At 68.3% G+C, this 56197-nt stretch carries 60 protein-coding genes and 3 pseudogenes; 23 read left to right on the forward strand and 40 right to left on the reverse strand.

The genetic code is table 11. The annotated features are described in order from the left end of the window. Positions 1–56: 56 nt before the first annotated feature. From L2X99_RS10790 to L2X99_RS10800, 3 genes and pseudogenes are all read right to left on the reverse strand, one after another. On the reverse strand, positions 57–692 hold the full coding sequence (locus tag L2X99_RS10790; RefSeq protein ID WP_236126736.1) for a response regulator: 636 nt from the start codon (positions 690–692) through the stop codon (positions 57–59). A gap of 25 nt (positions 693–717) precedes the next feature. After that, positions 718–1923: a sensor histidine kinase gene (locus L2X99_RS10795; protein WP_236135095.1), complete on the reverse strand. Its 1206-nt coding sequence runs from the start codon at positions 1921–1923 to the stop codon at positions 718–720. A gap of 73 nt (positions 1924–1996) precedes the next feature. Beyond that, positions 1997–2808: pseudogene (locus L2X99_RS10800) on the reverse strand (class I SAM-dependent methyltransferase). Between the two features lie 192 nt (positions 2809–3000). Between L2X99_RS10800 and L2X99_RS10805 the strand changes: the two are divergent. Further along, positions 3001–3852 carry a dienelactone hydrolase family protein gene (locus tag L2X99_RS10805; RefSeq protein ID WP_236135096.1) on the forward strand — a complete coding sequence of 284 codons (852 nt, stop codon included), beginning with the start codon at positions 3001–3003 and terminating at the stop codon, positions 3850–3852. A 62-nt stretch (positions 3853–3914) separates the two neighbouring features. On the opposite strand, the gene L2X99_RS10810 is transcribed toward L2X99_RS10805, so the two are convergent. The 3 genes from L2X99_RS10810 to L2X99_RS10815 are packed head-to-tail and all read right to left on the reverse strand — an operon-like array spanning position 3915 to position 5984. After that, entirely contained in the window at positions 3915–4706 is a 792-nt protein-coding gene (locus L2X99_RS10810) for an AMP-binding enzyme (protein ID WP_329607983.1), read from the reverse strand. Then, positions 4706–5035, reverse strand: a complete 330-nt coding sequence (locus tag L2X99_RS18335) for a hypothetical protein (RefSeq protein WP_329607984.1) — start codon at positions 5033–5035, stop codon at positions 4706–4708. Before L2X99_RS18335 ends, L2X99_RS10810 begins: the two co-directional genes overlap by 1 nt. Before the next feature lie 4 nt (positions 5036–5039). Next, positions 5040–5984: a 1,4-dihydroxy-2-naphthoyl-CoA synthase gene (locus tag L2X99_RS10815; RefSeq protein ID WP_236135097.1), complete on the reverse strand. Its 945-nt coding sequence runs from the start codon at positions 5982–5984 to the stop codon at positions 5040–5042. Positions 5985–6146: 162 nt separating this feature from the next. On the opposite strand from L2X99_RS10815, the gene L2X99_RS10820 reads away from it, so the two are divergent. Next, complete coding sequence (locus L2X99_RS10820; protein ID WP_236126733.1) at positions 6147–6839, forward strand: peptidylprolyl isomerase; 693 nt, start codon at positions 6147–6149, stop codon at positions 6837–6839. A 71-nt stretch (positions 6840–6910) separates the two neighbouring features. On the opposite strand, the gene L2X99_RS10825 is transcribed toward L2X99_RS10820, so the two are convergent. Together L2X99_RS10825 and L2X99_RS10830 are read right to left on the reverse strand one after the other, a co-directional pair. Beyond that, on the reverse strand, positions 6911–7873 hold the full coding sequence (locus L2X99_RS10825) for a permease prefix domain 1-containing protein (RefSeq protein WP_236135098.1): 963 nt from the start codon (positions 7871–7873) through the stop codon (positions 6911–6913). Positions 7874–7875: 2 nt separating this feature from the next. Next, entirely contained in the window at positions 7876–8211 is a 336-nt protein-coding gene (locus L2X99_RS10830) for a PadR family transcriptional regulator (RefSeq protein ID WP_236126731.1), read from the reverse strand. 78 nt (positions 8212–8289) lie between these two features. Here L2X99_RS10830 and L2X99_RS10835 point away from each other — a divergent pair, with 78 nt between their 5' ends. After that, positions 8290–9312: a GNAT family N-acetyltransferase gene (locus L2X99_RS10835; RefSeq protein ID WP_236135099.1), complete on the forward strand. Its 1023-nt coding sequence runs from the start codon at positions 8290–8292 to the stop codon at positions 9310–9312. 130 nt (positions 9313–9442) lie between these two features. Then, entirely contained in the window at positions 9443–10429 is a 987-nt protein-coding gene (locus L2X99_RS10840; RefSeq protein WP_236135100.1) for an o-succinylbenzoate synthase, read from the forward strand. On the opposite strand, the gene L2X99_RS10845 is transcribed toward L2X99_RS10840, so the two are convergent. From L2X99_RS10845 to L2X99_RS10870, 6 genes are all read right to left on the reverse strand, one after another. Next, positions 10407–11258 carry an HAD family hydrolase gene (locus L2X99_RS10845; RefSeq protein ID WP_329607985.1) on the reverse strand — a complete coding sequence of 284 codons (852 nt, stop codon included), beginning with the start codon at positions 11256–11258 and terminating at the stop codon, positions 10407–10409. The two genes, L2X99_RS10840 and L2X99_RS10845, sit on opposite strands and share 23 nt — an antisense overlap. Further along, complete coding sequence (locus tag L2X99_RS10850; RefSeq protein ID WP_236126727.1) at positions 11144–11932, reverse strand: carbohydrate ABC transporter permease; 789 nt, start codon at positions 11930–11932, stop codon at positions 11144–11146. The genes L2X99_RS10845 and L2X99_RS10850 overlap by 115 nt, the downstream gene beginning before the upstream one ends. A gap of 58 nt (positions 11933–11990) precedes the next feature. Beyond that, on the reverse strand, positions 11991–12791 hold the full coding sequence (locus L2X99_RS10855) for a carbohydrate ABC transporter permease (RefSeq protein WP_236135101.1): 801 nt from the start codon (positions 12789–12791) through the stop codon (positions 11991–11993). Between the two features lie 158 nt (positions 12792–12949). Beyond that, positions 12950–14245, reverse strand: coding sequence for an ABC transporter substrate-binding protein (locus tag L2X99_RS10860; RefSeq protein WP_236135102.1), 1296 nt, complete (start codon positions 14243–14245; stop codon positions 12950–12952). 84 nt (positions 14246–14329) lie between these two features. Next, entirely contained in the window at positions 14330–14962 is a 633-nt protein-coding gene (locus L2X99_RS10865; RefSeq protein ID WP_236126723.1) for a hypothetical protein, read from the reverse strand. A gap of 190 nt (positions 14963–15152) precedes the next feature. Continuing rightward, the gene (locus L2X99_RS10870) at positions 15153–16034 is read right to left on the reverse strand and encodes a hypothetical protein (protein WP_236135103.1); all 882 of its coding nucleotides are present in this window, start codon (positions 16032–16034) and stop codon (positions 15153–15155) included. Between the two features lie 183 nt (positions 16035–16217). On the opposite strand from L2X99_RS10870, the gene L2X99_RS10875 reads away from it, so the two are divergent. After that, entirely contained in the window at positions 16218–17228 is a 1011-nt protein-coding gene (locus L2X99_RS10875) for a LacI family DNA-binding transcriptional regulator (RefSeq protein ID WP_236135104.1), read from the forward strand. Between the two features lie 8 nt (positions 17229–17236). On the opposite strand, the gene L2X99_RS10880 is transcribed toward L2X99_RS10875, so the two are convergent. Both L2X99_RS10880 and L2X99_RS10885 read right to left on the reverse strand, forming a co-directional pair. Continuing rightward, the gene (locus L2X99_RS10880; protein ID WP_236126720.1) at positions 17237–17929 is read right to left on the reverse strand and encodes an MgtC/SapB family protein; all 693 of its coding nucleotides are present in this window, start codon (positions 17927–17929) and stop codon (positions 17237–17239) included. 14 nt (positions 17930–17943) lie between these two features. Beyond that, positions 17944–18990 carry a hypothetical protein gene (locus L2X99_RS10885; RefSeq protein ID WP_236135105.1) on the reverse strand — a complete coding sequence of 349 codons (1047 nt, stop codon included), beginning with the start codon at positions 18988–18990 and terminating at the stop codon, positions 17944–17946. Between the two features lie 218 nt (positions 18991–19208). Between L2X99_RS10885 and L2X99_RS10890 the strand changes: the two genes are divergently transcribed. The 5 genes and pseudogenes from L2X99_RS10890 (at position 19209) to L2X99_RS18345 (ending at position 22437) form a co-directional block, all read left to right on the forward strand. Beyond that, a complete protein-coding gene (locus L2X99_RS10890; RefSeq protein WP_236135106.1) occupies positions 19209–20606 on the forward strand; it encodes an FAD-dependent oxidoreductase in 1398 nt (465 codons plus the stop codon). Then, positions 20603–21460 (forward strand): annotated as a pseudogene (locus tag L2X99_RS18600) (mannitol dehydrogenase family protein); the annotation flags it as partial. The gene L2X99_RS10890 and the pseudogene L2X99_RS18600, both read left to right, overlap by 4 nt. A gap of 22 nt (positions 21461–21482) precedes the next feature. Beyond that, positions 21483–22115 (forward strand): hypothetical protein, encoded by a 633-nt coding sequence (locus L2X99_RS10895; RefSeq protein WP_442923435.1) that lies wholly within the window; start codon positions 21483–21485, stop codon positions 22113–22115. Between the two features lie 9 nt (positions 22116–22124). Beyond that, positions 22125–22307, forward strand: a complete 183-nt coding sequence (locus L2X99_RS18340; protein WP_329607986.1) for a DUF2277 family protein — start codon at positions 22125–22127, stop codon at positions 22305–22307. Then, positions 22297–22437 carry a hypothetical protein gene (locus L2X99_RS18345; protein WP_329607987.1) on the forward strand — a complete coding sequence of 47 codons (141 nt, stop codon included), beginning with the start codon at positions 22297–22299 and terminating at the stop codon, positions 22435–22437. The genes L2X99_RS18340 and L2X99_RS18345 overlap by 11 nt, the downstream gene beginning before the upstream one ends. Positions 22438–22461: 24 nt before the next feature. Here L2X99_RS18345 and L2X99_RS10905 read toward each other — a convergent pair whose 3' ends face one another. Beyond that, positions 22462–23085 (reverse strand): TetR/AcrR family transcriptional regulator, encoded by a 624-nt coding sequence (locus tag L2X99_RS10905; RefSeq protein WP_236135107.1) that lies wholly within the window; start codon positions 23083–23085, stop codon positions 22462–22464. Positions 23086–23230: 145 nt separating this feature from the next. On the opposite strand from L2X99_RS10905, the gene L2X99_RS10910 reads away from it, so the two are divergent. Both L2X99_RS10910 and L2X99_RS10915 read left to right on the forward strand, forming a co-directional pair. Beyond that, entirely contained in the window at positions 23231–26029 is a 2799-nt protein-coding gene (locus tag L2X99_RS10910; RefSeq protein WP_236126715.1) for an MMPL family transporter, read from the forward strand. Next, positions 26026–28071 (forward strand): YhgE/Pip domain-containing protein, encoded by a 2046-nt coding sequence (locus tag L2X99_RS10915; RefSeq protein ID WP_236126714.1) that lies wholly within the window; start codon positions 26026–26028, stop codon positions 28069–28071. The genes L2X99_RS10910 and L2X99_RS10915 overlap by 4 nt, the downstream gene beginning before the upstream one ends. 86 nt (positions 28072–28157) lie before the next feature. On the opposite strand, the gene L2X99_RS10920 is transcribed toward L2X99_RS10915, so the two are convergent. Together L2X99_RS10920 and L2X99_RS10925 are read right to left on the reverse strand one after the other, a co-directional pair. Continuing rightward, positions 28158–29672, reverse strand: a complete 1515-nt coding sequence (locus tag L2X99_RS10920) for a leucyl aminopeptidase family protein (protein WP_236135108.1) — start codon at positions 29670–29672, stop codon at positions 28158–28160. 32 nt (positions 29673–29704) lie between these two features. Further along, positions 29705–31360: an AbgT family transporter gene (locus L2X99_RS10925; protein WP_236135109.1), complete on the reverse strand. Its 1656-nt coding sequence runs from the start codon at positions 31358–31360 to the stop codon at positions 29705–29707. A gap of 143 nt (positions 31361–31503) precedes the next feature. On the opposite strand from L2X99_RS10925, the gene L2X99_RS10930 reads away from it, so the two are divergent. Then, a complete protein-coding gene (locus tag L2X99_RS10930; RefSeq protein ID WP_236126712.1) occupies positions 31504–33072 on the forward strand; it encodes an SLC13 family permease in 1569 nt (522 codons plus the stop codon). A gap of 15 nt (positions 33073–33087) precedes the next feature. Here the strand turns inward: L2X99_RS10930 and L2X99_RS10935 are convergent, their stop codons facing one another. From L2X99_RS10935 to L2X99_RS10965, 7 genes are all read right to left on the reverse strand, one after another. Then, positions 33088–33477 (reverse strand): phage holin family protein, encoded by a 390-nt coding sequence (locus tag L2X99_RS10935; protein ID WP_236126711.1) that lies wholly within the window; start codon positions 33475–33477, stop codon positions 33088–33090. A 40-nt stretch (positions 33478–33517) separates the two neighbouring features. Next, complete coding sequence (gene ccsB, locus L2X99_RS10940) at positions 33518–34519, reverse strand: c-type cytochrome biogenesis protein CcsB (protein WP_236126850.1); 1002 nt, start codon at positions 34517–34519, stop codon at positions 33518–33520. Between the two features lies 1 nt (position 34520). Beyond that, positions 34521–36299: a cytochrome c biogenesis protein ResB gene (resB, locus tag L2X99_RS10945; RefSeq protein ID WP_236135110.1), complete on the reverse strand. Its 1779-nt coding sequence runs from the start codon at positions 36297–36299 to the stop codon at positions 34521–34523. Then, positions 36280–37053 (reverse strand): cytochrome c biogenesis CcdA family protein, encoded by a 774-nt coding sequence (locus L2X99_RS10950; protein WP_236126710.1) that lies wholly within the window; start codon positions 37051–37053, stop codon positions 36280–36282. Before L2X99_RS10950 ends, resB begins: the two co-directional genes overlap by 20 nt. Beyond that, complete coding sequence (locus tag L2X99_RS10955; RefSeq protein ID WP_236135111.1) at positions 37050–37652, reverse strand: TlpA family protein disulfide reductase; 603 nt, start codon at positions 37650–37652, stop codon at positions 37050–37052. Before L2X99_RS10955 ends, L2X99_RS10950 begins: the two co-directional genes overlap by 4 nt. A gap of 124 nt (positions 37653–37776) precedes the next feature. Continuing rightward, positions 37777–38400, reverse strand: a complete 624-nt coding sequence (locus L2X99_RS10960; protein WP_236135112.1) for a histidine phosphatase family protein — start codon at positions 38398–38400, stop codon at positions 37777–37779. A gap of 3 nt (positions 38401–38403) precedes the next feature. Beyond that, positions 38404–38793, reverse strand: a complete 390-nt coding sequence (locus L2X99_RS10965) for a DUF5684 domain-containing protein (RefSeq protein WP_236126707.1) — start codon at positions 38791–38793, stop codon at positions 38404–38406. Positions 38794–38864: 71 nt separating this feature from the next. Here L2X99_RS10965 and aspS point away from each other — a divergent pair, with 71 nt between their 5' ends. From aspS to L2X99_RS10980, 3 genes are all read left to right on the forward strand, one after another. Beyond that, a complete protein-coding gene (gene aspS / locus L2X99_RS10970) occupies positions 38865–40649 on the forward strand; it encodes an aspartate--tRNA ligase (protein WP_236126706.1) in 1785 nt (594 codons plus the stop codon). A 485-nt stretch (positions 40650–41134) separates the two neighbouring features. Beyond that, positions 41135–41647 (forward strand): GNAT family N-acetyltransferase, encoded by a 513-nt coding sequence (locus tag L2X99_RS10975; RefSeq protein WP_236126705.1) that lies wholly within the window; start codon positions 41135–41137, stop codon positions 41645–41647. Between the two features lie 91 nt (positions 41648–41738). Then, positions 41739–41921, forward strand: a complete 183-nt coding sequence (locus L2X99_RS10980; protein WP_236126704.1) for a YegP family protein — start codon at positions 41739–41741, stop codon at positions 41919–41921. 76 nt (positions 41922–41997) lie between these two features. Here L2X99_RS10980 and L2X99_RS10985 read toward each other — a convergent pair whose 3' ends face one another. From L2X99_RS10985 to L2X99_RS11025, 9 genes are all read right to left on the reverse strand, one after another. Beyond that, on the reverse strand, positions 41998–42753 hold the full coding sequence (locus L2X99_RS10985; protein WP_236126703.1) for an amino acid ABC transporter ATP-binding protein: 756 nt from the start codon (positions 42751–42753) through the stop codon (positions 41998–42000). Further along, positions 42750–43544, reverse strand: coding sequence for an amino acid ABC transporter permease (locus tag L2X99_RS10990; protein ID WP_236126702.1), 795 nt, complete (start codon positions 43542–43544; stop codon positions 42750–42752). The genes L2X99_RS10985 and L2X99_RS10990 overlap by 4 nt, the downstream gene beginning before the upstream one ends. 20 nt (positions 43545–43564) lie before the next feature. After that, the gene (locus tag L2X99_RS10995; RefSeq protein ID WP_236126701.1) at positions 43565–44383 is read right to left on the reverse strand and encodes a basic amino acid ABC transporter substrate-binding protein; all 819 of its coding nucleotides are present in this window, start codon (positions 44381–44383) and stop codon (positions 43565–43567) included. Between the two features lie 112 nt (positions 44384–44495). After that, complete coding sequence (locus L2X99_RS11000; protein ID WP_236126700.1) at positions 44496–44795, reverse strand: Dabb family protein; 300 nt, start codon at positions 44793–44795, stop codon at positions 44496–44498. Positions 44796–44801: 6 nt separating this feature from the next. Then, positions 44802–45086 carry a glutaredoxin family protein gene (locus tag L2X99_RS11005; protein WP_236126699.1) on the reverse strand — a complete coding sequence of 95 codons (285 nt, stop codon included), beginning with the start codon at positions 45084–45086 and terminating at the stop codon, positions 44802–44804. Then, complete coding sequence (locus tag L2X99_RS11010) at positions 45083–45379, reverse strand: rhodanese-like domain-containing protein (RefSeq protein ID WP_236126849.1); 297 nt, start codon at positions 45377–45379, stop codon at positions 45083–45085. The genes L2X99_RS11005 and L2X99_RS11010 overlap by 4 nt, the downstream gene beginning before the upstream one ends. A gap of 83 nt (positions 45380–45462) precedes the next feature. Further along, positions 45463–45561, reverse strand: a complete 99-nt coding sequence (locus tag L2X99_RS11015; RefSeq protein ID WP_003792170.1) for a 30S ribosomal protein bS22 — start codon at positions 45559–45561, stop codon at positions 45463–45465. 113 nt (positions 45562–45674) lie between these two features. Beyond that, entirely contained in the window at positions 45675–45866 is a 192-nt protein-coding gene (locus tag L2X99_RS11020) for a helix-turn-helix domain-containing protein (RefSeq protein WP_236126698.1), read from the reverse strand. A gap of 102 nt (positions 45867–45968) precedes the next feature. Next, the gene (locus L2X99_RS11025) at positions 45969–46898 is read right to left on the reverse strand and encodes a TetR/AcrR family transcriptional regulator (RefSeq protein WP_236126697.1); all 930 of its coding nucleotides are present in this window, start codon (positions 46896–46898) and stop codon (positions 45969–45971) included. 85 nt (positions 46899–46983) lie between these two features. Here L2X99_RS11025 and L2X99_RS11030 point away from each other — a divergent pair, with 85 nt between their 5' ends. Together L2X99_RS11030 and L2X99_RS11035 are read left to right on the forward strand one after the other, a co-directional pair. Next, positions 46984–47871 (forward strand): ABC transporter ATP-binding protein, encoded by an 888-nt coding sequence (locus tag L2X99_RS11030; RefSeq protein ID WP_236126696.1) that lies wholly within the window; start codon positions 46984–46986, stop codon positions 47869–47871. Beyond that, on the forward strand, positions 47868–48671 hold the full coding sequence (locus tag L2X99_RS11035) for an ABC transporter permease (RefSeq protein ID WP_236126695.1): 804 nt from the start codon (positions 47868–47870) through the stop codon (positions 48669–48671). Before L2X99_RS11030 ends, L2X99_RS11035 begins: the two co-directional genes overlap by 4 nt. Positions 48672–48780: 109 nt before the next feature. Here the strand turns inward: L2X99_RS11035 and L2X99_RS11040 are convergent, their stop codons facing one another. Beyond that, positions 48781–49191, reverse strand: coding sequence for an ArsR/SmtB family transcription factor (locus tag L2X99_RS11040; RefSeq protein ID WP_236126694.1), 411 nt, complete (start codon positions 49189–49191; stop codon positions 48781–48783). A 122-nt stretch (positions 49192–49313) separates the two neighbouring features. Here L2X99_RS11040 and L2X99_RS11045 point away from each other — a divergent pair, with 122 nt between their 5' ends. Together L2X99_RS11045 and L2X99_RS11050 are read left to right on the forward strand one after the other, a co-directional pair. Beyond that, positions 49314–50744 (forward strand): TrkH family potassium uptake protein, encoded by a 1431-nt coding sequence (locus L2X99_RS11045; RefSeq protein ID WP_236126693.1) that lies wholly within the window; start codon positions 49314–49316, stop codon positions 50742–50744. Then, positions 50737–51408, forward strand: a complete 672-nt coding sequence (locus tag L2X99_RS11050; RefSeq protein ID WP_236126692.1) for a potassium channel family protein — start codon at positions 50737–50739, stop codon at positions 51406–51408. The genes L2X99_RS11045 and L2X99_RS11050 overlap by 8 nt, the downstream gene beginning before the upstream one ends. A gap of 102 nt (positions 51409–51510) precedes the next feature. Here L2X99_RS11050 and proC read toward each other — a convergent pair. Then, positions 51511–52349, reverse strand: a pseudogene (proC, locus tag L2X99_RS11055) (pyrroline-5-carboxylate reductase). Between the two features lie 129 nt (positions 52350–52478). Here proC and L2X99_RS11060 point away from each other — a divergent pair. Then, the gene (locus L2X99_RS11060) at positions 52479–53450 is read left to right on the forward strand and encodes a cation diffusion facilitator family transporter (RefSeq protein WP_236126690.1); all 972 of its coding nucleotides are present in this window, start codon (positions 52479–52481) and stop codon (positions 53448–53450) included. A gap of 26 nt (positions 53451–53476) precedes the next feature. Here L2X99_RS11060 and tadA read toward each other — a convergent pair whose 3' ends face one another. Next, positions 53477–53932 carry a tRNA adenosine(34) deaminase TadA gene (gene tadA / locus L2X99_RS11065; RefSeq protein ID WP_236126689.1) on the reverse strand — a complete coding sequence of 152 codons (456 nt, stop codon included), beginning with the start codon at positions 53930–53932 and terminating at the stop codon, positions 53477–53479. Between the two features lie 56 nt (positions 53933–53988). Here tadA and upp point away from each other — a divergent pair, with 56 nt between their 5' ends. Both upp and L2X99_RS11075 read left to right on the forward strand, forming a co-directional pair. After that, a complete protein-coding gene (gene upp / locus L2X99_RS11070; RefSeq protein ID WP_236126688.1) occupies positions 53989–54621 on the forward strand; it encodes a uracil phosphoribosyltransferase in 633 nt (210 codons plus the stop codon). Positions 54622–54752: 131 nt separating this feature from the next. After that, the gene (locus tag L2X99_RS11075; RefSeq protein WP_236126687.1) at positions 54753–55274 is read left to right on the forward strand and encodes an NUDIX domain-containing protein; all 522 of its coding nucleotides are present in this window, start codon (positions 54753–54755) and stop codon (positions 55272–55274) included. Positions 55275–55451: 177 nt separating this feature from the next. Here L2X99_RS11075 and L2X99_RS11080 read toward each other — a convergent pair whose 3' ends face one another. Both L2X99_RS11080 and L2X99_RS11085 read right to left on the reverse strand, forming a co-directional pair. Beyond that, on the reverse strand, positions 55452–55598 hold the full coding sequence (locus tag L2X99_RS11080; RefSeq protein WP_236135114.1) for a hypothetical protein: 147 nt from the start codon (positions 55596–55598) through the stop codon (positions 55452–55454). Positions 55599–55689: 91 nt separating this feature from the next. Further along, positions 55690–55875: a hypothetical protein gene (locus tag L2X99_RS11085; RefSeq protein WP_236135115.1), complete on the reverse strand. Its 186-nt coding sequence runs from the start codon at positions 55873–55875 to the stop codon at positions 55690–55692. Positions 55876–56197 lie beyond the last annotated feature (322 nt).

Genomic DNA, 56197 nt, shown 5'->3' on the forward strand with positions numbered 1-56197 from the left:
AGTCGCGGTGCTAACGCCACCGTCTCGGCGCGGGCGTGCAGTTTCGTGAGAGGGGGTCAGGCCAGACCGTGCTCGAACGCGAAGACGACGAGCTGCACTCGGTCGCGCAGCGCGAGCTTGGTGAGGATGCGGCTGATGTGCGTCTTCACGGTCGCCTCGCTGAGGAACTCGCGGGTGGCGATCTCGGAGTTCGACAGTCCGCGTGCGGCGAGCGCGAAGATCTCGCGCTCGCGCTCGGTGAGGTCGGCGTAGGACGCGGGCACCGGTTTGGTCTCCGGCGTGAAGTGCGCGAACAGATCGCGGGTCGCCGACGCGGCGATCACGCTCGACCCCGACTCCACGGTGCGGATCGCGGCGAGCAGGAACTCCGGGTCGGCGTCCTTGAGCAGGAAGCCGCTCGCGCCCTGGCGGATCGCACGGGCGGCGGCCTCGTCGAGGTCGAAGGTCGTGAGCATCACGACGCGCGGCGGCTCCGGCCGGGCGAGGATCTCGGCGGTCGCGGTCAGACCGTCCATCACCGGCATCCGGATGTCCATCAGCACCACGTCGGGGCGGGTGCGCGCGACCACGGCGAGCGCCTCCTGACCGTCGCCCGCCTCACCCACCACGGTCATGTCGGGCTGCGACGACACCAGCATCCGGATGCCGGCGCGGAACAGCGCCTGGTCGTCGACGAGCACGACGTTGATCATGGGTTCTCCTGCGTCTCGCGAAGCGTCATCCCTGGGTCCCTGAGCCCGTCGAAGGGCCGATGGGCAGCCGCGCGCTCACGACGAAGAGCTGGCCGGCACGCTCGGCCTGAAGCGTACCGCCCACGAGCTGCGCGCGCTCCCGCATACCGATCACGCCGTGCCCGCCCGAGGTCGGCGTCTTCCCTGCGTCCACGGTGTTCGAGACGCTGACGTCGACGGCATCCGCCCACCAGCTCAGCCGCACGTCGACCCCGCCGGTCCCATGCCGCAGGGCATTGGTGAGCGCCTCCTGCAGGATGCGGTAGACGGCGAGCTGGATCGCCGCAGGCGGCTCGCCCGGCGGCATGGGGTCGACCGTGACGCGCGGTTCGACGCCGGCCTGCCGCACCTGGGCGAACAGGGTCTCCAGGTCGGCGAGCGTCGGCTGCGGGCCGTCGCCCTGCCGATGACGAAGCTGGGTGAGCAGCATCCGCACGTCCGACAGCGCGCCACGCGCGGTCTGCGCGATCGTGCCCAGCGCCTCCTGCGCGATCTGCGGATCGGCTGCCGCGGCGTAGCGGGCACCGTCGGCCTGCGCGATCACGACGGCGAGCGAGTGCGCGACGACGTCGTGCATGTCGCGCGCGATGCGCACGCGCTCCGCCTCCTCCGCCGCGGTCGCCTCGGCGCGCAGCTGAGCGTCGCGGGTCTCGCGCCCGCGCACGACCTGTCGCCAGAGCAGGCCGGCGCCCCACGACAGCGCGAGCGAGAGCCCGACGACCGAGCCCATCAGCGCTGCGACGAGCAGCACGCGCATGCCCTCGGAGAGCAGGCTTCCCGACATGCCGAACTGCTGCACGCCGATGTACAGCCCCGCCACGACGCCGCCGACGACCGCCGAGATGCCGCCCGCCCAGAGCAGCGACCTCGATCCCCAGGCCGCGGCGGCGAACAGCACCACGAACACGGCGACGTTGCTCGGCATCGGCGGCAGCCCCGTCGCCATCTGCACGATGCAGGCGCCCCACGAGATCATCAGCGCCAGGAACGGCGAGAGCCGGCTGATCGCCGCTGCGCCCCACAGTACGAGGCTGATGACGATGGAGAGCGCGTTCGAGAGCCAGTCCGGCGTCAGCCAGGCGCTCAGCGAGCCCGCGCCCATGATGAACGCGAGCGGCGCGGTGACCAGGAAGCCGAATACGGAGCCGACGATGTCGAGCACCAGCCAGCGACGCGGAACGGATCTGATCACGTCACCACGCTACGCGAGGGGTTCCGTGCCCGGCATCCGTCCGGAGATGTATCCCACCCCCGGCTGGATTCGGTCACACCCGGCAGAGGATCTCGCCGTGCGGAATGAGGTACCAGCCGTCGCCGGATGCCGCCCACGCGCGCCAGGCGTCGCTGATGCGCTGCAGGTCGTCCTCGGTGGCGAAACCGCCCGCGAGCAGCTGCCGCGCGAGCGCGGACTCCAGGATGCGGTCGGCCCACATCCCGCCCCACCATTCGCGCTCCTCGGGCGTCGCGTAGAACCAGAGGGAAGCCGAGGCCGTCACGTCGCTGAACCCCGCGGTGCGGGCCCAGGACAGCAGCCGTCGCCCGGCATCCGGCTCACCGCCGTTCGCCCGCGCGGCGGCCTTGTACAGATGCAGCCACTCGTCGAGCTCGGGCAGCACCGGGAACCAGATGAAGCCGGAGTAGTCGGAATCGCGCGCCGCGACGATGCCGCCCGGCTTCGTCACCCTGCGCATCTCGCGCAGGGCCTGCACCGGATCGGCGACATGCTGCAGCACCTGGTGAGCGTGCACCACGTCGAAGGTGTCGTCGGCGAACGACAGCGCGTGCACGTCCTGCACGGCGAAGTCGATGTTGCGGATGCCGCGCTCCGCGGCGAGCCTCTGCGACAGGGCGAGTTCGTCCGCGCCGATCTCGGTGGCCGTCACGTGCGCGACGCGCTCGGCGAACTCCATCGTGATCGTCCCGGGCCCGCGCCGACGTCGAGGAGCGCGACGTCAGGCGTGAGGTGGTCGGCGAGATACGCCGCGGAGTTCGCGATCGTGCGGTTGCTGTGCGAGCGCAGGACGGATTCGTGATGCCCGTGGGTGTAGGTCGCCATCGTGACAGTCTGGCAGGCCATGGTCGCCCGCGACCCCTCCCAGGGTCGTTGAGCGAGCGACGAAGGTGTTCGTTGAGCGAGCGACGGAGAAGCGAGATCCCCTCATCCGCTCAGCCGGTATGCTTCAACGATGATGACCAGTCAGGCCCACACGGGCCGCTCCCGGGACGGCAACCTGGTCGTAGTCTGATCCGCGCTCCTCCGAGTGTCTGCGTGACCTTGAATTCCCCAACGCAGACAGAACGGAGAACGACCTTGATTTTCAATCATGAAACCGCCCATTCAGCGGATTCGACTGACAGGGCCCACAGCATTGCGACGCGGACGGTCGAGTACGAGTCCGAGGGTGAGCAGATGTACGGTCATCTCGCCGTGCCTTCAGGGGCGGATATTCGGCCCGCCGTCCTTATCGCCCATGAGGGTGCAGGCCTGAACGATTTCCAGCGGCGACGCGCCGACCTGCTTGCAGAGCAGGGCTACATCGCCTTGGCGATGGACTACCACTCGGGTCGGTGGTACTCCGATCCCGCGGCAATGATGGAACGGCTGGGTCCGCTCCTCAGCAGCCCTGAGCGATGCCGCGCGGTTGGGCAGACAGCGATCGACGTCCTTCTGAGTCACCCGCGAGCCGATTCTGGTCGTGTGGCGGCAATTGGTTATGGCGCGGGCGGGACCATTGCGCTGGAGCTCGGTCGCGGGGGAGCAGATCTTCGAGCGATCGCGGCCGTCAACCCGATCCTCGCGGCGATACGCCCTGAAGACTCTCGACAGATCAGGTGCCCGGTTCTTGCTTGCGTCGGCTCCAAGGACCCATTGTCACCACCGGAGGCACGTCAAGCCTTCATCGACGAGATGGACAATGCTCGTGTGGACTGGCAGCTACTCGTCTGCGGTGGCGCAGAGCACGCGTTCCACCTTCCCCCAATGACCTCCGAAGGCGCACTCGCGACATCAGCCGACGAGGCGGTTGCCGTGCCCGGTATCAGCCATAGTCCGGTCCATGCACAGAGGTGCTGGAAAGCCATCCTCACGCACCTTGACGAGAGCATGCGGTCTCGTCGCTGACGCTCCTCGCGGGGCGACCGCTGAGCGAGCGAAACGAGACGAAACCTCGTGACAGAGGAGCGTCAGTCCAGAATCATCCGGCGGAGCAGCTCGCGATCGGGCTTGCCCGATGCCAGCATCGGCAGTTCCGGCGACGTCTCCAGCTGAGCGGGGCGAGCGTGCCTGCCGATCTCCGCGGCGACCCGTTCGCGGGCCTCGTGGAACGCCGCGCTCTCGTCGAAGGCACCCACGGCGGCGAAGATCACGGATGCCTCGCCCCAGCGCTCATCCGGCATCGCGACGACCACCGCTGCTTCGAGCCCCGGAACCGTGCGGACGATCCGCTCCACGCGGTCGAGTGAGACGTTGATGCCTCCGCTGACGATCACATTGTCGATCCGGCCGCGGACTTCGACGACGCCGTCCGTCACGTCTCCGGCGTCCCCCGTGCGATACCAATGCACGCCGTCGGAGTCGGGGCCGAACACGCGTCGGGTGAGGTCGTCGTCGCCCAGGTACCCGCTCGCCAGTGTCGGCCCCGCGATGCGCAGTTCGCCGTCGATCGAGGCGACCCGCATCCCGTCCAGGGGAACGCCGTCGTACACGCATCCGCCGCTGGTCTCGCTGGAGCCGTACGTGCTCACGATCCGCGCGCCGAGTTCCTCGGCATGGTCGCGCCGATGGTGCTCGAGCCATTGCCCGCCGATGAGGATCGCGTCGTAGGCGGCGAGCGCGGTGCGCACGGCGGGCAGGTCTTCTGCGGCATCCAGCAGCGTGCGCAGTTGCGCGGGGACGAGCGAGGTGTAGCGGCGCTCAGCCCGCATCGCAGAGGTGGCGGCGGCGAAGGCATCCGGGGTGAACCGCCCGTCCAGCATCACCGGAGTCTCCCCGCGGCGAGCGACCGCGCGAGCACCTGCAGCCCTGCCACGTAGCCGGCCGGCAGCGCCAGCATCCACTGCCCCTCTCCGATGCGGCCCGCGGTCGCCCGACCGCTCGCCCGCAGCGCGTCGGCGCTCAGCACGACCCGCTTCGGGACGCCGGACGACCCGGACGTCGCGATCACGACCGCGGTGCCGTCGGGCACCTCGTCACCGGCATCCGGTGCGAAGCCGAGCGCCAGCGGCCGCGCGCCGTCGAGCGCCGCGGGCAGCGCCGCCTGGACGGCCCGCGCGTCGGAGCCGTCGATCGGATGCAGCGCGGTCATCGGATCAGTAGTGGTAGGGGAAGGCGGACCAGTCGGGATCGCGCTTCTCGAGGAACGAGTCGCGGCCCTCGACGGCCTCGTCGGTGCCGTACGCGAGGCGGGTGGCCTCGCCGGCGAACACCTGCTGGCCCACCATGCCGTCGTCGACCGCGTTGAACGCGAACTTCAGCATGCGGATCGCGGTGGGCGACTTCGTGAGGATCGTCCGCGCCATCGCGATCGCCTCCTTCTCGAGGTCGGCGTGCGGCACCACACGGTTGACCGCTCCCATCTCGTATGCGCGATCGGCGGAGTACTCCTCCGCCAGGAAGAACACCTCGCGGGCGAACTTCTGTCCGACCTGCCGCGCCATGTAGGCCGATCCGTACCCGGCGTCGAAGCTGCCGACGTCGGCATCGGTCTGCTTGAACCGGCCCTGCTCCCGCGAGGCGATGGTCAGGTCGCACACCACGTGCAGCGAGTGCCCGCCGCCGGCCGCCCAGCCCGGCACGACCGCGATGACGACCTTCGGCATGAAGCGGATCAGTCGCTGCACCTCGAGGATGTGCAGCCGGCCGACCGCCGGGCCTGCGGCGCCAGAGGTCGGGGTCGCTGAGCCTGTCGAATGGGTCGCTGAGCCTGTCGAAGCGTACTTGTACCCGTCGCGTCCGCGGATGCGCTGATCGCCGCCGGAGCAGAACGCCCAGCCGCCGTCCTTCGGACTCGGGCCGTTGCCGGTGAGCAGCACCACGCCGATGTGCGGGTCCTGCCGGGCGCTGTCGAGCGCGCGGTACAGCTCGTCGACGGTGTGGGGGCGGAAGGCGTTGCGCACCTCGGGCCTGTCGAACGCGATCCGCGCGATGCGCCCGTCACGCGACACGTGCGCGGTGATGTCGGTGTACCCCTCGGCGCCGGGGGCGAGAGCCCACTCGGCCGGGTCGAACAGCTCGGAGACGGATGCTTCGGTCACAGCATCCAGCCTATTCCGCGAGACCGCGGACGGATGCAGGTGACGGATGCAGGCGAATTGGACGCTCGCACGCCGTTCCGGCGGCGTGTCCGCCTGCTGGCGTTCGGACTCCCTGCACCCGTCCCGGCGGCCTCCAAAGCCTCGTCACGTACGATCGTCGTCGTGCGTCTGACTCCCTCACTCCTCCGTCGTTCCCTGCTCGCCCTCACCGCCGCCGCCGCGCTCGCGCTGGCCGGATGCGCCTCGAACCCGGCATCCGATCCGGCATCCGCGCCTGCGCCGTCGTCCACGGCCGACACGGCGTCGGGCACCTGTCAGTACCCCGCCGACGGCCAGGCCGCGAAGCAGGCGGACGCGCCGGATGCCGAGCCGACCGCCGCCGGGGAGGTCTCGGCGACCATCAAGACCAGCGCGGGCGACCTCGCCGTCACGCTCGACGCCGACAAGACCCCGTGCACGACCAACAGCTTCCTCTCGCTGGCGAAGCAGACCTACTTCGACGGCACCCAGTGCCACCGCCTCACCACGCAGGGCATCTTCGTGCTGCAGTGCGGCGACCCGAGCGGCACCGGCGCGGGCGGTCCCGGCTACTCGTTCGCCGACGAGCTGAGCGGCGACGAGACCTACGGCGCCGGCACGCTCGCGATGGCGAACGCCGGGCCCGACACCAACGGATCGCAGTTCTTCATCGTCTACGCCGACAGCGAGCTGCCGCCGAACTACACCGTGTTCGGACACCTCGATGACGCGAGCACGAAGATCGTCGCCGGCATCGGCGCCGAGGGCACCAAGGACGGCGGCCCCGATGGAGCCCCGAAGACCCCGGTGACGCTCCTCCAGGTCACCCAGGACTGACAGATCGACGAACGGCGCGGATGCCGGGGCCGCTGCTCCCGGCATCCGCGCCGTTCATCGTCCGGGTCCGCTCAGGACAGCCGGGCTGTCCGGGCCTTCAGGAAGCCGTCGATCATGTCCCAGATGCCGATGCCGGCGATGCCGATGCCGGTGAGGGCGGCGAGCACGCTGAGCGCCGCACCGTCGACCCCGTTCGCGGTGAAGACCTGCGACACGAACTGCGGGTTGTAAAGGATGCCGCGGCCCAGCGCGGTGAGACCGAGGCTCATCACGCTCACCGCGATCGCGAAGTTCACCCAGGCGAGTGCCAGGGTCCACCGCCCCCGCGCGTAGACGGCGATCGCGAGCGCGGCCTCGGCGACCATCAGCACGAACAGCAGGCCGATCCACCAGGGCCACAGATCGGGATTGATGACGGGCAGCGGCTCGGCACCGGGCACGAATCCGCGGAAGTGGTCCCACAGCAGCGCACCGGCGAAGATCCCGAGCATGACCAGGCTTCCGATGAGCTCGGACCGTGCCACGCCATCCGCCGCGGGTTGCGGCAGCTGGTCGGGGTTCCAGTCCAGGATCGTGTCGCCCGTCGAGCCCGTGCGCTCGAGGATGAAGAACACGAGCGTCGTCCAGAAGCACACGTGCACGATCACGCTGAGCAGGATGGCGATGGCCTGGCCGAAGATCTCCCCGATCGACGCCTGGATGACCACCTGCCCGATCACGACCCCGGCGGTCGCCACGGGAGGCACCGTCCACAGCAGCAGGCGCAGCAGTCGCAGCCAGGCGGCGTAGTAGCGCGGCCCGACCAGCCACATCGGCCGGTCGATGAGCGAGGCGGCATAGGCGGTCGGCTCGCCGAGCTCGGCGACGACCGCGCGCTCGGCCTCGTCCCTGTCCTCACCCTGCGCGATGCGCGGCTCGACCTGCTCGGCGATCGACGCCTCGACCTCGGTCAGGATCTCGGGGCGCGCGGCGGCGGGAACGGAGCGCGCGACGGCGCTGAGGTAGCGCTCGGCGTAGGAAGCGGTGGTGGTCATGGTCAGTCCTCCCCTTCGATGAGGGCGGCGGTCGCCGCCGCGATGACGGCGACTTCCTGGGTCAGTGTGTCGGCGAGGCGGATGCCGGATGCCGAGGTGCGGTAGAACTTGCGCGGGCGGGCGTCTTCGGTGTTCCACTCGCTGTCGAGATAGCCCTGCTTCTCGAGACGGCGCAGCAGGGGGTAGAGCGTGTTCGCGTCGGTCGGGAACCCGGCGGCGGCGAGCTGCTCGAGCAGCCCGTAGCCGTACCCGGGCTGCCGCAGCAGCTGCAGGCTGGCGAGCACGATCGTGCCGCGCCGCAGTTCCTGCAGGTGGGTGTCGAACTCGTTGTCGCTCATGTCACTGACTATATTGTGCGTCACACACTAATGTCAAGAGCCCGATATCGTGCGCCTCGCGAAGGGCAGGATGGAGGGATGCCCGAGATCCTGACCGTCGACGCGTTCGACGATGCCGCCGTCGACGCCTGGTGGGATGCCTACGCCGCAGCCCGCCGCGCCGATATGGGCGAGCACGCCCTGGTGTGGACGCGCGAGGAGAGTCGGGCCGAGCTGCAGCAGCCCTCGGCGACCACGAAGCGGACCGCGTACGTCGCGATGGATCGCGGTGCCGTCGTCGGGTCGGGCTCGCTCGCCCTCTCACTCAAGGACAACCTGCACTCCGCCGCCCTCGGCGTGAACGTCCCACCGCAGCATCGCAGGCAGGGCGTGGGCACGGCACTGCTCACGCACATCGAGGCGGAGGCGGTCGCCGCGGGGCGGACCACGATGCGTGTGGACATCCTCTGGCCGGCATCCGCGCCCGCCGACGGCGCCGGGCAGCCGAACCGCGAGTTCGCCCGACGGCACGGCTACGAGATCGCGATCGGCGATCTGCAGAACCGCCTGGAGCTGCCTGTGCCGGACGGCGTGATCGACGACCTGCGGGCCGGGACGCCGGAATCCGACGGATACGAGCTCCACTCGTGGCGCGGCGCGGTCCCCGAGCACTTCGTCGCGGAGTGGGCGGCGCTGGACGCCGTGCTCGACACGGAGGCACCCACCGGAGAGCTCGACATCGAAGCGGCATCCGGCGATGTCGACGACGTGCGCGCCCACGAGGAGCTGCTCGTCCGTCAGAACCGCACCTCGTTCGGCACGGTCGCCGTCGCACCCGACGGCGGCGTCGCCGCCTACACACAGCTCGTGGTCTCGGGCGACGACGGCAACGCCTACCAGTGGGGCACGCTGGTGCGGCGCGAGGACCGCGGGCACCGGCTCGGGATGCGGGTCAAGCTCGCGAACCTGTGGATGCTGCAGCGCGAGTCGCCGCAGACCCCGCGCATCTACACGTTCAACGCCGAGTCGAACGCGCACATGCTCGCCGTGAACACCCGGCTCGGATTCATCCCCACCGCCCGCCTCGCCGAGCTGCAGAAGCGGGTCGCCACCAGCCTCTGATCGAGCGCTGGTCGTTGAGCGAGCGCCAGCGAGACGAAACGCCTCGGCAGACCTGAGAGCGTTTCGTCTTCGCTCCTTCGTCGCTCCGCGGGGCGACCGACGGCGCTGCGATGCGCGGCATGATGGACGCATGCAGCCGTCGCTCGCCGATCTCCTCACCACCGCCCGCGTCGTCGCCCTGCCGATGCACACCCGGTTCCGCGGGGTGGACGTGCGCGAGGCGCTGCTCTTCGAAGGCCCGCAGGGCTGGGCGGAGTTCTCGCCGTTCGTCGAGTACGACGACGCCGAGGCCGCGACCTGGCTCGGGGCCGCCGTCGACTTCGCGTGGCGCGAGCAGCCGGCCCCGCTGCGCGACCGCATCCCGGTGAACGCCACGATCCCGGCGGTCGAAGCGGGCCGTGTGCCTGAGGTGCTCGCCCGCTTCGACGGATGCCGCACCGCCAAGGTAAAGGTCGCCGAGCGCGGCCAGAGTCTCGCCGCCGACGTCGCAAGGGTGCGGGCGGTGCGCGAGTCGATGGGTCCGGAGGGCCGCATCCGCATCGACGCGAACGCCGGCTGGAACGTCGACGAGGCCGAGCACGCGCTGCACGCCCTCGCGGAGTACGACCTGGAATACGCCGAGCAGCCCTGCGCCACCGTCGACGAGCTCGCCGAGCTGCGCCGACGGGTGAAGTACATGGGCATCCCGATCGCCGCCGACGAGAGCGTGCGCAAGGCGACCGACCCTCTCGCCGTCGCGCAGGCGAAGGCGGCGGACCTGATCGTCATCAAGGCGCAACCGCTCGGCGGCATCCGGCGGGCACTGCAGATCGTCGCGGATGCCGGGCTGCCGGCAGTGGTCTCGAGCGCGCTGGACACCGCCGTCGGGCTCGCGCAGGGCGCCGCGCTCGCGGCCGCGCTTCCCGCACTGGACTACGACTGCGGCCTCGGCACGGCGTCGCTGTTCGCCGACGACGTCGCGGATGCCCGTCCTGTGGCGGGATCCGTCAGTGCGGCGCGGGTGGTGCCGGATGCCGCGGCGCTGGACCGCCTCGCCGCCCCGGCCGAGCGCCGCGACTGGTGGGTCGCACGGTTGGAGCGCTGCTATGCGTGGCTCAGAACTCCAACGACTTCCTGACTCCCGGCGACTCGGCGCCGGTTCGCGCCGCCGCAATGGCGTGGACGCGCCGGAGATCCGCCACCGATCTTCCTCTCATGCCCGGCCAGCGCACCAGCGATTCCGACTCCACGATAGTCGGCGGTGCATTCACGGCAATTGTCGTGAGCCCGGCGGCAACTGCGGAGGTGACGCCGACGAACGAATCCTCGATAGCCAGGCACGACTCTGCCGACAGGCCGAGAGCATCGAGACCCCGTAGATACGGCTGCGGAGCAGGCTTCGGCTCCGTCACGTCGCTGCCGGACACGATCACCTCGAACAGCCCCGGATCGAGCGCCCGGAGGATCGCCTCCACCGCCTCTCGACCCGACATCGTGACGAGCCCGCAGCGGATCCCCGCGTCAGCGCAGTCGATCAGCATCTCGCGCACTCCCGGAAGCCAGACAGGTGGCGCCGTGACGGCAAGTTCCGCGGCGGCCCGCTCGATCTGCGACACGACAGCGGCCTCGGTCAGTGCCGCACCCTTCTCGCGAAATCGAGCAGCCACGGCCCACATCCCGTGTCCTCGTGTGACGGCCTGGTCGGCTCCGGTCCACTCGACTCCCAGCTCGTCCGCGGCGGTCAGCATCGCCGCCTCCCATACGGGAGCGCTGTCGGTCGAGGTTCCATCCATATCCCAGAGGACGCCGTGCAACCCCGCACCGGGCACCCGCTCCGCTTGTCCGCCTCCGCTCACGACTTCACCGCTCCCGCGGTGAGACCCGAAATCACGTGCCGCTGCGCGAACAAGAACAGGACCAGGACGGGGAGCACCGACAGCGTGGTCGCCGCCATCTGGATGCCCCACATCGGGCCGGCAAAGGGATCATAGAACTGTGTCAGGGCGAGGGGCACCGTGAACATCTCTGTGTCCCTCAGGTAGATGAGCGGTTCGAGATACTGACTCCAACTGTGCCATCCGGCGAGCACGACGACCGCTGCCAACGACGGACGCACGAGCGGCGTGTAGATGGTCAGGAAAATCCTCAGGTCGCTCGCACCGTCGAGCCGAGCGGACTCACCAAGTTCCTTGGGAAGGCCGAGATAGGCCTGACGCAGGATGAAGGTCGCGATCGGGGCCGAGTGCAGGAACACGGTGATGATCACCAGGGGATAGTACGTGTCGATCCAACCCAGCGAGGTCACCAGCTGGAACAGCGGAACGATGGTCGCCTCCGGCGGGATGAAGGTCGCGCTCAGGAGAACGAGGAAGAGGATCGAACTCCCCAGCGGCTTCACCCGCGCGAACGCGTACCCGGCGCACGCCGAAACGATCACCGTCAACACACACACAAGCGCCATGACGAAGACGCTGTTGAAGAACTGCCGAGCGAAGGGCTGCAGCTCGAACACCTGCGCATAGTTCGACCACTTGAACTCGCTGGGGAAAAAGGTCGGCGGGTAGCTGAGTATCTCAGCGTCCGACTTCACGGATCCGAGCACCATCCACAGGATCGGTCCGAGGAACACGAAGGAGATCACGATGAGCGTCAGGTAGTTGACCCCTCTCCCGATGCGCACACGCGGGGTCGTTCGGCGCTTAGTCATTTTCGGCGTACACCAGCTTCTTTCGGATCGCCCACAGCGCGCTGCTGACGACGATGATCATCAGGAGGAGGATGACGGCAAGCGCACTCGCCTCGCCGAAGTCATGTCGGCGGAATGCTTCGTCGTAGATCATGAACGAGAGCACGTTGGTCTCGTATCCCGGGCCTCCGTTGGTGAGGATCAAGATCACTTCGAAGACCTTGAACGACGCGACTACCGTCAACAGGAACACCATGAACAGCGTCGGCGAGACCTGCGGGATCGTGACGTGGCGGAATCGCGCCCACCGTCCAGCACCGTCGGTCTCGGCTGCTTCCAGCAGTTCCCGGTCGACTGCCTGCAGGCCTGCCAAGCACAGCAGGACGTTGATGCCGACATTCTTCGTGAGCTGGACGAAGACGATGACCGTCAGGGTGAGCCACCTCGACCGCAGCCACGGAATCTCCTCGGCGCCGGTGAAACTCACCAAAAAGTCCAGCAATCCCTCCGGTTGAAGGATGAAGCGGCTGACGAGCGCCCAGGCGACCATGGTGACCAGCGCCGGGATGAAGACGGCGGCCCGGAAGATGTTCACTCCGCGCAGGCGGTTGTTCAGCAGCAGCGCGATCCCCATCGCGACTGCGATGTTGAGGATGCTGAACGCTGCGACGAAGAAGACGGTGTTAGTAAAAACAAGGGGGAAACGATCTCCGGTGACGAGGTTGACGTAGTTCTCCATACCGACGAACTTCGTGGCCCCGGAGAGAGCGTTGATCGAGTTGAGACTGAGCCAGATCGACTGCACCGTCGTCACCAGACCGAAGATCGCGAAGCCGATCAACTGCGGGGCAATGAGCGCGTAGCCGAAGGCGTTCGCACGGAAGAAGCGCTTGCCGGCCGGTACCGGCGGGGTCTTGCCCCACCGGTACCGGTGCCTGCAGCGCGGTTCTGCGCCAGAATTGCCACTGACGATCAGCCGCCCAGAGTCGGCTGGATCGCCGCGCAGACCTGCTGCAAGGCGGCGGGGATGTCCGCATCCTCGCCGTAGACGAACTGGTCGAGCGCAGCGTTCAGCGCCGCCGTGGTCTCAGCGTTGTTCGGCGCGACGGGCGTGAAGGTGCCGTTCTCCAGGACTGCCGTAAGGATCGGCTCCAGCTGCGCCGCATCCAGCACGGGGGCAGACGCCTCCATCGTCTCCGCGTTGAGCAGCGAGGTGCGGCTCGGCGGGTAGTAGGCAGACAACTTGCGCATGCTCTCCGGGTTGGTCAGGTACGCGACCAGACGCGCGGCGGCATCGGTGTGCTTGCCCGCAGAGTAGGCGACCATCGCCGACTGTCCGACGTGCTGACCGGCACCGCCGGGACCCGCGGGAGTGGGGACCACGCCGTACTCGAAGTCGACATCCGCAAGGAGGCCGTTGCTGCCGAGATAGGCGATCGTCGTGGCTGCCCCGCCGCCCCAGAAATCTGCCTGCTGACCGGGCCGGGGAGTGATCTTCTCGTCGTAAACCATCTCGTGAAGCGCGGTGTACGCCGCCTCCATCTCCGGCGAGTCCATCAGGCACTCTTCGCCGCCCTCATCCCAAGGCGTGCCGCCATAGGCGCGGATCAAAGGAAGCATCCGCACCCAGTTCTTGAACTCGAAGGCGTCGAAGATGAGCCCCGTCTTACCACTGTCGGCGGATATCTTCTGCAGGTCTTCCCGCAGCAGATCCCAGTCCCAGGTGCCAGCCTCGACGGCTGCGGAGGGATCCTCGAGCCCGGACTGGGCGAAGAGGTCCTTGTTGTAGTACATGATCAGCGGGCCGTTCGAGAACGGCACGCCGAACTGGGCGTCGCCCTCCCGCCATGGCTCCTGCATCCGATCAGCGAGATCCTCGTAGTCGTAGCCGTCGGCCTCCTTCAACGTCGGATTGAGGTCGACAAGGGCCTCGGCGTTCATGTACTCGATGCTGCTCTCCACCGGCAGCCACGAGGCATCGGGCGGGCTGTTCGAGGCGAGCCAGGTCGGCAGGAGCGTGTTGAGGTCGCTCAGTGTGACGCTCTCGAACGTCACCTTGGACACATCGTCGTTCGCCGCCACGAACTCTTCACCGAGTTCATCGAACAGAGCCAGCTGATCGGGATTGGTCGCCCAGAGCAGGAACCGCAGTTCCACCGGCTCGCCGGACGAGCCGTCACCTCCCGACGATCCCGATGGTCCGGCGCATCCTGCGACCAGTGCGGCGGTCGCGACGAGCGCGGTCGCGCCGATGATTCGTCGTCTCACGTTTCCTCCTTGAATTGAGTTGCAACGATCTGTTTTTCGCTTCCGGGTCCCGAGGACTCCGGGGCTCTAGGTGGTGATGGCGCTTCAGAGCGCCGGCACCAGATGGACGGCGCCCTGGAACACCGTCGCGAGACGCTGTGCTCCGTCGACGGCTACGGCGTCCAGACCCTCTGTCTCACCGACCGCTTCGAGGAGGGACGTTTCCACCGTCCTCTCCTCTCCGAGATCGACGGCGGTGATCCGTGCGTCCTCCGCCGAGACGCCGTCGTTGGTGTTCAGATACAGCCGGGAGCCGATGATCGTGCATCCCTGCGAGTAGGTGTTCTCCGTCAGGCAAGTGAAGCTCTGCACCGGTCGAAGCGTTCTCGAGTCATAGCGGTTGATCAGCAGGCGGTCACGTCGGTCGAGCGCGATGTCTTCGGCCGAAACCGTGACGAGCGAGCCCTCTTCGTCTACGGCGACGGAAGCGAGACGCCATCCCGGATGCTCGATCGGGAACATCTCCATGACCCGCGCCGATGCGGGATCGACGCGCTTGATGACCGGCGTCGGCGTACCGGCATCGCACACGACGATCTCGTCGCCGCGAACCGCGCTGTCGTTGGGATGGACCAGCTCGCCCTCGACCAGCGTCTCGCGGACGAGGCGCTGGTCGACGTACACCTGCATGACGGACCCGTGGTGGAACACCAGCCAGGAGGAACCGTAACGGCACACGCTCTGAACATTGTCCGGTCCGCACTCCGGCGCCACGAGCTCGAAGTGCTTCTCAGGGCCTTCGATCCCCCCGGCGATTCGGTGCGACGATGCATCCATGCGCGTTTCCGTCCGTTCTGAATGGTAGGTATAACGATACACTTATTCTTCCCATATTCCTAGCTCGACCCTCACAAGAGGCGCCACGGGCTCACAGCGGCCCGGCGGCGGGCACCGGCGCCCGCTGCGTGCGACCGCGGTCCTCGTACATCTGCCAGAAGAGCAGCCACGGATCGAGCATGACCTGCTCGCCGCCCTCCTCCACTCGGAACACGAAGTGACTGTGCTCGGCGAACCCTCCCGCGACGTAGACACCGCCGGACTCGGCGTACTGCACGCCGGCTTCGATAGGCTTGCCTTCGGGGACGAGAAGTCGGATCAGGTGGTGCGACTGGAGGATCCACGAGGACCCGTCGTCCCAGCGGTGCACGCCGCGCCAACGGTTGTTCTTGTCGCCCGCGGCGAGCGACTCGAAGTAGCCGTGCTCGTCGATCCGGAAGGGCGTCCACAACGGTGTGCCCGCCGCGTGGTCGATGTCCAGTCCGCCATGCGCATCTGCCCCGTCGTACGGCCCGAGCCACGTGTCCTCCCCGCGGTAGCACTCCTCTACCCGCAATCCCCCTTCGGGCAGTGGACACCAGGGGTGCAGCAACGTGGGGCTGATGCCGACCCTGGCGTCCCAGACGGCGAAGCGCGCATGCCCACGGGGGAAGCACTCGCCGTGCTTCTCGGTGAGCAGGTCCGCAATCCCTGCCACCGCGTCGAGCCAGATCCGCATCCCCATGATCACCGGCGGAGGAGTGAAGTTGGACTGCGACGGGATCCGCCGCACGAGCTCGACCTGATGGCCGTCGATCTCCAGCGTGCACGCTATTGCATACAGAAGAAGTCCATCGCGGTCGGAAAAGGGCAGCCGACCGCGGCGGATCGGCCAGGCGACCGTCTTGACGAGCCGGATTCTGCGGATCTGCCCGTCCAGCATTCGGAAATGCAGTTCATCGCCCTCGTCCAACTCGATCGCCGTCAGGGTCACCTTCGCCTCACGCCGCTCTGTGCGCATGCTTCGTTCCTTCCTCTCCACCCCGGCGCCCCGTCCTCGGGCGCGGGCGGCCGGGAGCGCTCGCTCCCTTCGCAACCCTAGTGTTACGATTGACCTGGCTACAGGGTCTTCCTGATCTGCCGATGACGCGCCGCAGAGCCGGAGGTTTGCCAGCCCATGACGAAGAAAGCGCGCCTCGCGGAGGTGGCGAAGCTCGCGGGCGTCTCGCCCGGGCTCGTCTCTCGACTTCTCAACGAAGACCCAACGCTCAAGGTGCGTGACGACACACGCAGCAGGGTGATGTCGGCCATCGAGATGCTGCAGTACACCCCCGACGCGTCGGCGCGGGCTCTGCGGAGTTCGCAGACCGGGCTCCTGGGGTTCGCTCTGTACCACGTCACCGACCCGATCTACGCTCAGATGGTCGACAGCGCTCAGTCGGCCGCGGCCGATGCCGGATACTCGCTGATGCTGCTCAACGCGGGCGAGCTCGCCGCACATCCGACTGTTTTCCGCCGCCTCGTGCACGGCCGCCGGGTGGATGGGCTGCTGGTTCAGGGGGGTTACTCCGATGACGTCTCCGCGCTGCAGGATGCCCGAGCGGTGCCATCGGTGCTGTTCAACGCGGACGCGCTGCCCGGTTTCCGAACGGTGCGCCTCGACGACGTCGCCGCCGCCCGGCTCGCGACGACGCATCTGATCGAGCTCGGACATGCGAGCGTCGCGTTCGTCGGCGCGGAGGGCAGCTCTTCCGACCGGCGCTACCAGGGGTATGTGACCGCGATGACCGACGCCGGTCTCGCGCCGCACCCACCGATCGTCGGCGGATGGGATGCCTCGCCCGCCCGCGCGGTCACTGAGCGCTATCTTGCCAGCGGGGGCACGGCGAGCGCTTTCGTTGTGGTCTCGACCACAAGTGCGCTCGGCGTGCACGCCGGCGTACTCGCGAGCGGATTGACGATACCGGGCGACATCTCGATCGTCAGCATCCATGACACCTGGTTCGCACCCCACCTGAGCCCGGGGCTCACCGTCGCCGCGACGCCCCTGGGCGATCTCGGCCGGCTCGCTGTCGAAGTGCTCGTCGCGCAGATCGGCTCTCCGCAGGAGGGCGAGGTCGTCCTCCGGGAACCGTCGCCAGAGCTCATCCGACGAGCCTCGAGCTCGCGCCCGCGAAGCGCGCGCTGACGTCACGGTCATTCGTACTCCTCGTCGTGGGCCCACCCGACCGAACGCACGCCGTCGATGGCCCCGACCGCGTCGACCAGCGCCCCCGCATCGCCTCTGCCCTCTGCATTGAGCATGACCCTGACCTCGCCCGATCCGCGCGGATCCTTGTCGGTGCTCAGCTGAGAGACCTGGAAGCGGTGGTCCGTGACCACCTTGATCACCGCGCGGAGCACGCCGAGGCCGTCGGGATACTCTACGTAGAGGACGGCTTCTGACCGTCGGCGCAGTCTGTTCAGCCTCGGGCCGACGGCGATGATGAGGTAGTGGCAGCCGACGACGACCGCTGCGATGATGAAGAGGCGCCCTCCGGCGGCCATGCCGACCGCCGCGACGAGCCAGATCGAGGCCGCCGTGGTGAGCCCGCGCACGGCGTCCGAACGGAAGACGATCAGACCCGCGCCGAGGAAGCCGACCCCAGACACGATCTGGGCCGCCACTCGGGTCGGGTCGACGCTCACAGCGTCGACCCCCAACACGTCGACGAAGCCGTACTTCGACACGAGCATGAACAGGCAGGACCCCACGCCCACGAGGGAGTGGGTCCGAACACCGGCGTTCTTCGAGCGGAGCTGACGCTCGAGTCCGATCGCCATGGAGAGCACCAGCGCCACAGCGATCTCCGGCAGCACCTGCAACTGAAGCAGCCAAATGCTCTCCATGGATGCCGTACCTCCTATTGACCGGTGAGCTTGTGGATGCGGTCGATGTACGTCACGCCATCCGGGTGCACGATGTTGGATGCGACGAACAGCTTGCCGTTGCTGTCGAGTGCGATGCCTTCGAACTCGAAGAGTGTGGCCGCCGATGCGGGTACGGTCAGATCGGCCCATCGCACGGGCGTGTAGACCTTGTTGTTTGTGACCGTGCCCAGCGTGGCGAAGATGATGCGGTTCTTGAGTCCGGTCGCCGTGCCCACTGTGTTCTTGCCGTCCCAGACAGGGATGAGGATCTGATCCTTCGCCGGGTTGTAGGCGATGTCCTGCCCGAGGTTGAACGTCTTGGTGGTCGGGACGAAGAACTTGTTGCCGAGCTCGAAGTAGTCCCCGGCGATCGTCGCGATGTAGTACGGCCGGCGGATGAGGTTCGAGTCATTGGGATCGGGGATGCTCTCATTGGCGGTTCCGACGATCCAGGTGCCGTCACCTCTGTAGGCGATCGATGCGATCTTCTTGTTCGACGTTCCCTTCCGCGCCTTGAAGAGCTTCGTGATCTCGCCCTGATTGTTGATCTGAGCGACCTGGGGCTCTCCGGGTGCTTCGAGCGTGGGCACGTAGAAGGAGCCGACCTCGAGATAGTCCGTGCCCGGGGTGCGGTAGTAGGCCAAGCCGTTGGCGTGGCCGAGCGAGTAGGGCTCCGTGCCTCCCTTCAGCCGCACCATGTAGTCAGCCTTCACCGCGCTGGAGGTGTTGAAATCGTTGATGTGGGAGAAGGTCGCCCATCCGGTCTGATCGGTGCCGGAATGGTCGGACTTGAGCACGTAGGCGTCGCTGTCGCCGACGATGTAGAGTCCGTTGACGCTTCCCACGCGACGTGTGACGCCGTCCGAGGTGATGTAGGTGTCGGGGATGTCGGCGATCACCGTTCTGTTCAGCGTCGTGATCGGCGGATTCGTCGTCGCCGACGCACCCGCTCCCAGCGTCGCGACCATCGCGCCGCTGAGCAGGAGCGCGGGCACCGCCCTCCTCGGGCGCACCCACTCGCGGATCGTCTTCTTCTTCATCGTTCAACGCCTCCTTGCGTCTCGTGTATCACTGATGTGTCGGTCACCGGATGCTCCTTGCACATCCAGCGATGGAATCTTGACAGGTATATCCTTATACTTCAAGTATCGTTCTCAGTTATCCCTACGGATGCTGCAACGGAAACAACCGATTTCACGCACATATCGGACGACGGACTCATCCGTATAACTATTTATCTACGAGGATCAGGTGAAGGATGGACAAGATGCCGCTGCAGGAGGAGAGCTCGGTGCTCGTGACGGAGCGGAGCAGGGAGATACCTGTCGCCGACCGCTATGATGTGATCGTCTGCGGCGGAGGTCCGTCCGGCGTGATCGCGGCCGTCGCTGCGGCACGCACCGGCGCGCGCACCCTCTTGATCGAGCGCTACGGCTTCGTCGGCGGCATGTCCACGAGCGCCCTGGTGACGCCGATCAGCGAGTTCCGCATCAACGGGAAGCAGCACATCGGCGGCATCCCGTTCGAGCTCCTCCGCAACGCTGCAGCGCTCGGTGGCGCCGATATCGAGCGCGACAGCGGAAACTATCCTGTCAACGACGAGGTGCTCAAGCTCGCGGCTCAGCGGCTGCTCCTCGACAGCGGAGTCTCGCTCCTCTACCACTCCTGGTTCTCCGGGTGCATCATGGACGGCGACCGCGTATCGCATGTCGTCGTGCAGAACAAGGCCGGACGCGTGGCCTACGCCGCCGACGCGTTCGTCGACTGCACGGGGGATGCCGACCTGGTGCGCGCTGCGGGTTTCCCGACAGCCAAAGGCACTGTCCTGCAACCGGCGACGCTGTGGTTCCAGCTCGCCGGCGTGGACACCGACATGTTGCAAGAGATCTTCGGGGATGCCGTGGGCGGCATCCTTCCCGTATCCGACACGATCCGGGACCGCCTTCATGAGCTGAACGCCCAAGGGGAGATCCCGATCTTCGGCGGACCATGGATCAGCAGGTTCTTCCACGACGGCATGGTGAGCATCAACGTGCTCCGCGAGCCCACCGACGCCAGCGATCCCGAGTGGTTCACACGCACCGAGTGCAGCCTTCGCGAGAACATGCATCAGATGATCGACGTACTGCGTTCCAACTTCCCCGAGTTCAAAGACAGCTGGCTGATGAAGTCCGGCATCCAGACCGGCGTGCGCGAGACCTACCACATCGTGGGTCTCTACAAACTCACAAAGGACGACGTCATCGTCCCGAAGGCGTTCCCCGACACCGTCGCCAAGGGCGCCCACGTCATCGACATCCATGACTCGGACGGCACCGGGCAGAGCGATTTCACCGTGCCGAAGCAGGAGTACAACATCCCGCTGCGAGCACTCGTGCCCCGTGGCAGCCGCAACCTCGTCACCGCAGGACGATGCATCAGCGCCGATGGCCCCGGGTTCGGCTCCGTCCGGACTATGGCGACATGCATGGCGATGGGCCAGGGAGCGGGGATCGCGGCGGCATTGCACGTGCAACGTGGACATAGCATGTCGCAGATGGACGTCGCCGCGCTGCGCGAAACGTTGATCGCCCAGGGCGCCATCGTCGACTTCGACAACTGCGCGAACGACGACGCTGAGCCGCCCATGCCGGAAGTGGAGATGAGCGAGGCATGACTGATCCGATTCGCCCCGCTGGCGCCGTCGCACGGCTGTGCCGTGCGACGCTGCAAGATCTGCCCGACGAGGTCGCCGTTCCCGACTATCTCGACGATGAACCGCGCGTCGGCGTGGTCCACATCGGCGTCGGGAACTTCCATCGTTCCCACCAGGCGATGTACCTCGACCGTCTCCTCACCGCGCGGAGCGAGGGAGCCGTCGCGATCTGCGGTATCGGCATCCGTCCCGAAGACCGGCCGTTGCTGAGTGCGCTGCAGGCACAATCGGGACTCTACAGCCTGTCCCTTTTCGCCACCGACGGGGCCGTGGAGACGCGCATCATCGGGTCCCTGCGAGAAACGCTGCTGATGCCCGATGATCCGGACGGCGTACTCGCCCGCCTCTGCGACCCGGCCGTCAAGATCGTCAGCCTGACGATCACGGAGAGCGGCTACGTCGAGGACGCGACCACGGGCCGGCGCGCCGCAGACGACCAAGTCGTCCGCGCGGAGACCGCGGACGGTCTGACGACGCCTCGGACGGCGTTCGGTCTGCTCGTCGTCGCCCTGCGGGCCAGACGCGCCGCGGGAACGCCGCCCTTCACAGTCATGTCCTGCGACAACATCCAGGGGAACGGAGCCATCGCGCGGGCGAGCGTCGTGGAGACTGCTCGACTGGTCGATCCCGACCTCGCCGACTGGATCGACCGACACGTCGCCTTCCCGAGCACAATGGTCGATCGGATCACGCCGAGCCCGACGCACGCGCAGCTCGGACTGGTGCGTAGCGTTCTCGGTCTCCACGACGAAGCACCGGTCGTGGCAGAACCCTTCGTCCAGTGGATCCTCGAGGACGACTTCCCGTCGGGACGTCCGCCGCTCAGAGGATGCCGGCGTGATCTTCACGGAGGACATCGGCGCATACGAGTCGATGAAGCTCCGGCTCCTCAACGGCGCACATCAGGTGCTGGCGTACATCGGCCTCCTCCGTGGGCATCGATTCACCCACGGAGCCGTCGCGGATCCCGTGGTCCGGCGATGGCTGGACGCGTACTGGCAGGATCTCGCGCTTCCGACTCTCGATCTTCCGGACGGGATCGACGGCGACGACTACATCCGCACACTCGTCGAGCGATTCGGCAACCCGGCCATCGCCGACACGCTCGAGCGCCTGGCCACGGACTCCGGCGCCAGGATGGCGAAGTTCGTCCTCCCCGTCCTCGTCGACGCCCGCAACCGTCCCGGTTTCGCCGAGTTGACCGCGGTCATCCTCGAAAGCTGGGCCTTTGCCGTCACCTCGAGTTCCTCGGATCTGATCACCTCAGGCGTCCCGTCCGACACACGCGCAACGATCACCGAAGGGAAGTCGCTCCTCTCGGCGGTGGACTGGCTGGGCCCACTGTCGATGGACGACGTCCTATCCCATGCCATGACCGCAGTACGGAAGACGTTCGATCTCCTCGGACCATCGGACGGACTGGAGCACCTTCTGCCGCAGGGGTCTGGCCGCGCGCAGGAGGTCTTCTAGCCTGTCGACGTGTGCCGCGACATCATCGCGCTGACCAGCTTCGAGCCAACCGCCACCGACGAAGAGTGCCACGACGCCGCGCTGCAGATCGTGCGCAAGATCGCCGGAATATCAGACCGTCGCGCGTCGACCAGGAGTCTTCGACCACGCCGTCCAGGAGATCACGCAGGCAACCCGCCGGGTGCTCGATAGGTTCGTCAACTCGGCGCCGCCGAAGAACCCCGTTGAGGAGGCGGCCAAGCAGCAGGCCCGCTCGACCGACCGCTACGAGGCGATCCTCGTCTACCGGCAGGAGGAGCGCGCCACCCGTTCTCTAGGCTGAGTCCTGACGCCACCGCGACGTCGGCTACTCCTCGATGAGCAGCTGGACGAGCCGGCCGAGTTCCTCGCTCCCAGCACGGCGTAGCTGCGCGGCATCCTGACCCTCCATCGCGCCACGCACGGACATCCCTTCCCAGACGATCATGAGCATGCGAGCGGCCACCTCGGCGGGAAGACGCAGTCGCAGCAGACCGGCCGAGGCGATGTCGGCGATGATCTGAGCGATGCTGGCGACCATCTCACCCTCCTGCGCCAGGTAGGCCGCGCCGAATACCTCGTCGCGGAGTGCCCGGATGCGGATCTCGCTCATCAACATCACGCCGAGGCGGTCGTCGCCACCTGAGTCCATGACCTCGCGCACCAGGCCGACCGGATCACACCCCTCGGCGAGCGCTCCGTCGGCGGCCATTTCCTCGACGCGGGTACGCACCGCGTTCACCCTCGCCTCGCCGACGGAGCCGGCCAGGGTCAGGAAGAGCTCGTCCATGGAGGCGAAGTTCGAGTAGAAGGCGCCCCGGGTGAACCCCGCGCGGTCGCACACCGCCTCGACGGTCGCGCCTTCGAGGCCGACCTCCGCGAACACCTGCGCCGCCGCCTCGAGCAGCCGGGCGCGCGTGTTCTCGCGGCTTCGCGTCGCGATCGTCGTCACTGTCGGCACCTCCGGATCTCAGACTCGGCACTTCTCACACCCCGCACACAGACTCTCACGACCCGCTGGGAATACGATGCATTGACGTACTCAATACACGTCTGTATCGAGTTCACGAATGCATCCAACGCCTGGGGAGGCCCCCGTGTCCACTCTGCTGTCCTCGCTCGGACGCTGGTCGTACCGCCACCCGTGGCGAGTGCTGGTCTCCTGGCTTCTCGTGCTCGGCATCGCCGGCGGCGGCGCCGTGGTGCTCGGCGCCGGCACCGACAACACCTTCTCGATCCCCGGCACCGAGTCGCAGTCCGGTCTCGAGCAGCTCTCCCGCACCTTCCCCGAGGTCAGCGGCACGAACGCGCAGTTCATCGTGGTCGCCGCAGAAGGCGACAAGGTCACGGACGACCCGTACAAGAGCGACATCGAGCAGGCGGTCTCAGACCTCGAGGATGTCGACGGCGTGCTCGCCGTCACCTCGCCCTACGACGAGAACATCGACGGCATGGTCAGCGACGACGACAGCGCGGCGATCGTCCGGCTGCAGTTCGAGGGCCAGGCCACCGACGTCACGCCCGAGGCCAAGGCCGAACTCGAGGGCATCGTGCACGATCTGCGCGACGAACTGCCGAACGGGTCCGACACGGCCCTCGGCGGTGATCTGTTCGCGATGTCGATCCCCACCGTCACGCTGACCGAGGCCGTCGGCCTGATCATCGCGCTGCTCGTGCTGATCGTCACGTTCCGCTCGTTCGTCGTCGCGGGACTCCCGCTGGCCACCGCGCTCCTGGGCGTCGGCATCTCGATGGCCGGCATCTTCGCCGCCACCGCGTTCGCCACGGTGTCGTCCACCACGCCGCTGCTGGCGCTCATGCTCGGTCTCGCTGTCGGCATCGACTACGCGCTGTTCATCGTCGCCCGACACCAGGACCAGGTCAGAGCCGGCGTCGAACCGGAGGAGTCCGCGGCGCGCTCGGTCGGCACGGCCGGCTCGGCCGTCGTGTTCGCCGGCGTCACGGTGCTGATCGCCCTGATCGGGCTCGGCTTCGCCGGCATCCCGTTCCTCACCACGATGGGAATCGCGGCATCCGTCGCCGTCGCGATCGCCGTGGCGATCGCCGTGACCCTCACCCCCGCCTTCCTGGGCTTCCTCAAGGGGCGGGTCGCCGGGCGCGCGCCGCGCGTGAAGAAGGTCGCTAAGGCGGATGTCACGGACGCTGAAGACGTTTCGTCTCGCTCCGCTCGCTCAACGACCGGGAAGCGGAGCTTCTCGCAGCGCTGGGTGGGCGGTGTCACGAAGCATCCGGTGATCGTGTCGATCGCCGTCGTGCTGGGTCTGGGCATCGTCGCGGTGCCCGCGCTGAGCCTGAACCTCGCCCTGCCGAACGCCGGCCAGCTGCCACAGGACTCCGAGGCACGGGTGAACTACGACCTCACCGCCGACCACTTCGGCCCCGGCTTCAACGGTCCGCTGATCCTGACCGGCACGATCGTGACCTCGAAGGATCCGCTGAACCTCATGCAGGACCTCGGCGACGAGGTCGCCGGTCTGCCCGGCGTCGCCGAGGTGCCGCTGGCAACCCCGAACGCCACCGCCGACACCGGGATCGTGCAGGTCGTGCCGACCACCGCACCGGATGACCCGGCGACCGCCGACCTGGTGCGCGAGCTGCGCTCGCACCACGACGAATGGCTCGACGAGTACGGCATCGATCTGAAGGTGACCGGTTTCACGGCCGTCGCGATCGACATCTCCGACCAGCTCGGTGCGGCCCTGCTGCCGTTCGGGATCTTCGTGATCGGTCTGTCGCTGATCCTGCTGGCGATCGTGTTCCGCTCGATCTGGGTGCCCGTCACGGCCGCCCTCGGGTACCTGCTCTCGATCGTCGCCGCCTTCGGCGTGGTGGCCGCGGTGTTCGAGTGGGGCTGGTTCGCCGACCTGCTGCACGTCGCGCGCACCGGCCCGATCATCTCGTTCATGCCGATCGTGCTGATGGGCGTCCTGTTCGGCCTGGCGATGGACTACCAGGTGTTCCTCGTCTCCCGTATGCGGGAGGACTACGTGCACGACCCGGCCAGGAAGGATGCGTCGACCCGGCGCGATGCCGCGATCCGCGCCGTCCGCACCGGCTTCACGGGATCGGCGAAGGTCGTGACCGCCGCCGCACTGATCATGTTCGCCGTGTTCGTCGCATTCGTGCCGGAGGGCGATTCGTCGCTGAAACCGATCGCCCTGGGCCTCGCTTCCGGCATCGCGATCGACGCGTTCCTGGTGCGCATGACACTCATCCCCGCCCTGATGGCGATCCTCGGCGACCACGCCTGGCGCATCCCGCGCTGGATGGAGCGCATCCTTCCGCACGTCGACATCGAGGGCGAGGCCGTCGAGCGCGAGCGAGCGCTGGTGTCCTGGCCCGGCGACGACAGCGTCGTCGCGGCGGACGGACTCACCGTGGCCGCGCCCGCCGTCGAGGACGTCACCATGCGACTCGCACCGAACGGTGCGTTCATCGCGACCGGAGCGGATGCCCGCGCGCTGCGCGCCCTCGCGCTGACCGTCGCCGGCCGGGTGAAGCCGGATGCCGGACGCCTCCGGGTGACCGGGCACCTGCTGCCCGGCCGCGCGGCCTGGGTGCGCAGGCACGTCGGATGCGTGATCGTCGACGACGCGGCATCCGCTCCTCATGAGCTCGCCGCGGCGCTGCGCGGCGGCACCGACCTCGTCGTGATCGACGGCGTCGACCGGCTCTCGGGCGCGGACCGCGACCAGGTCGCCGCCGCCCTGCGCGACTCCGACGCGGCCGTGTTCGCCACCGCCGCCGATCCTTACGCCGCGAAGGCACTGCTGTCCGATGCCGGCCGCGCCGAGGCATCCGTCCTCGACCTGCGCGAGCCCGCGACCCGTACGGCATCCGACTCCCCCACCGAGACCACCGAGGTGACCGCATGACCCTCATCGAACGCGCCCGCTCCCGCCGGCCGATCACCTGGCTGACGATCATCGGCGTGCTGCTGCTGCCCGTCGTGATCGGCGGCCTGCTCGTCGCGGCACTGCAGAACCCGACGCAGAGCCTCGATCGCATGACTGCGGCGATCGTCAACCTCGACGAGCCGGTCACGATCGACGGCCAGTACACCCCGCTCGGCCGCGAGCTGTCGTCCGGACTGGTCGAGGGGTCGGACGACATGGACTCCAACCTCACCTGGGTCATCTCGAACGAGGACGACGCGGCGGAGGGACTCGGCGACGGCACCTACCAGGCGGTCGTGACGATCCCGAAGAACTTCTCGAGGAACGCGACCTCGGGCGGCCAGGCGATCGCCGACGGCGGCGGCTCCGCGCAGCAGGCGCAGATCCAGGTGACCACCCCGCAGGACGCCCGCGTCGCCGACGACCTCATCACCAGCCAGATCGCCAACGTCGCGGCCACCTCGATGGGGTCGATGCTCTCCGAGGCGACCCTCGGCAACGTGCTGATCGGCTTCGGCACGATCGGCGACCAGCTGAGCGAGGCCGCGGACGGCGCCGACCAGCTCGCCTCCGGGGCGAAGGACGCCGCGAAGGGTGCCGCCGCGCTGCCGGCCGGTGCGCAGGGACTCGCAGACGGTGCGAACCAGCTGAGCTCGGGAGCCTCCCAGCTCGGCGACGGCGCGGGTGAGCTCGCCGCCGGCGCCAGCCAGCTGGGCAGCGGCCTGGACACGATCGCGGGCAAGACCCGTGAGGTCGGAGCCGGTGCGACGAAGCTCGGTGCCGGGCTGACGAGTGGTGCGGCGGCGCTGGAGAAGAGCGGACTCGTTCCCGACGATCTCACGAAGGCGGCGAACGGCAGCGCTCAGGCCAGTGCGGGCGTGGCTGACGGAGTGACGAAGCTCTCGGCAGGGATGGACGAGCTGCTCGGCTACTGCGCGGGACGCATGGAGACCGACCCGGTGTGCATCGGCCTGACCCAGATGAAAGATGGGATGCCCGAGCTCATCGACGGCGCGAACCTCTCGAGCCAGGCTGCCGCCGGCACCGCTGCGGGCCTCGGCCAGTTCGACGCCCAGGCCACGAAGAAGCTGTCGACCCAGCTGAGCACGGCCGGCAGCGGCGCGACCGCCCTCGCATCCGGCCTCGGCCAGCTCGCCGGCGGCATCGACCAGTCCGCCGACGGCGCACGCGGTCTCTCCACCGGCGCCTCGAAGATCGCCACCGGCAACGACGGCATCGCCACCGGAGCTGCTCAGCTCGGCGACGGCGCGACCCAGCTCGCCGACGGCGCCACCGAGCTCGGCTCCGGCCTGGACAAGCTCGCCGGCGGCACCGGCGACCTCGCCGACGGTCTGCACACCGCCTCGTCGTCGCTGCCGTCGTTCAGCGAGAAGGAGTCGACCTCGCTCGCCTCAGTCGTCACGAACCCGGTGAAGGCGGATGTCGCGAACTCGAGCCTGTTCGGTGCCACCGCCATCCCGCTGCTGGTCGCGATCGTGCTGTGGTTCGGCTCGCTGGCCTCGTACGTCGTGATGCGCGCGATGCCCGAGCGGGTGCTCACGTCACGGCGTTCGTCGATGGCGCTGGCGCTGCGCGGCTTCTGGCCCGCGGCGCTCATCGGAGCGGCGCAGGGTGTGCTGGTCTCGCTGATCGTGCAGATCGTCGCCGACTACGACGCCGCGACCTGGTGGTCGTTCGCCGGCATCGCCGTGCTCGCCGGCATCGCGTTCGCCGCCGTGAACCAGGCGCTGGTCGCGGTGTTCGGAGGCATCGGCCGCTGGGTGGGTGTGCTCGTGGGCGTGCTCGCCGTGGCCACCGGTCTGATCTCCACGGTGCCCGGCTGGCTGGCATCCCTCGGTGCGGCCATGCCCACCGCGCCGGCGCTGAGCGGGCTGATCGACGCGAGCGGAGCCGCCGCGGCCGGCCTCGTCGTCTGGGCCGTGCTGTCGCTGCTCGCGACGACGCTCTCGGTCGCGCTCCGCCGCACGACCTCTGCGAAGGCCGTGCTCGCCACGGCCTGACCTCCCCCAGCTCCGGTCTCACTGGGTGCGGGTGTCTACCCCGAAGCACCCGCATCGGTTGAGACCGGAGCAAAGGAGAGGGCGGATCAGGCCGGCGCGGTGAAGCCCCTCGCCAGGTCGAGCAGCAGGCGGCCGCCGAAGCCCGTCGCGCCCTGCGTGCGCCAGGAATCGTCCTTCTCCACCTGCATCGTGCCGGCGATGTCGAGGTGCGCCCACGGAGTGCCGCCGGTGAAGTGATCGAGGAACAGCGCCGCCGTGATCGCGCCGCCGTAGGGGCCGCCGAGGTTGGAGATGTCGGCGACGTTGCTGTCCAGCTGCGCCCGGTACTTGCGCTCCAGCGGCATGTGCCACGCCTGCTCGTCGGTCGACGACGACGCCTCGCGCAGCAGCCCGACCATCCGGTCGTCGTTGCCGAACAGCGCCGCGACGTGCCCGCCGAGCGAGACCAGCGCCGCACCCGTCAGGGTCGCGATGTCGACGATCGCATCGACCTGCTGCTCGTTGGCGAGCGCGAAGGCGTCGCTCATCGCGAGCCGCCCCTCGGCGTCGGTGTTCTTCACCTCGATGGTCGTCCCGCCGCGAGCGGTGAGCACGTCGCCGAGCTTGTAGGCGGTGCCCGACGGCATGTTGTCGGTGCACATCAGCCAGCCGAACACCTCGGCCGTCGCGCCCGCGTCGCGCAGCGCGGTGAACGCGCCCAGCACCGCCGCCGCGCCGCCCATGTCCATCTTCATCAGCAGGTGCATCGGATCGCTGGGCTTCAGGCTGATTCCGCCCGAGTCGTACATGATGCCCTTGCCGATCAGACCCAGCCTCCCCGTCGCCTCACCCGACGGCTTGTAGTGCAGCACGACCATGCGCGGCTCCTCGACGGAGCCCTGGTTCACGCCGAGCAGTCCGCCGCAGCCGAGCTCGATGAGCGCCTCCTTGTCGTACGACTGCACCTCGAACCCGAATCGCTCCCCCAGCGTCGCCGCGATCTCGGCCATGTCGGTCGCCGTGAGGTGCCCGGGTGGCGTGTTCGCCAGATCGCGCGCCACGATCGCGGCACGCGCCGTGACGGATGCCGCGGCGACGGCGGCAGCATCCGCCGCGGCATCGCCCGCACCGGCATCCAGAGTCAGCGACGCCAGAGGCACGTGCTTGGAGTCGGCGATCAGCACCGTGTAGCGGTAGCGGGCGAGCAGCGCGCCCTCGGCGAGAGCGGTCAGGGCGGATGCCCGATCCGCGTCGCCGAGGTCGACCTGCAGTGCGAGGCGTGCGTGCCGCGACGCCGCCCGCACGAACGCCGCCGCCGCGTCGCGCAGCACCGCCGGCGTCACATCGGCCGCGGCGCCGAGGCCGACCGCCACAAGGTCGGGCGCGTCCGCCCGCGGCAGCACCAGGGTGGCACCGGCCTTCGCATCGAACCCGGCCGCCTCCAGCGCCTCGCGACTGAAGCCGAGTGCGCCCGGTACGTCGCCGTCGGCATGCACGCCGAAGCCGATCGCCTCGACGCCCTCCTCGGCCGTACCCGCCCGCACCTCGGCGGCGTCCAGGGCGTCCAGCCCCGGCACGGTCGCGAAATCGGCGGGAATGAGCTTGTTCGGACTGCGCGTCATGTCTTCTCCTTGCTTCTCGAAACGACGGCTGATCAGCCGATCTGCACCGGCGAGCCGGGGCCCCACGGGATGCCGGTGAGGAACCACACGACGTACAGCGCGGTCCAGGCCAGCAGCATCCACAGCGCGTACGGGATCATCAGTGCGATGATCGTGCCGATCCCGGCATCCTTCTTGTAGCGCTGCGCGACGGTGACCATGAACGGCAGGTACACCATCAGCGGGGTGAGCACGTTGACCGGCGAGTCGCCGACGCGATAGGCGGCGAGCAGCGTCTGCGGCGCGACGTCGAGCGAGGCGAAGATCGGGATGAACACCGGGGCGAAGATGACCCACTTGGGCACGAGGCCGGGGAGGATGAAGTCCAGGATCAGGATCACCACGATGAAGGCGAGCAGCAGCACGATCGCCGGCACGTTGGCGTGCTGCAGCGCCTCGGCGGCGGAGATGGCGGCGACGGTGGGCAGGTTGGTCCAGTTGAACAGGGCGATGAACTGGGCGATCATCAGGAACATCACCAGCAGCCCGCCCAGGCTCGCGAAGGTCTTCGCGATCGCGGCGACCGCCGCCGATCCGCCCTTCAGCGTCTTCGCGCCCGCTCCATAGGCGACGCCGCAGACCAGGAAGGCCAGCGAGATGATGAACACCAGGCTCGCCATGAACGGCGAGGTGCCGGCGATGTCGCCGTCGGACGGCGCGCGCAGCGGCGCCCCCGGCGGCAGCGTCAGCGCGAGGATCACGAGCACGAACCCGAGCAGCGCCCAGCCGGAGAACTTCAGTCCGCGCGCCTCGGCATCGTGGTCGACCCCCTCCGAATCGTCGACGATGGTCAGTTCGGCACGATCGTAGGGACCGAGTCTCTTCTCGGTGACGAACATGGTCACGAAGAGTGCGACGAAGGTGAGCAGGAACGTCGACACGATCCCGAAGTAGAGGTTGTGCGTGACCTGGACCGGTTCCATGCCCGCCGCCGTGAGCACGCCGTTGGTGATCTCGGCGAGCATGCTGTCGCTCGGGGTGATGATGATGTTCGCGCCGAACGCCGCCCCCACCGCGGCGAACGCACCGGCGAGACCGGCCAGCGGATGCCGCCCGACCGTGAGGAACGCCGCCGCGGCCAACGGCACCAGGATCAGGTATCCGGCGTCCGTGGCGACCGAGGACAGCACACCGACGAACAGCAGGATCGCCGCGAGCCAGCGCCGGGGAGCGACCTTCACGACCCGGCGGATCAGTGCGCCCATGAGCCCCGCGTGCTCGGCGACTCCGACACCGGCCATCGCGATGAGCACCGTGGCAACGACAGTGAATCCGGCGAAGTTGTCGACGAACGAGGTGAAGAAGAATCGCAGACCCTCGATCGAGAGCAGGTTCTGCACCGCGAAGGTGCGCTCCTCGACGACGTACTCGGGCACGTCGGCGGGCTCACCGGTCGCGGTGTCCCAGATGATCCAGTGCGAGCCGAACTGATCGTTCAGCTGTCCGACCTGGTCGGCCGCCACCGGGGTCGCCACCTCGTCGGTGACCGACACTCCCACCCAGCTCAGAATCGCGGACAGCACCGCGATGAACCCGATCAGGTACACGAACATGATCGTCGGGTCGGGCACCTTGTTGCCGACCTTCTCGATCCAGTTCAGGAAGCCCTTCTGCTGCGCCTGCGGCGCGAACTCTGAGGCGGCACTCACAGCAGTCTCCTTCGTCCCGGCCCCGCGGCGCTCGATGCCCGTGCGGACTCGGCTCCATCCTGGCGACATTCCGTGCCCCTCGGCAATACATCATGCAGAATTCGGGGTGCCGGCCGGGGTCGGCTGCCCTAGTGTCGAAGCAAATGGACCCGATCATCATCGTCTTCGTCATCCTCGCGGTCGCCGTGGCCGCGTTCGTGTCGAATCGCATCCCGCTCGCGGTGATCGCCGTCGGCGTCTCACTCGCGCTCTTCCTCACCGGAGTGCTGGATCTGCATCAGGCTCTGGCGGGTTTCGGCGATCCGACGGTGCTGTTCATCGCATCGCTGTTCGTGGTGAGCGAGGCGCTCGAATCGTCGGGCGTCATCGCGTGGGCCGGCCAGCAGGTGATCACGCGCACCGGCACCGGCCGCGTGCGGCTGATCGTGGTGCTGTCCCTACTGACCGCGGTCATCACCGCCATGATCAGCGTCAACGGATCGATCGCGGCGATGCTGCCGCTGTTCGTCGTCGTCGCCGCACGGTCCGGTATCCCGCCATCCCATCTGCTGATGCCGCTCACTTTCGCCGCGCACGCCGGATCCATGCTGGCCCTGACCGGCACGCCGGTGAACATCATCGTGTCGGATGCCGCGGCGGATGCCGGCGAACGGCCGTTCGGATTCTTCGAGTTCGCACTCGCCGGCCTGCCCCTGCTGGCCGGGGCGATCCTCATCATCCTGTTCCTCGGCCGGCGCCTGCTGCCGAACCGGACCGCGCCGAACGCCCCGGCCGATCTGCAGCGGCTCGGCGAACTGCTCCGGCGCCAGTACGCCCTGGCTCCGGAGGACATGCAGCCCAGCGCGTCCCGCGGGTTCACCGAGGTGGTCATCCCGCCGCGCTCGACACTCATCGGAATGCATGTGTTCCCCGGCATGATCACGCCGAGCGGCGACCTGGTCGTGCTCGCGGCCCGCCGCGGCGAGGAGCTGCTGGAGGGTGCCGAGACACTGCTGCAGGCCGGCGACGTGCTGCTGCTGGACGGAACCTGGGATGACCTCTCCCGGCACACCTCGGACGGGCGCGAGGTGCTCATCGTCGATCACCCCGACCAGCTGCGTCGCGCGATACCACTCGGTCGCGGCGCGAAGCGAAGCATGGTCATCTCCGGTGTCATGGTGCTGCTGCTGATCACCGCCGTCGTGCCACCGGCCGTCGCGGGGCTGCTGGCGGCCGGCGCCCTCATCCTGTCGAGGGTGCTGCCGATCACGCAGGCGTTCCGCGAGATCAGATGGACGCCCGTGGTTCTCGTGGCCGGCATGATCCCGCTCTCCGTGGCATTCCAGGAGACGGGCGCCGCGCAGCTGATCGCGGACGGCCTGAAGACCCTCGTCGGAGGTGCCGGACCCACCGCCGCGCTGGCGGCGATCGTGGTGCTCACGCTGGTGCTCGGTCAGCTGATCAGCAACACTGCGACCGTGCTGATCGTGCTTCCGGTCTCCGTGGCCCTGGCGCAGGCGATGGAGGTCTCGCCGCTGCCCTTCCTGCTCGCTCTGGCGGTGGCCGGGTCCGCCGCGTTCATGACCCCGGTCGCCACCCCGGCGAACCTGATGGTGATGGAGCCCGGGCAGTACCGGTTCGGCGACTATGCGAGGTTCGGACTGCCGTTCCTCGTGATGTACTTCGTGGTCGCCGTCTTCTGGGTGCCCGTCGTGCTGCCGTTCGGCGGCTGAGCCGGAACTCCGTCGTCAGCGGCCTCGCGCGTCCGTCGCCCTCTTCTTGAAGATCAGGCTCGCCAGCAGCCATCCGCCGAGGGCGGTGACCACCCAGATGATCAGCGTCGCGAGGACCCAGGTGAGGATGCCGCTCAGGTGCACCCCGCTGGGGAACAGCGACGCGATCAGCAGTGCCACGAAGGTCGAGATCAGCCCGATGCCGCCGATCAGGGCCTCCGCGTGCCGCGCCACGATCTTCAGCAGCAGCGGCGCCAGGATCGCCTGCGCGATCGTGAAGACCAGCACGGCGACGAGGAACCCGGCGAAACCGATCGAGAAGCCCGGCAGCGTCCACAGGCAGATGAGCAGGGCCACCGCGACGGTGACCAGCGAGATGGCGGCGCGGAGCAGCAGACGGATCATGGCGTCAGCCTAGTGGCGCCATGTCCCGTCCGGCGGGAGCTCAGCTCAGGCCGGAGTACGAGTGCAGACCCTTGAAGAAGACGTTCACGATGGTGAAGTTGAAGATCACTGCGGCGAAACCGACGATCGACAGCCAGGCCGACCGCGATCCGCGCCAGCCGCGGGTCGCACGGGCGTGGATGTAGCCGGCGTAGAGCACCCAGATGATGAACGTCCAGGTCTCCTTCACATCGAAGCCCCAGAACCGGCCCCAGGCGTCCTGCGCCCAGATCGCCCCGGCCATCAGCGTGAAGGTCCAGGCGATGAAGCCGACGACCGTGAACCGGTACGCCAGGCTCTCCAGGCGGGTCGAGTCGGGGATGGTGCGCAGGAAGCCGGGCCCGGTCTTCGCGGCGCCCTCGGCGACCAGCCGCTCGCGCCGCATCTGCAGCAGCTGCATCACCGACAGGGCGAAGGCCAGCGCGAACAGGGCCGTCGACAGGGACGCGACGAAGACGTGGATGACCAGCCAGGCACTCTTCAGCGGTTCGGCGAGGGGCGTGATCGCGACGTAGAAGTTCGTCGAGGTGAGCCCGAGCAGCACCACGACGAGCCCGAGGATGAACGAGCCGAGGTACCGCACGTCCAGCCGGGTCAGCACCAGCAGGTACACGCCGATGATCAGCAGTGTGCCCACCATCGCGAACTCGTAGAGGTTCGACCAGGGCACGTGCCCGTCGGCGATGCCGCGGGTGACGGCCGCGCCGAGGTGGAAGATCCACGCCAGCACGGTGAGCGACGTGCCGATCCGCGCCATGACGTAGCGCGGCTTCGCAGCGCCTGAACCGGACGACGCCGAGCCGGATGCCGCGGGCGCAGCGTCTCCGGCATCCGTCGCCGCGCCGGCGCCGACCGTCGCGAGCTGCTTCGCCGTCTCGAGCCTGGCATCCGCCGTCTTGGCGGAGCGGCTCGCGAGATCGAACGCGTACGCCAGGAACGCGAGCGCGTAGATCGCGATCGCCGTCCACATCAGGATGACGGAGAGCGATTCCAGGTCGGCCATGTCAGCCCTCCTCAGGAGCGGTGGGGGTCTTGCGGGACTCGGAGTGCCGCGGTGCGGAGCCGTCGAGCAGCCGCTCGTGTCCGCTCGCGAGGTCGTCGACAGCGGAGGCCAGAGTCGGATCCTCGCCACGGGCGAGGCCAGCGTACTCCAGCGTGACGCCGTCGTCACGGGGGGTCGCCTTCACCCACATCCGCCGACGCGGCACGAACAGCGCCAGTGCGAGGCCGACCAGGGCGAGCACGGCGAACACCAGCACCCAGACCGCGGACTCGTCGTGATGGATCTGCAGCGAGACGTAGCGCTTCACCGACTTCGTGAAGTCCTTCGCCCCGGCGGGCGACTCGTCCTCGAAGGTGACGGTGCCCATGCCGTTCGGCAGCTCGGCGGTCTTTCCGGGTTCGAGCTCGATCGACTTCACGTCGGTTCCGCGGCCGGTCAGCTTGTCCATCGGGTTGGTGTCGAGCACGTACACCGACTGCGGGGTCCCGTCGTCGATGCCCAGATCGCCGACGTACACGTCGAGTGTGAGCAGCGGTCCGTACAGGTCGGGATAGGCCGACGTGTACGCACCGGTGGAGAGCTTCCCCGCCGTCGGGTAGAAGAAGCCGGTCAGCGCCATCTGCTCCGGCATCCCGTCCGGCACCTTCAGTACGCCGAGCGAGGTCATGTTGTTGTCCTGCGGCAGGAATGCGACGGGTCCGCTGGTGACCACCTCGCCCTCGGCGTTGCGCACGGTGATGCTCGGCGCGTAGCCGTTGCCGAGCAGGTACACCTTGTCGGCGCCGATGCCCAGCGGGTGGTTCACCCTGACCGCGCCCTTGTGCTCGGAGTCGTCTGCCTCGGTGACCGTGACGTTCGCCGAGAAGTCGCCCGCCTGTCCGGCGCCGGCCGTGCCCGGGGGCTGATAGGCGATGTCGAAGGAGTCCAGCGTCATCCGGTAGGGCTGCAGGGCATCGTCGCCCACGAAGCGCCCGCGGTTGATCGAGTCGTAGTCGGTGAGGATGTTGACGAAGTTCCTGCCTTCGATCACGACCTTCTGCCCGGTGTAGGCGAATCCGCCGCCCACGCCGACGGCGACCAGCACGCCCAGCAGCGAGATGTGGAACACGAGGTTGCCGGTCTCGCGCAGGTAGCCACGCTCGGCGGAGACCGAGCGCACGGTGCCCCGGTCGTAGCGCGCCACCCGGTACCCGAGCGCCTTGAGTTGCTTCTGCGCGACGTCGATCGCGCGGCCCGCGCCGGCGTCGTGGGTCGCTGAGCCCGTCGGAGCGTCCGGCCCGTCGACGGACTCAGGGACCCAGCTGCGCTCGAGATGATCGTCCAGTCTCGACAGCCGTGCCGGTGTGCGCGGCGGCTGCGCGCGCAGCGCCTTCAGATGGTGCTTGATGCGCGGGATGATGCAGCCGATGAGCGACAGGAACAGCAGCAGGTAGATCGCCGAGAACCAGGGCGACGTGTACACGTCGAACAGGCTGAGCCTGTCCAGCACGGGGAACAGATCGGGGTTGTCGGCCTTCCACTTGATCACGCCGTTCGGGTCGGCGGAGCGCTGCGGGAAGATCGAGCCCGGGATCGCGGCGATCGCGAGTACGAGCAGCAGGATGATCGCGACGCGCATCGAGGTCAGCTGACGCCACCCCCAGCGCAGCCAGCCGGTGAAGCCGAGCTTCGGCTGCGCGATGTCGTCGCCGGGCGCCTCGGAGTCGATGTGGTCGGCCGGCCGCAGCGGATCGGTCTCGGCAGACGCGCCGGCGCGCACGTCAGAGCGGGAGGATGACACTGCCCATCACCGCCCCCAGGCGCGAGATGATCTGGGTCCAGACGCCGGTCACCATGAGCACTCCGAGCAGAATCAGCAGCACGCCTCCGATGATGTTGATGACGCGGATGTGCCGGCGCAGGAAGCCGACGGTCCTCGTGGCCCATCCGAACCCGAGCGCGATGAGCAGGAACGGGATGCCGAGGCCCAGCGAGTAGGCGACGCCGAGCAGCGCCGCACGGCCCGGCGTGCCGACGTTGGCCGACAGCGCGGAGATCGCAGCCAGCGTCGGGCCGAGACAGGGCGCCCAGCCGAGGCCGAGCGCGACACCCAGCAGCGGCGCCCCGATCAGGCCCGTGGCCGAGCTCACGTGCATCCGCCACTCGCGCTGCGCGAACCCGAAGAACCCGAGGAAGACCAGTCCCATCGCGATGATCACGACGCCCAGGATGCGGGTGATCAGCGGCATCCACTCGAGGAGGAACATCCCGGCGGTGCCGAACAGCACGGTCATGCAGACGAACACGACCGTGAAGCCGAGGATGAACAGCAGTACTCCGAGCAGGAGCCGGCCGCGCCCTCCTCCGTTCGTTGAGCGAGCGGAGCGAGACGAAACGCCTCCGGCATCCGCCCCCACCGCTCCCCCGATGAACCCCAGGTAGCCGGGCACGAGCGGCAGCACGCACGGGGAGAGGAACGAGATCAGACCGGCCAGCATCGCCAGCGGAAGGGCGAGCCAGAGCGCGCCCGATCCGATGACGTCCGCGGGATTCACGCCTTCTCCGCGAGGATGTCCTGCACCAGGGTGGTCAGCACGGAGGGCCCGTCGATCGGGCCGACGATGCGCGCGGCGACCCGGCCCTGTGCGTCGAGCACCAGGGTGACCGGCGGCGCCTGGATCGGCGTGACCTTGGCGAAGGCGAGCTTGGCCTTGCCGCTGTCCGCATCCATGATGCTCGGATAGGTGACGCCGAACTCCTTGTTGAACGCCTTCGCCGTGTCGGCCTGGTCGTAGATGTTCACGCCGACGAAGGTGACGCCGTCGCCCTTGTTCTTCTGCCAGGCCGACTCGAGATCCTTCGCCTCGACGCGACACGGACCGCAGGTGGCGTACCAGAAGTTGACCACCAGCACGCCGCCGGCAGCGTCGGCACTGTCGAACTGCTCGCCGGCCTCGGTGGTGCCTGCGAACTCGATCGGGGCCCTGCGGTCTGCAGGCTTGATCTCCTGGACACGGATGTCGTTCGAGCTGTAGACGGTGTCGCCCTTGCCGAACTCGTCCGCTGCGGGATCATTGGCCGTGCAGGCACTCAATCCGATGGCGAACACCGCGGCGAGCGCGGCGGCGATCACGGGACGTACACGGCGGGACACGCTGGGAATCGTACGCGTGAAGCCTATGCACGTTCTGTAAGGTGCCCCCCTTCGCGGGCTCAGGGAACCATGGGTCGCTGAGCCCGTCGAAGCGTCGTGGGTCGCTGAGCCTGTCGAAGCGTCGTCAGACCGCGCCCAGGTCGATGCCGGACGCCGCGGGCTCGGCGTAGTCGACCTCGCGCCACACGTCGCCGACGCGCTCGAAGCTCGTGATGCTGCTCAGCGCGCAGCGCCGGGTGCGCGGATCGTGCCGCAGCCTCAGGCCGGCGACGCGGCGATGCGTGATCCAGATCGGCGCCTGATGCGACACGAAGACGACATCGCCAAGGGCCGCGGCATCCCAGGCGTCGTCCATCGCCGCGATCATGCGATCGGCGATCGACTCGTAGGGCTCGCCCCAGCTGGGCAGGCTCGGGTTGCGCAGCTGCCACCAGTTCACCGGGTTGCGCAGCGCCTTCCGCATCCGCCTGCCCTCGAAGACGTTGGCGGGCTCGATGATGCGCTCCTCGAGGACGGGAGTGAGATCGAAGGCCGCGGCGATCGGCGCGGCCGACTCCTGGGTGCGCTCCAGCGGGGAGCAGCGCAGCTCGGTCACCTCGCGTCCGAGCGACACGAGGTGGTCGGCAGCGGCCTGCGCCATCCCGCGTCCCGCCTCGCTGAGGTGGTAGTCGGGGAGCCTGCCGTAGAGCACACGGTCGGGATTGTGCACCTCGCCGTGCCGGACGAGGTGCAGCAGGGATGCCGGCACGGTTCAGGCCCGGCTGTACTTCGCGTCGCCGAAGCCGATGATGAAGTACCCGATGAAGGGGAGCAGCCAGAGCAGGAAGAACGAGAAGGCGCCGCCCTTGCCGAACCTCGCCCCGAGCTTGACCGCCACGATGATCGCGAAGACGATGTTGACGATCGGGATCAGGTACAGCAGCGCCATCCAGCCCGAGTATCCGGCGATCTTCACGAGGAAGATCGTGTTCACGATGGGGATGATCGCGAGGATGCCCGGGTAGCCCGCCTTCGTGAAGACCTTCCACAGCGCGACGACCACGAGCACGTAGACGGCCAGCATGATGAACCCGGTCGAGCCGCCGAACACGGCGCCCCAGAGACTGTCGACGGAATCGGTCACATCGGCTGCGTGGATCATGGGGCGAGTCTCATCCGGACGGCCCACGTAAACTGGGCTGATATCCCGTCCCCTATCAGGAGGAATTCTCCGTGCTTCGCACACACACGGCAGGCTCATTGCGAGCCGAGCACATCGGTCAGACCGTCACCCTCACGGGTTGGGTCGATCGTCGTCGTGATCACGGAGGAGTCGCGTTCATCGATCTGCGGGATGCCTCGGGCATCGCGCAGGTCGTCATCCGCGACGAGGAGATCGCGCATCCGCTGCGCAGCGAGTTCGTGCTGAAGGTCACCGGTGAGGTCTCGCTGCGCCCGGAGGGCAACGCGAACCCGAACCTGCCCTCGGGCGAGATCGAGGTCGTCGCCACCGACGTGGTGGTGCTGAACGAGTCGGCTCCGCTGCCGTTCCAGGTCTCCACCGGGCTCGAGGGCACCGACCCCGTCGGCGAGGAGGTGCGCCTCAAGCACCGCTACCTCGACCTGCGCCGGCCGGAGCCCGCCGCGGCCATGCGCCTGCGTTCGCAGGTCTACAAGGCGATCCGCGATGTGCTGCACGAGCGCGAGTTCATCGAGGTCGAAACCCCGACGCTGACCCGCTCCACGCCGGAGGGCGCCCGCGACTTCCTGGTTCCGGCGCGCCTGCACCCGGGCAGCTGGTACGCCCTGCCGCAGTCGCCGCAGCTGTTCAAGCAGCTGCTCATGGTCGGCGGCATCGAGAAGTACTACCAGATCGCGCGCTGCTACCGCGATGAGGACTTCCGCGCCGACCGTCAGCCCGAGTTCACGCAGCTCGACATCGAGATGAGCTTCGTCGACCAGGAGGACGTCATCGAGATGATGGAGTCCGTCATCCAGGCGATGTGGGCCACCATCGGCGTCGAGGTGCAGACCCCGCTGCCCCGCATGACCTACGCCGACGCGATGGCGAAGTACGGTTCGGACAAGCCCGACCTGCGCTTCGGCCTGCCGATCGTCGAGGCGACCTCGTACTTCGCCGAGACCCCGTTCCGGGTGTTCCAGTCGGAGTACGTCGGCGCGGTGCTCATGCCCGGCGGCGCCTCGCAGCCGCGCAAGCAGCTCGACGCCTGGCAGGACTGGGCGAAGCAGCGCGGAGCCCGCGGTCTCGCCTACGTCCTGTTCAACGAGGACGGCACGCTCGGCGGCCCTGTCGCCAAGAACCTCTCCGAGTCGGAGCAGGAGGGTCTCGCCCAGCTCGTGGGCGCGAAGCCCGGCGACTGCGCCTTTTTCGCCGCCGGCTCGACCAAGGACAGCCGCGCGCTTCTCGGCGCGGCGCGCGTCGAGATCGGCCGACGACTCGGTCTGCTCGACCCCGACGTGTTCGCCTTCACCTGGGTGATGGACGCCCCGATGTTCGAGCCGGCCGCCGATGCTGTGGCATCCGGCGACGTGGCCGTGGGCGCCGGCGCCTGGACCGCCGTGCACCACGCGTTCACCGGCCCGAAGCCGGAGTTCGAGGACACCTTCGACACCGACCCGGGCTCGGCTCTGGCGTACGCGTACGACATCGTGTGCAACGGCTCCGAACTCGGCGGCGGATCGATCCGCATCCACCGCGAGGACATCCAGAAGCGCGTCTTCAAGGTCATGGGCATCAGCGAGGAGCAGGCGCAGGAGAAGTTCGGCTTCCTGCTCGACGCCTTCAAGTTCGGTGCGCCGCCGCACGGCGGCATCGCGCTGGGCATGGACCGCGTGCTGCAGCACCTGACCAAGACAGAGTCGATCCGCGAGGTGATCGCGTTCCCGAAGTCGGGCAACGGCTTCGACCCGCTCACCGAGGCGCCGGGCGCCATCACGCCCGAGCAGCGCGCCGAGGCCGGCGTCGACTTCGTCCCCGAGGACGACGAGCAGGAGTGACCCAGTCCGGTCGCCCCGCGAGCGAGGAACGAGCGAGACGAAACGCGTTGCGCGTTGCGGGGCACGTCACGACGTTTCGTCTCTGCGTTTCGACTCGCTTCGCTCGCTCAACGACCAGATGGTCGTACCTCCCCGGTCGTTGAGCGAGCGAGGAACGAGCGAGACGAAACGCGCCACGCCTTCCGAGGCACGTCACGGCGTTTCGTCTCTGCGTTTCGACTCGCTTCGCTCGCTCAACGACCACCGCTCGCTCAACGACCGGATGGTCGTATCTCCCCGGTCGCCCCGCGAGCGAGGAACGAGCGAGACGAAACGCGCCACGTCTTCCGAGGCACGTCACGACGTTTCGTCTCTGCGTTTCGACTCGCTTCGCTCGCTCAACGACCACCGCTCGCTCAACGACCGGATGGTCGTACCTCCCGGTCGCCCCGCGAGCGAGGAACGAGCGAGACGAAACGCGTTGCGCGTTGCGGGAGACTGGTTCCATGCTCGACGCACTCCCCCTGCCGCATCCGTTCGATTCCCGTGCCGGCGAGGCGGTGCTGCGCCGGGCGACGTCGGCAGACACGGATGCCGTGATCGCCCTGCTCGCGGATGACCCGATCAGCGCGTCGCGCGGCGACCAGGCATCCGACGCCGACCGTCCCGCATACGCCGCCGCCCTCGTCGAGATCCTCGATGACCCGTCGAACGACCTGCTCATCGTCGAACTCGACGGCGCGGTCGTCGGCACGCTGCAGCTCACCCTGATCCCGGGGATGGCGCGGCAGGGCGCGAAGCGCCTGCTCGTCGAGGCGGTGCGGGTCAGCAGCGCGCTGCGCTCCGCCGGCATCGGTTCCGCGACGATGCGCTGGGTGGCGGATGCCGCAGCCCCCGCGCTCGGGGCGGCGATGGTGCAGCTCACCTCCGATGCCGCCCGCACCGACGCGCACCGCTTCTACGAGCGGCTGGGCTACGTCGGCTCGCACGTCGGCTTCAAGTACCGCGTGCCACGCTGACAGAGACTCAGTGCTTCCCTCGGAGCGGCTTCGACGCTACGGTCATGCCTGAGGGAAACATCCCTCGGACCCGAACGAGAGGAGCCGCCCTATGGCAGGCAGGTTCGAGCTCTACACAGGCAAGAGCGGCGATTGGCGTTTCCGACTGAAGGCCGGCAATGGCGAGGTCATCGCCACAGGCCAGGGCTACTCGTCCAAGGCGAGTGCTCTGAACGGCATCGACTCGGTGAGACGCAACGCCGCTGACGCAGAAGTCGTCGAAGTCGACGGCTGAGAGATCAGTACAGAGAGGATGCTGGGACCCTTCGACGAGTTCAGGGACCCAGCATCCTTTTCTGTGCGCTGAACGATCAGAGCACGCGGGACAGGAAGTCCTTCGTGCGCTGATGCTGCGGGTTCGCGAGCACCTCGTGCGGGTCGCCCTGCTCGACGATGTTGCCGTCGGCCATGAAGATCAGGCGCGAGCCCACCTCGCGGGCGAAGCCCATCTCGTGCGTGACCACCAGCATGGTCATGCCCTCGTCGGCCAGCTGACGCATCACCTGCAGCACCTCGCCGACCAGCTCGGGGTCGAGCGCCGAGGTCGGCTCGTCGAAGAGCATCATGTCGGGGTTCATGCACAGTGCGCGCGCGATCGCGACGCGCTGCTGCTGTCCTCCGGAGAGGTGGCTCGGGTAGGCGTCGACCTTGTCGGAGAGCCCCACCCTGTCGAGCATCTCCCTGGCGATCCGCTCGGCCTCGCCCTTCGAGCGCCGCTTCACCTGCCGCTGCGCGATCGTGAGGTTGCCCAGCACGTTCATGTGCGGGAACAGGTTGAAGCTCTGGAACACCATGCCGATGCGCTGACGGACCCGGTCGATGTCGGCGTCCTCGTCGGTGATGTCGATGCCCTCGATGAACACCTTCCCGCCGGTGGGTTCCTCGAGCAGATTCACCGAGCGCAGCAGAGTGGACTTGCCCGACCCGGACGGGCCGATGATGCACACCACCTCGCCGGCCTGCACGGTGAGATCGATGCCCTTGAGCACCTCGTTCTCGCCGAACGTCTTCACCAGTCCCTGCACGTCGATCGCGGGGGCGTGCACATCGATCGCTTCCGTGGTCATCGTTCCCTCGCCAATCTGCGCTCGAGACGTGCGGTCAATCGCGTGAGCGGGATCGTCACGATCAGGTAGAGCAGCGCTGCCATCACCATCGGCGTGGCATTCGCATACATGGACAGGCCGTTGCGGGCGTACGTGGTCAGCTCGTAGGTGAGCGGGGTCGCACCGATCACGAAGAACAGCGAGGTGTCCTTCAGCAGCAGCACGAACTCGTTCGTGAGCGGCGGGATGATGATGCGGAAGCCCTGCGGCAGCACGATGAAGAACATCGTCCGCATCGGCGACATCCCCAGCGACCGGGCCGCCTCGGTCTGCCCCTTCGGCACCGCCTGGATACCGGCGCGGATCGTCTCGGCCATGTACGCCGAGGCCACCACGATCAGGGCGAGCGTCGCAGCCCCGACTGGGCCACCGGGGATCTTCATCCCCTTCATGGCGATCGGCAGCATGAGCCCGAACGCGAAGATCGTCATCAGGGCGGGGATGCCTCGGAAGAACTCGATCCACACCGTCGCGATCCACCGGAACGGCGGGATGCTGCTGAGCTTCATCAGCGCGAGCACGACGGCGAGCACGAGCCCGCCGGAGAACGACGCGATGGTGAACAGGAGCGTGTTCTTCAGGCCGATGGTGATGATGCCGGGCAGCATCTGCATCGCGACCTCGGGGTTCGCGAACTGCTTCCCCACGGTCTGCCAGTCGGTCGCGACAACCACCCAGATCGCCACCGCGACGAGCACGGCATACACCGTGTAGTGGTACAGCCGCGTGCGGGTCCTCTTCTTCAGAGCCATGTCAGCGGGTCACGCCGCCGTCACTTCGCGCTGAAGTACTTGTCGTAGATCTTGTCGTACTCGCCGTCGTCCTTGAGCGCCTTCAGCTGCTCATCGACCGCCTTGCGCAGAGCGTCCTTCTGGCCCTTAGCGAAGGCGAACCCGTACTGCTCGTCGGTGTTGTAGGTCTCGACGACCTTGTACGTCTTGTCGGCCTTCTCGTGCTCGATGTTCACCGGCAGGTCCTGCAGGATCGCGTCGATCTGCCCCGCCTGCAGGGCAGGCCACAGCACGCCGTCATCGGAGAACTGTGTGAGGGTGGCGCCCTTGGCGTTCTCCTTGGCGTAGTTCTCACCGGTGGTGCCCTGCTGCACGCCGACGTTCTTCCCGGAGAGGTCGTCGATGCTCTTGATACCGGAGTCGGTCCTCACGAGCAGGGACTGCAGCGAGTCGTAGTAGGGGGCCGAGAAGTCGATGTTCTTCTTGCGCTCGTCCGTGATCGTCATCGCCGACCCGCCCATGTCGCAGTTTCCGGCGAGCAGCGCTGTGCCCGACTGCAGGGCATCGAAGTTCGTGACGACGAACTCGGCCTTCAGGTCGAGCTTCTCGGCGATCGCGGTGAGGATGTCGACATCGAAGCCGGTGTAGCCCGAACCGCTCTCGTCGGGGTACTCGAAGGGCTTGTACGGAATATCCGAGCACACCGTCAGCGTGCCGGCAGTGACGAGCTCGTAGTCAGCACCGGCTGCGGGCTTGCCACCGTCGGAGCCGGAGTCCGGATTGCTCGCACATCCCGCGAGGGCGAGGGCGGCGACCGCTGCGACAGCGGCACCGAGGAGAAGAGGGCGGCGACGGGTCATTGTCACTCCAAGCACGTTCGGGTTTCCCCGTTATCGGGTGCATTCATCTTGCCATGCACCCGCGACCTCGGTGAACGCATGACCTGACCGATCGGTCACGATTGCGTTGCAGTCAGACCTCGAAGTCGACGGCGACGCGCGATGCCACGACCGAGCGGATGTAGCCCGCGGCCTCGACGTGCGCCGGATGCACCTGGTACGCCTCCAGGTCGTCGGCGTTCTCGATGTCTGCGACGAGAGCGACATCCCAGTTCCCGTCGATCGGCACCGTGTTCGCCCCGGCGCGCACCGCGCGCAGCTGCGGGACCACGCCGTCGAGCGCGTTCAGACGGCGAGCCACCTCAGCGGCCTGCTCGACGCGCTCCGCGGCATCCTCGCTCGCGAGCCTCCACATCACGACGTGACGGATCACTTCGACTCACTCCGTTCGCTCAGTACGAGCACTGGCCTTCTCCTCCAGTGCGTCGCGCAGCCGGTCGGGCGAGACCCGCCAGTGCGCATGGAACTCGCCGTCGATCAGCACGACGGGGATCTTCTCCCACCACAGCTCGTACAGCGCGGGGTCGTCCTCGATCGACGCCTCGACGATCTCGATGCTCTCGGCCGCGGCATCCGGCATCTGCGCGACGACCTGGTCGATCAGCTCCGAAGCGACCTCGCAGAGGTGGCAGTCCGGCTTGCCGATCAGGGTGATCGTGGTCACGGCCTGTCGACCTGGCGGCCCTGGGCCCGCCACTCCGCGGTGCCGCCGTCGACGTTCGTGGCGTCGTAGCCGCGCGCCTCGAGCGCCTGCACGACGCGGGCCGAACGACCGCCCATCTCGCAGATCACGTGGAACGCCTCGGTCGGGAGCTCTTCGAGCCGGTCGCCCAGCTCGGACATCGGCAGGTTCACGGCACCGGGCACATGCCCGCCCGCGAACTCGTCGCGCTCGCGCACATCGATGAGCGGAGTCTCGCCGAGTGCGGCGAGCTGTTCGACGGTGATCGACTTCATGTCGTCCTTCCGCGGCGCAGACACGAAGCGCCCCCTTCGACAGGCTCAGGGACCCAGTCGGGGGACGCTCGGTGTCGTGCCGCTTACTTCTTGTTGCGGCGCTGGTGGCGAGTCTTGCGAAGCAGCTTGCGGTGCTTCTTCTTCGCCATGCGCTTGCGGCGCTTCTTGATGACAGAACCCACGGGAACCTCTTTACGTCAGGGGCTGGGCGTCGACTCTGCGGACACCCGGGAACGGGCATGGAAAATGCCCCGGTCGAGTCTAGCAAACCGACGGCGATGCCGGGAACGCACGGTCAGCCGGCGTCGGAGATGGGCCGCCGCAGCGCTTCGGCCACGGCGGACTCGGGGACGCGGTAGCTGCGACCGAAACGGATCGCGGGCAGCTCGCCGGCGTGCACCAGCCGGTACACGGTCATCTTCGAGACCCTCATCAGTTCGGCCACCTCGGCCACCGTGAGGAATCGGACGTCAGGAACATCGGGCATCCCACATACCCCTTTCTGCTGATGCCCAACTCTAGAGCCGCGCTGCGACAGATGTAAACCTCTGTGACCCGTGTGATCGCTGTGACAACCGCAGCGGAGGTGTCATCTCTCCGCCCGGGCGGCGATGCCGGCGGCGATGTCCCGGCGCACCTGGCGCTCCTGCTTGCGCGCGGCGCGCAGCTCCTTCTCGGCCTCGCGCACGCGCTTCGCCGCCGCGCGGACGTGCTTGTCCGCGGTGAGCCTCGGGTCGTCATCGCGCAGCCACGGGGAGGGACCCGCATGCGCGCCGTCGCGGTCGAGCCCGGCGATGTACGCCTCGACGCCCTCGAGGTAGCGTTCGATCGAGAACCGGAACGGGTCGTCATCGCGCAGGAACACTCCGGACTCGATGGCAGCGCGGAGCGCGGGGAACTCGGCGGCGGTGATCACCCGGTCGAAGAGTGCCGCCTCGCGGGCCGTGATCTCCTCGGGCGACAGTCCGCTGGTGCGCGCCTGCTCCGTGTACCCGGCGAGCACGGTGCCGTACCAGCGCGCCTGTCCGGTGCACGCGAGCGCCACGGCCAGGCGCTCCGACGGGTTCAGCGGAGTGTCGCCGAGCGCGTCGAGCGCGGAATCGAGCCACGCCGAGCTGTTCGGGGTGATCGGCGATCCGGTGATGGGCAGGGACAGGATCCACGGATGCCGCAGATAGATGAGCACCTGCGCCTCGAAGTACGCGCGCAGCCGAGCGCGCCAGCCGTCGTGCTCGCGGAGATCCTCGGGCGGGAGTCCTACCGCGTGCTCCTCCATGAGCAGCAGCAGATCGTCCTTCGCGCTGACGTAGCGGTACAGCGACATCGGGGTGAAGCCGAGCTTCGCGGCCACAGCCGCCATCGACACCGCACCGATGCCCTCGGCGTCGGCGAGCTCGACCGCGGCGTCGACGATCCGCTCCACGCTCATCTCGCGCTTGGGGCCGCGCTGGGGGTTCGCCGCGACGCCCCAGGCGAGGGCGATACCGCGCGGCAGCTCTTCGGGTTCGACGTCGGTCATGCTCGCAATCCTATGGTTGTGTACCTTGTAAACAGTATGTTACGGTCATAAACAGTTTTATACGTATACAGAAAGGAACGCCGAGATGAATCCCGCCATCGATGTCCGTGACCTTCGGGTCTCGTTCGGCACGCACACCGTGCTCGGCGGCCTCGACCTCGAGGTCGCACCGGGCGAGGTGTACGCGCTGCTCGGCCCCAACGGGGCCGGCAAGACCACCGCGATCTCCGTACTCACCACGCTGCTCGCCGCGACGTCGGGCACCGTCCGCGTGGCCGGCCACGACGTGGCATCCGATCCCGTCGAGGTGCGCCGGCGCATCGCGCTCACCGGTCAGAGCGCCGCGGTCGACGACATGCTCACCGCCGCCGAGAACCTCGTCATGCTCGGGCGCCTGTCCGGACTGTCGCCTCGCTCCGCCCGCGCCAGGGCCGACGAGCTGCTCGCGCGCTTCTCGCTGACGGATGCCGCAGCGAAGCGCGTGAAGTCCTTCTCCGGCGGCATGCGCCGCCGCCTCGACCTGGCCCTCAGCTTCGTCGTCGTCCCCGAGGTGCTCTTCCTCGACGAGCCGACCACCGGAGTCGACCCGCGCAGCCGGCTCGATCTGTGGGAGATGATCCGCACGCTCGCCGACGCCGGCACCACGGTCTTCCTCACCACGCAGTACCTCGAGGAGGCCGATCTGCTCGCCGATCGCGTCGCGATCCTCGACGGCGGACGGATCATCGAGACCGGCACGCCGGCGCAGCTGAAGGCGCTGGTCGGCAGCGACACCGTCGTGCTGCACGGTGCGGACGGCGTCGTGCTCGAGGAGATCCCCACCGACGGCAGCGTCGCGGCGCTGCGCCTCGCGCTCGACCAGGCGGATGCCGCGGCCTCCGTCACCCTGCACCGTCCGACGCTGGACGACGTGTTCCTCACCCTCACCGGTGCGCCTCGCGAAGACGCCCGCATCCCCCAGGAGATCGCATGACCGCCACCGCCGCTCCCCTCGTGCTGCCCGCTCCCCGGCCACGCATCCGCGGCTTCGCCGCCGAGCGCGTGTTCGTGCGACGCAGCCTGCTGCAGTCCCTCCGCGACGGCGAGTCGCTGAGCATGTCGATCATGCTGCCGGTCACGCTCATGCTGCTGTTCACCTTCGTGTTCGGCGGCGCGATGCAGACCGAGGGGAACTACGTCGACTACGTCGTCCCCGGCATCATCCTGCTGTGCGCGGGGTTCGGCGCCGCGACCACGGCGACCTACGTCTCGCGCGACATGACCACCGGCATCATCGACCGGTTCCGCACGATGCCACTGCGGGCCGGGGCCGTGCTGACCGGCCACGTGGTCGCCAGCCTGGTGCGCAACCTGGTCGCCACCGCCGTCGTGATCGGCGTGGCGCTGCTGCTCGGCTTCCACCCCACCGCGAACGTCGCGGGCTGGATCGCCGCCGGCGCGGTGATCGCGCTGTACATCCTCGCGATCACCTACCTCTACGCGGCGATCGGCCTCGCGGCCGGGAGTCCGGAGGCGGCGGCCGGATACGGCTTCATCCTCATGTTCCTGCCGTACCTGTCCAGCGCGTTCGTGCCGATCGACACGATGCCGTCCTGGCTGCAGTGGATCGCCACCTACCAGCCGGTCACGCCCATCATCGAGACCATCCGCGCTCTGCTCATGGGCACCGATCCCGGCGTTCAGCCGGCCTGGGCTCTCGGCTGGTGCATCGCGATCATCGCGGTCGCCGCCCTCTGGGGCGCCTGGCTGTTCGGGCGGCGCCGGCGCGGCTGAGGCCCTTCGACAGGCTCAGCCCTTCGACAGGCTCAGCCCTTCGACAGGCTCAGCCCTTCGACAGGCTCAGGGACCCAGTCCGCTGGGTCGCTGAGCCTGTCGAAGCGCGCTACGCGCCCAGTCGCTTGAGCGCGTTGGTGACGACGTGCCTCGCGGATGCCGCGGCGCGGCCGACGACCTCGGCCGCGTGCGCGGCGCCGTCGGGCAGGGGCAGCAGATCGATGTCGGGCGCCTGGTCGCCGAACGCGTCGACCAGGAACGGCACCAGCCAGTCGTCGACCTGCTCGAGCGGCGCGACAGAGATGCTGTAGAACCGACGCTGACCGTCTTCGCGGACCGTCACGAGGTCGGCGTCGCGGAGCACCTTCAGGTGCTTCGACACGGTGGGCTGGCTCACCCCGAGCTCGCTCACGATCTCGGTGACGCTGGTGCCGCCGTCATCTTCGTTCTCACGACGCAGCAGGAGCTGGAGGATGTCGCGCCTCGTGCCGTCCGCGATCACGTCGAAGATGTCCGTCATGTGTTCAGGGTAGCCCGCGTGCTGGGCCTCGCCTAGCCTGCCGGGGCCCAGCGGTCCCACGGAGTACCATGACGGAGGTCCGGCGGGCACCTCCGCCCGGAGCGCAGACGGAGAGGGTCCCGATGTCGAGCAGCGTGCCGGCATCCGTCTCCCGCGTCTCCCTGCGCGGGCTGGGACGCCAGCTGCGCCACTTCGTCACCTCGTCGCCCTCCCGCTTCGCGATCGTCGTCTTCGCCCTGCTGATCCTGCTGTGGACCACACTGCTGTCGCTGCCCATCGCCTCGGCCGCCGGCACCGTCACCGATCTCAGCGACGCGCTCTTCACCGCCGTCTCGACCATCTGCGTCACCGGTCTTTCCACGGTCGACATGAGCAACCACTGGTCGCCGTTCGGGCACGTCGTCGTCTTCGTCGGCGTGAACATCGGCGGCATGGGCGTGCTCACCCTGGCATCGCTCATGGGCATGGTGATCTCGAAGAGGCTCGGCCTGAGCGCGAAGCTGATGGCCGCCGGCGACACGAACCCGCTGCGCGCGCACGGCGGTGCCGTCAACGAGAGCCAGACCGTGCGCCTCGGCGAAGTCGGACAACTGCTCACCACCGTCGCGATCTCGGCCCTCATCATCGAGGTCGGCATCGCGGTGCTGCTCTACCCGGCGCTGGTGCTGGCAGGCGTCGACCCGGTGTCCGCGCTCTGGGAGGCGCCGTACTTCGCAGCCATGTCGTTCACGAACACCGGATTCGCCCCGAACGACGGCGGCGTCGCGGTGTTCGCCGATGACTACCTGGTGCTGATCCTCCTGATGGCCGGCGTGTTCCTGGGCAGCATCGGCTTCCCGGTGATCTACTCCCTCGCCAAGCACTACTGGCACGTGAAGCGCTGGTCCCTGCACGCCAAGCTCACCCTCGTCACGACCGTGCTGCTCTTCTTCATCGGCGCCGGGGTGTTCCTGCTACTGGAGTACGGCAATCCGCGCACGTTCGGGTCGATGGATGCCGTCGACACCACCGTGCAGGCCTTCTTCCTGTCGGCGATGACCAGATCGGGCGGCTTCAACGTCATCGACATGAACGATCTGAACGGGTCGTCGATGCTCGTCGCGTGCATGCTGATGTTCGTCGGCGGCGGCTCGGCGTCCACCGCGGGCGGCATCAAGGTGACGACCCTCGCCGTGCTCGCGATCGCGGTGTGGTCCGAGGCCAAGGGACGCCAGTCGGTGCAGGTGTTCGGCCGGAGGATCCCCAGCGACGTGCAGCGCGTGGCGCTCAGCGTCGTCGCCTGGGGCGCCACGATCGTCGCGCTCTCGACCGTCGCGATCACGCAGATCACCAAGGACGACGTGATCGACGTGCTCTTCGACGTGATCTCGGCGTTCGGCACCGTGGGCCTCACCTCCGGGGTCACGGAGACCCTGCCGGACGCCGCGTCGTACGTCCTCGCGGCGACCATCTTCATGGGACGCGTTGGTACAGTGACACTCGCCGCGGCGGTCGCCGCGACCTCCAGATCGCAGCTCTACTCGCTGCCCGTCGAAAGGCCGATCGTTGGTTGAGATCGTGCGGGGTGACGCCCCGGTGCTCGTCATCGGACTCGGACGCTTCGGCGCGGCCTGCGCCGGCGAGCTGGACCGACTCGACCGCGAGGTGCTGGCGATCGACGCCGACCTCGAGCTGGTGCAGAAGTGGTCGGAGCGGGTCACGCACACCGTGCAGGCCGACGCCCGCAACCTCGACGCGCTGCGGCAGATCGGCGCGCAGGACTTCCAGGTGGCAGTGGTCGCCGTGGGATCGCTGATCGAGGCATCCGTGCTGATCACCGCGAACCTCGTCGACCTGAAGATCCCGCAGATCTGGGCGAAGGCGGTGTCGCAGTCGCATGGCAAGATCCTCGCTCGCGTGGGCGCGAACCACGTCATCTATCCGGAGCGCGAGGCAGGCGAGCGCGTCGCGCACCTGGTCTCGGGCCGCATGCTCGACTTCATCCGCTTCGACGACGACTTCGTGCTGGCCAAGATGTACCCGCCGAAGTTCATCCGCGGCGTGCAGTTGAACGAGTCCGGCGTCCGCACCAAGTACAGCGTGACCGTGGTCGGCGTGAAGAGTCCCGGCAAGCCGTTCCGCTACGCCGAGGCCGACACCGTGGTGACCAACCACGACCTCATCATCGTCTCGGGCACCAACAGCGACATCGAGAGGTTCGCCGGCCTCGACCGCTGACCGGGCTCGTCCCCCTCCGGTCGTTGAGCGAGGGAGCGTGCGACCGAGACGAAACGCTCTCCGCTCAGCTGGCGCGTTTCGTCTCGCCCCTCCGTCGCTGGCTCAACGACCTGAAGCGAGCTCGCGAGCGCGGGCCAGTGCGGCATCCGTCGCCTGAGCGAACACCTCGTCGAGGTGCGCGTCCTGCAGTACGGCGACGGCCCGCTCGGTGGTGCCCTTCGGGCTGGTGACGCGCCGGCGCAGCTCAGCAGGATCCTCGCCGGAGGCATCCAGCAGGGCGGTCGCGCCGATGAAGGTCTGCTCGGCCATCAGCCGGGCGTCCGCCTCCGAGAAGCCCTTGCCGATCGCCGCCCTGGTGAGCTCCTCGATGAGCAGGAAGACGTAGGCGGGCCCCGAGCCCGAGATCGTCGAGAGCGCGTCGATCTGCGACTCCGGCACCTCGATCACCGCACCGACGGTCTCGAACAGGCGGCGCACGAGCGCCAAGTCGTCGGCGGTCGCCGCCGGCGCCGGCCGCGAGCCCTGTCACCGCCTTGCCGACCGTGGCGGGGGTGTTCGGCATCGAGCGGATCACGTGCGCATCGGCGCCGAGCACACTCGCGAACGTGTCCAGGGTCACGCCCGCGGCGAGGCTCACGACGATCGCATCCGGGCGCAGCGAGGGCGCGATCTCGCGGAGCAGGTCCGGCACCATCACCGGCTTCACGCCGACCAGCAGGATGCGGGCGGATGCCGCCGGCATCCGCATTGCCCTCCGGCCGATCCGCGAGGGCGATGCTCGTGACGCCGGGCAGTGCCGCGAGCGCGGCCGCCTTCTCGGCGGTGCGGTTGGTCGCCGTGATCCCGTCCGTGGGGATGCCGGAGGCGACGACCCCCTGCAGGATCGCACCGCCCATCGAGCCGGCGCCGAGGAATGCGAGGGACGGGAGGGATTCAGCCATGGCTCCATCCTCGCGCAGGTCTCTCCCGCGAAACTGCACGCCCGCGCCGAGTCGTGGCGCGAACGCCACATTCTCGGCGCGGGCGTGCAGTTTCGAAGCACGAAGGGGCACCCGCCGTAGACTCGTGCCATGAGTGCATCCGGCGGCAGCAAGGCGATCATCGCGGCGTTCCTGGCGAACATGGGGATCGCCGTCGCCAAGCTCATCGCCTGGGCGCTCTCCGGCTCGGCGTCGATGCTCGCCGAGGCCATCCACTCGATCGCGGACTCGGGCAATCAGCTGCTGCTCATGCTCGGCGGACGCAAGGCGAAGCGCCACGCCGATCGTTCGCACCCGTTCGGCTACGGCCGTGAACGGTACGTGTACGCGTTCGTGGTCTCGATCATCCTGTTCTCTCTCGGCGGCCTGTTCGCGATCTACGAGGGAGTCGAGAAGATCACCCACCCGCACGCCCTGGACCCGGTGTGGTGGTGGCTGCCGATCGTCGTGCTGGTGATCGCGATCGGCCTGGAGTCGTTCTCGCTGCGCACCGCGATGCGCGAGAGCAACCGGGTGCGCGAGAAGGGCCAGTCCTGGTTCTCGTTCATCCGCCGCGCCAAGGCACCGGAGCTGCCGGTCGTGCTGCTCGAGGACATCGGCGCGCTGACCGGCCTGACCTTCGCGCTGCTCGGTGTCGGGCTGACCGTCATCACGGGCAACTCCGTGTTCGACGCGATCGGCACGCTGATGATCGGCACACTGCTGGTGCTGATCGCCCTGATCCTCGGCATCGAGACGAAGAGCCTGCTGGTCGGCGAGGGCGCCACCGACTCCGACCTCGACCGGATCGTCGATGCGATCAACGACGGGCCCGAGGTGCACAAGCTCATCCACATCAAGACCCTCTACCTGGGGCCGGACGAGCTGATGGTCGCGGCGAAGATCGCTCTTCCGCAGGACAAGACGGTGCGCGAGGCCGCGGACGACATCGACGAGATCGAGAAGCGCATCCGCGCCGCTGTGCCGGTCGCGCGCGTCATCTACCTGGAGCCGGACATCTACCGCCCCTCGCTCGATCCCGAGCCCTCGACAGACGCGTTCGTCCTGAAGTCCGCGGACTGAGCGGCGCAGCCGCACGCTCACGTCTGTCAGCGGCGGGCTTCGAAGAAGTCCCGCAGCAGGGCGGTCGCGGCATCCGCCTGCACGCCGCCGACGACCTCGGCGCGGTACGGCAGCCGCCGGTCGCGCAGCACGTCGTACATCGAACCGGATGCACCGGCCTTGTCGTCCCAGGCGCCGAACACCACCCGGCCGATCCTCGCCTGCAGGATCGCCCCCGCGCACATGAGACAGGGCTCGAGGGTGACGACGAGCGTGCAGTCCTCGAGGTTCCAGTCGCCGGTGGCGGATGCCGCGGCGCGCAGCGCCACGACCTCGGCGTGCGCAGTCGGGTCGTGGGTCTGCTCGCGCAGGTTGAGCCCCTCGCCGATGATCGCGCCCGAGGCGTCGAGCACGACCGCACCCACTGGCACGTCGCCCGCGGTGCCGGCCTCGGCGGCGAGCGCGAGCGCGCGATCCATCGCGGAGAGGTCGGCTGCGGTCATGGTCTCGACCATAGTGCGGATTCTCCCCGCGGCGCCTGGCCAGTAATCTGTAACCCATGCGCGTTCACGTGGCCGACCACCCCCTCATCACCCACAAACTCACGGTGCTGCGTGACGAGGGCACTCCGTCGCCCGTGTTCCGCCAGCTGACCGAAGAGCTCGTCACGCTGCTCGCCTACGAGGCGACCCGCAACGTGCACGTCACGCCCGTCGAGATCCAGACCCCGGTCACGAAGACCATGGGCGTGAAGATCTCGGAGCCGCGCCCGATCGTGGTACCCATCCTGCGCGCCGGCCTCGGCATGCTCGAAGGTCTGGTCAAGCTGCTGCCGACCGCCGAGGTCGGATTCCTCGGCATGGTGCGAGACGAGGAGACGTTCGAGCCGACCACGTACGCAGAGCGCCTTCCCGACGACCTCAGCGACCGGCAGTGCTTCGCGATCGACCCGATGCTCGCCACCGGCGGCTCGCTCGGCGCCGCGATCCAGTTCCTGTTCGACCGCGGGGCGAAGGACGTCACCGCGATCTGCCTGCTCGGCACGCCGGAAGGCGTCGCCGCGATCGAGGAGCTCGTCGGCGACCGCGACGTGACCCTGGTGCTCGGCGCGCTCGACGAGCGCCTCAACGAGAAGGGCTACATCGTGCCCGGTCTCGGCGACGCCGGCGACCGGCTGTACGGCACGGTCTGAGTCGGGCGCGCGGCGGGGCGGCGGGGCGCGGCGGCGCGGCATCCGCGCGAGACTTGCTTTCGCGCATGAGACCCGCGCTCTGCACCGCGGTCTCATGCAGAACACGAAGTCTCGAGAGCGCGGAGGATGCCATGGCTGCAGGTGAGTGGTGGGATGTCACAGACGCCGACGGCGTGCCGACCGGCGCGACGTTCGAGCGCGGGACACCGGGATGGCCGCCGCAGGGCGGATTCCATGTCGTCTCGACTGTATGCGTGCGGCGCGATGACGGGATGCTGCTGCTGACGCAGCGCTCGGCAACGAAGGACTGCCCACTGGACTGGGAGTTCCCGGGCGGCAGCGTACTGACTGGTGAGACGAGCGTCGAGGGTGCAGTTCGTGAGCTGCGCGAGGAGACCGGGATTGCTGTGCCCGCCGAGTCTCTCGAGTTCGTGGGGCGCTTCGTCGAGGAGTCCGCGCTGATCGATCTGTACGTCGCAGCGGCAGAGCCGGATGTCGTGGTCACGGTCGATCCCGTCGAGGTCGCTGCCTCGGAGTGGCTCGCCGTTGACGAGGTCGAGGCGCGCTGGCGCGACGGGCTGATGGCGCCTCCGTGGGAGCCGCGGCTCGAGGCGCTGTGGGGGCCACTGCGGATCGTACTCGACGCGGGCTGAGGTCGCGCGTCCGTTACCCGGAACCAGAAGATCCGGCGAGAACAGGATGCAGATTCACCGCCGGTATTCGTCCTGCCCTGGAGAGATCTCCTGCGTTCGATGACGCAGCGCTCACGACGCCGGCGTGGCGCGCCGACCTCGCATTCCGGGTGGATCTCCTGTGCTCGGTGACGGAGTTCAGACCGTCAGGACGTAGCTGCGCTCGTCGCCGTACTGCGAGAATCCGGCGCGGGCGAGGATCGGTGCCGAGGTCGAGACCCGGCCCTTCACGAGCGCAGTCGTGGCGCCGAGCTCCGCGCCGACGCGCAGGCGTTCGGCGAGCACGGCGCGGTAGGCGCCGAGGCCGCGGTACTCGGCGAGCGTCGCGGCGCCCAGAGACGCAGGATTCCGTCGACGACCGTGCAGCCGCCCGTGCTCACGGGACGTCCGCCGAGGCGCGCCAGCACTCGGAAGCCCTCCCCGCCTCGAGCGAGTCGGTCACCTCGGCGAGCTCCTGCTGCAGCCCGTCGCCGTCGAGCGGCTGCTGGTCCCAGACCGGGACGTTCACCAGGTCGACGTCGCGGACCTGTTCGATCGTGCGGACGACTTCTGCCGGCGGCATCCGCCGGTGTCTCGATCGGGTCGCCGGGGATCGGCCGCGCGAACACGGTGACGGTGTCGTCGTGGACGGCGCCGCGGCGACGGAACTCGTCCTCGAGATCCGGGCGGTCGGACGGATTCGTCCAGAAGGTCAGGCGCGTCTCGCCCCAGCGGCGGGTGCGTTCGATCGCGTGGTCTACGACTGCTGCAGCATCCGTTGCGGAGCACACCTGCGAGGCGCGCACCCCGCCGCCGAACCGTTCCGGGTACCGCACCAGCTGCAGCTCGGTGTTCTCCTGCTCGCTCCCGCGCGGGAACCACACCCACGCCGCGGAGGCTCGGAG

The organism is Microbacterium sp. KUDC0406, assembly GCF_021582875.1.
Classification (GTDB): domain Bacteria; phylum Actinomycetota; class Actinomycetes; order Actinomycetales; family Microbacteriaceae; genus Microbacterium.

Bases quoted from the DNA above. Each gene is read 5' to 3' on its own strand.
- L2X99_RS10790 (WP_236126736.1), bottom strand. From the start codon at position 692: ATGATCAACGTCGTGCTCGTCGACGACCAGGCGCTGTTCCGCGCCGGC.
- L2X99_RS10810 (WP_329607983.1), bottom strand. From the start codon at position 4,706: ATGCTGGACGGGCGGTTCACCCCGGATGCCTTCGCCGCCGCCACCTCT.
- L2X99_RS18335 (WP_329607984.1), bottom strand. From the start codon at position 5,035: ATGACCGCGCTGCATCCGATCGACGGCTCCGACGCGCGGGCCGTCCAG.
- L2X99_RS10825 (WP_236135098.1), bottom strand. From the start codon at position 7,873: ATGACCACCACCGCTTCCTACGCCGAGCGCTACCTCAGCGCCGTCGCG.
- L2X99_RS10830 (WP_236126731.1), bottom strand. From the start codon at position 8,211: ATGAGCGACAACGAGTTCGACACCCACCTGCAGGAACTGCGGCGCGGC.
- L2X99_RS10835 (WP_236135099.1), top strand. From the start codon at position 8,290: ATGCCCGAGATCCTGACCGTCGACGCGTTCGACGATGCCGCCGTCGAC.
- L2X99_RS10840 (WP_236135100.1), top strand. From the start codon at position 9,443: ATGCAGCCGTCGCTCGCCGATCTCCTCACCACCGCCCGCGTCGTCGCC.
- L2X99_RS10875 (WP_236135104.1), top strand. From the start codon at position 16,218: ATGACGAAGAAAGCGCGCCTCGCGGAGGTGGCGAAGCTCGCGGGCGTC.
- L2X99_RS10880 (WP_236126720.1), bottom strand. From the start codon at position 17,929: ATGGAGAGCATTTGGCTGCTTCAGTTGCAGGTGCTGCCGGAGATCGCT.
- L2X99_RS10885 (WP_236135105.1), bottom strand. From the start codon at position 18,990: ATGAAGAAGAAGACGATCCGCGAGTGGGTGCGCCCGAGGAGGGCGGTG.
- L2X99_RS10890 (WP_236135106.1), top strand. From the start codon at position 19,209: ATGGACAAGATGCCGCTGCAGGAGGAGAGCTCGGTGCTCGTGACGGAG.
- L2X99_RS10915 (WP_236126714.1), top strand. From the start codon at position 26,026: ATGACCCTCATCGAACGCGCCCGCTCCCGCCGGCCGATCACCTGGCTG.
- L2X99_RS10920 (WP_236135108.1), bottom strand. From the start codon at position 29,672: ATGACGCGCAGTCCGAACAAGCTCATTCCCGCCGATTTCGCGACCGTG.
- L2X99_RS10930 (WP_236126712.1), top strand. From the start codon at position 31,504: ATGGACCCGATCATCATCGTCTTCGTCATCCTCGCGGTCGCCGTGGCC.
- L2X99_RS10935 (WP_236126711.1), bottom strand. From the start codon at position 33,477: ATGATCCGTCTGCTGCTCCGCGCCGCCATCTCGCTGGTCACCGTCGCG.
- ccsB (WP_236126850.1), bottom strand. From the start codon at position 34,519: ATGGCCGACCTGGAATCGCTCTCCGTCATCCTGATGTGGACGGCGATC.
- L2X99_RS10965 (WP_236126707.1), bottom strand. From the start codon at position 38,793: ATGATCCACGCAGCCGATGTGACCGATTCCGTCGACAGTCTCTGGGGC.
- L2X99_RS10975 (WP_236126705.1), top strand. From the start codon at position 41,135: ATGCTCGACGCACTCCCCCTGCCGCATCCGTTCGATTCCCGTGCCGGC.
- L2X99_RS10980 (WP_236126704.1), top strand. From the start codon at position 41,739: ATGGCAGGCAGGTTCGAGCTCTACACAGGCAAGAGCGGCGATTGGCGT.
- L2X99_RS10985 (WP_236126703.1), bottom strand. From the start codon at position 42,753: ATGACCACGGAAGCGATCGATGTGCACGCCCCCGCGATCGACGTGCAG.
- L2X99_RS10990 (WP_236126702.1), bottom strand. From the start codon at position 43,544: ATGGCTCTGAAGAAGAGGACCCGCACGCGGCTGTACCACTACACGGTG.
- L2X99_RS10995 (WP_236126701.1), bottom strand. From the start codon at position 44,383: ATGACCCGTCGCCGCCCTCTTCTCCTCGGTGCCGCTGTCGCAGCGGTC.
- L2X99_RS11010 (WP_236126849.1), bottom strand. From the start codon at position 45,379: ATGAAGTCGATCACCGTCGAACAGCTCGCCGCACTCGGCGAGACTCCG.
- L2X99_RS11020 (WP_236126698.1), bottom strand. From the start codon at position 45,866: ATGCCCGATGTTCCTGACGTCCGATTCCTCACGGTGGCCGAGGTGGCC.
- L2X99_RS11025 (WP_236126697.1), bottom strand. From the start codon at position 46,898: ATGACCGACGTCGAACCCGAAGAGCTGCCGCGCGGTATCGCCCTCGCC.
- L2X99_RS11030 (WP_236126696.1), top strand. From the start codon at position 46,984: ATGAATCCCGCCATCGATGTCCGTGACCTTCGGGTCTCGTTCGGCACG.
- L2X99_RS11035 (WP_236126695.1), top strand. From the start codon at position 47,868: ATGACCGCCACCGCCGCTCCCCTCGTGCTGCCCGCTCCCCGGCCACGC.
- L2X99_RS11040 (WP_236126694.1), bottom strand. From the start codon at position 49,191: ATGACGGACATCTTCGACGTGATCGCGGACGGCACGAGGCGCGACATC.
- L2X99_RS11045 (WP_236126693.1), top strand. From the start codon at position 49,314: ATGTCGAGCAGCGTGCCGGCATCCGTCTCCCGCGTCTCCCTGCGCGGG.
- L2X99_RS11060 (WP_236126690.1), top strand. From the start codon at position 52,479: ATGAGTGCATCCGGCGGCAGCAAGGCGATCATCGCGGCGTTCCTGGCG.
- tadA (WP_236126689.1), bottom strand. From the start codon at position 53,932: ATGACCGCAGCCGACCTCTCCGCGATGGATCGCGCGCTCGCGCTCGCC.
- upp (WP_236126688.1), top strand. From the start codon at position 53,989: ATGCGCGTTCACGTGGCCGACCACCCCCTCATCACCCACAAACTCACG.
- L2X99_RS11075 (WP_236126687.1), top strand. From the start codon at position 54,753: ATGGCTGCAGGTGAGTGGTGGGATGTCACAGACGCCGACGGCGTGCCG.
- L2X99_RS11085 (WP_236135115.1), bottom strand. From the start codon at position 55,875: ATGCCGCCGGCAGAAGTCGTCCGCACGATCGAACAGGTCCGCGACGTC.